58 protein-coding genes, 1 riboswitch and 2 other annotated features (2 of these 61 running past the window's edge) are annotated in these 57,671 nt (G+C 25.8%); of the genes, 7 read left to right on the plus strand and 51 right to left on the minus strand.

Annotated features, from left to right (window positions below):
• Positions 1-262, minus strand: a sequence feature (mutual gap in cmsearch alignment for this rRNA model is longer than 100) (it extends 1,717 nt beyond the left edge of the window).
• A gap of 672 nt (positions 263-934) precedes the next feature.
• The 8 genes from HMPREF1092_RS09230 to HMPREF1092_RS09265 all read right to left on the minus strand — a co-directional run bounded on the left by HMPREF1092_RS09230 (position 935) and on the right by HMPREF1092_RS09265 (position 8,397).
• A complete protein-coding gene (locus HMPREF1092_RS09230; protein WP_002598394.1) occupies positions 935-2,317 on the minus strand; it encodes a hypothetical protein in 1,383 nt (460 codons plus the stop codon).
• A gap of 3 nt (positions 2,318-2,320) precedes the next feature.
• The gene (locus tag HMPREF1092_RS09235; RefSeq protein ID WP_002598395.1) at positions 2,321-3,031 is read right to left on the minus strand and encodes an OmpA/MotB family protein; all 711 of its coding nucleotides are present in this window, start codon (positions 3,029-3,031) and stop codon (positions 2,321-2,323) included.
• A gap of 13 nt (positions 3,032-3,044) precedes the next feature.
• Positions 3,045-4,457, minus strand: a complete 1,413-nt coding sequence (locus HMPREF1092_RS09240; protein WP_002598396.1) for a hypothetical protein — start codon at positions 4,455-4,457, stop codon at positions 3,045-3,047.
• A gap of 150 nt (positions 4,458-4,607) precedes the next feature.
• On the minus strand, positions 4,608-5,192 hold the full coding sequence (locus tag HMPREF1092_RS09245) for a hypothetical protein (RefSeq protein ID WP_002598397.1): 585 nt from the start codon (positions 5,190-5,192) through the stop codon (positions 4,608-4,610).
• A 180-nt stretch (positions 5,193-5,372) separates the two neighbouring features.
• On the minus strand, positions 5,373-6,011 hold the full coding sequence (locus HMPREF1092_RS09250; protein ID WP_002598398.1) for a YitT family protein: 639 nt from the start codon (positions 6,009-6,011) through the stop codon (positions 5,373-5,375).
• Positions 6,012-6,164: 153 nt separating this feature from the next.
• Positions 6,165-6,779, minus strand: a complete 615-nt coding sequence (locus HMPREF1092_RS09255; RefSeq protein ID WP_002598399.1) for a response regulator transcription factor — start codon at positions 6,777-6,779, stop codon at positions 6,165-6,167.
• A 2-nt stretch (positions 6,780-6,781) separates the two neighbouring features.
• Complete coding sequence (locus HMPREF1092_RS16505; RefSeq protein WP_002598400.1) at positions 6,782-7,936, minus strand: sensor histidine kinase; 1,155 nt, start codon at positions 7,934-7,936, stop codon at positions 6,782-6,784.
• On the minus strand, positions 7,936-8,397 hold the full coding sequence (locus HMPREF1092_RS09265) for a CcdC protein domain-containing protein (RefSeq protein WP_002598401.1): 462 nt from the start codon (positions 8,395-8,397) through the stop codon (positions 7,936-7,938). The genes HMPREF1092_RS16505 and HMPREF1092_RS09265 overlap by 1 nt, the downstream gene beginning before the upstream one ends.
• Positions 8,398-8,579: 182 nt before the next feature.
• Positions 8,580-8,790, plus strand: a binding site (T-box leader).
• A gap of 87 nt (positions 8,791-8,877) precedes the next feature.
• Here HMPREF1092_RS09265 and leuS point away from each other — a divergent pair.
• Positions 8,878-11,325 carry a leucine--tRNA ligase gene (gene leuS, locus HMPREF1092_RS09270; RefSeq protein WP_002598402.1) on the plus strand — a complete coding sequence of 816 codons (2,448 nt, stop codon included), beginning with the start codon at positions 8,878-8,880 and terminating at the stop codon, positions 11,323-11,325.
• Between the two features lie 130 nt (positions 11,326-11,455).
• On the opposite strand, the gene HMPREF1092_RS09275 is transcribed toward leuS, so the two are convergent.
• From HMPREF1092_RS09275 to HMPREF1092_RS09285, 3 genes are all read right to left on the minus strand, one after another.
• Positions 11,456-12,160, minus strand: coding sequence for an MBL fold metallo-hydrolase (locus HMPREF1092_RS09275; RefSeq protein WP_002598403.1), 705 nt, complete (start codon positions 12,158-12,160; stop codon positions 11,456-11,458).
• A gap of 165 nt (positions 12,161-12,325) precedes the next feature.
• Positions 12,326-14,917, minus strand: a complete 2,592-nt coding sequence (gene adhE / locus HMPREF1092_RS09280) for a bifunctional acetaldehyde-CoA/alcohol dehydrogenase (protein WP_040414127.1) — start codon at positions 14,915-14,917, stop codon at positions 12,326-12,328.
• Positions 14,918-15,033: 116 nt separating this feature from the next.
• Positions 15,034-15,783 carry a hypothetical protein gene (locus tag HMPREF1092_RS09285; RefSeq protein ID WP_002598405.1) on the minus strand — a complete coding sequence of 250 codons (750 nt, stop codon included), beginning with the start codon at positions 15,781-15,783 and terminating at the stop codon, positions 15,034-15,036.
• Positions 15,784-16,016: 233 nt separating this feature from the next.
• On the opposite strand from HMPREF1092_RS09285, the gene HMPREF1092_RS09290 reads away from it, so the two are divergent.
• The gene (locus HMPREF1092_RS09290) at positions 16,017-16,346 is read left to right on the plus strand and encodes a HesB-like protein (protein ID WP_002598406.1); all 330 of its coding nucleotides are present in this window, start codon (positions 16,017-16,019) and stop codon (positions 16,344-16,346) included.
• A gap of 53 nt (positions 16,347-16,399) precedes the next feature.
• On the opposite strand, the gene hisE is transcribed toward HMPREF1092_RS09290, so the two are convergent.
• The 15 genes from hisE to HMPREF1092_RS09365 form a co-directional block, all read right to left on the minus strand.
• Positions 16,400-16,729 (minus strand): phosphoribosyl-ATP diphosphatase, encoded by a 330-nt coding sequence (hisE, locus tag HMPREF1092_RS09295; protein ID WP_002598407.1) that lies wholly within the window; start codon positions 16,727-16,729, stop codon positions 16,400-16,402.
• Between the two features lie 12 nt (positions 16,730-16,741).
• Positions 16,742-17,068 (minus strand): phosphoribosyl-AMP cyclohydrolase, encoded by a 327-nt coding sequence (hisI, locus tag HMPREF1092_RS09300; RefSeq protein WP_002598408.1) that lies wholly within the window; start codon positions 17,066-17,068, stop codon positions 16,742-16,744.
• Between the two features lie 56 nt (positions 17,069-17,124).
• Positions 17,125-17,886: an imidazole glycerol phosphate synthase subunit HisF gene (hisF, locus tag HMPREF1092_RS09305; protein ID WP_002598409.1), complete on the minus strand. Its 762-nt coding sequence runs from the start codon at positions 17,884-17,886 to the stop codon at positions 17,125-17,127.
• Between the two features lie 12 nt (positions 17,887-17,898).
• Positions 17,899-18,615 carry a 1-(5-phosphoribosyl)-5-[(5-phosphoribosylamino)methylideneamino]imidazole-4-carboxamide isomerase gene (hisA, locus tag HMPREF1092_RS09310; protein ID WP_002598410.1) on the minus strand — a complete coding sequence of 239 codons (717 nt, stop codon included), beginning with the start codon at positions 18,613-18,615 and terminating at the stop codon, positions 17,899-17,901.
• 3 nt (positions 18,616-18,618) lie between these two features.
• Positions 18,619-19,227, minus strand: a complete 609-nt coding sequence (gene hisH / locus HMPREF1092_RS09315; RefSeq protein ID WP_002598411.1) for an imidazole glycerol phosphate synthase subunit HisH — start codon at positions 19,225-19,227, stop codon at positions 18,619-18,621.
• A gap of 11 nt (positions 19,228-19,238) precedes the next feature.
• Entirely contained in the window at positions 19,239-19,820 is a 582-nt protein-coding gene (hisB, locus tag HMPREF1092_RS09320; protein ID WP_002598412.1) for an imidazoleglycerol-phosphate dehydratase HisB, read from the minus strand.
• Positions 19,817-20,848, minus strand: coding sequence for a histidinol-phosphate transaminase (hisC, locus tag HMPREF1092_RS09325; protein ID WP_002598413.1), 1,032 nt, complete (start codon positions 20,846-20,848; stop codon positions 19,817-19,819). The genes hisB and hisC overlap by 4 nt, the downstream gene beginning before the upstream one ends.
• Positions 20,826-22,133 (minus strand): histidinol dehydrogenase, encoded by a 1,308-nt coding sequence (hisD, locus tag HMPREF1092_RS09330; RefSeq protein WP_002598414.1) that lies wholly within the window; start codon positions 22,131-22,133, stop codon positions 20,826-20,828. Before hisD ends, hisC begins: the two co-directional genes overlap by 23 nt.
• Positions 22,134-22,145: 12 nt before the next feature.
• Positions 22,146-22,772: an ATP phosphoribosyltransferase gene (hisG, locus tag HMPREF1092_RS09335; RefSeq protein WP_002598415.1), complete on the minus strand. Its 627-nt coding sequence runs from the start codon at positions 22,770-22,772 to the stop codon at positions 22,146-22,148.
• Positions 22,773-22,776: 4 nt separating this feature from the next.
• Positions 22,777-23,907, minus strand: a complete 1,131-nt coding sequence (gene hisZ / locus HMPREF1092_RS09340; RefSeq protein WP_002598416.1) for an ATP phosphoribosyltransferase regulatory subunit — start codon at positions 23,905-23,907, stop codon at positions 22,777-22,779.
• Positions 23,908-24,052: 145 nt separating this feature from the next.
• Complete coding sequence (locus HMPREF1092_RS09345) at positions 24,053-24,550, minus strand: GNAT family N-acetyltransferase (protein ID WP_002598417.1); 498 nt, start codon at positions 24,548-24,550, stop codon at positions 24,053-24,055.
• Between the two features lie 88 nt (positions 24,551-24,638).
• On the minus strand, positions 24,639-25,076 hold the full coding sequence (locus tag HMPREF1092_RS09350; RefSeq protein ID WP_040414129.1) for an ACT domain-containing protein: 438 nt from the start codon (positions 25,074-25,076) through the stop codon (positions 24,639-24,641).
• Positions 25,076-25,969, minus strand: coding sequence for a homoserine kinase (thrB, locus tag HMPREF1092_RS09355; RefSeq protein WP_002598419.1), 894 nt, complete (start codon positions 25,967-25,969; stop codon positions 25,076-25,078). Before thrB ends, HMPREF1092_RS09350 begins: the two co-directional genes overlap by 1 nt.
• The gene (gene thrC / locus HMPREF1092_RS09360; RefSeq protein WP_002598420.1) at positions 25,969-27,429 is read right to left on the minus strand and encodes a threonine synthase; all 1,461 of its coding nucleotides are present in this window, start codon (positions 27,427-27,429) and stop codon (positions 25,969-25,971) included. Before thrC ends, thrB begins: the two co-directional genes overlap by 1 nt.
• Positions 27,430-27,570: 141 nt before the next feature.
• Positions 27,571-28,125, minus strand: a complete 555-nt coding sequence (locus tag HMPREF1092_RS09365; RefSeq protein WP_002598421.1) for an NUDIX hydrolase — start codon at positions 28,123-28,125, stop codon at positions 27,571-27,573.
• Positions 28,126-28,385: 260 nt separating this feature from the next.
• Between HMPREF1092_RS09365 and HMPREF1092_RS09370 the strand changes: the two genes are divergently transcribed.
• The 3 genes from HMPREF1092_RS09370 (at position 28,386) to yjeM (ending at position 31,791) form a co-directional block, all read left to right on the plus strand.
• Positions 28,386-28,976, plus strand: coding sequence for an ECF transporter S component (locus HMPREF1092_RS09370; protein WP_002598422.1), 591 nt, complete (start codon positions 28,386-28,388; stop codon positions 28,974-28,976).
• Between the two features lie 80 nt (positions 28,977-29,056).
• Entirely contained in the window at positions 29,057-30,031 is a 975-nt protein-coding gene (locus HMPREF1092_RS09375; protein ID WP_002598423.1) for a P1 family peptidase, read from the plus strand.
• 257 nt (positions 30,032-30,288) lie between these two features.
• A complete protein-coding gene (yjeM, locus tag HMPREF1092_RS09380; protein ID WP_002598424.1) occupies positions 30,289-31,791 on the plus strand; it encodes a glutamate/gamma-aminobutyrate family transporter YjeM in 1,503 nt (500 codons plus the stop codon).
• 43 nt (positions 31,792-31,834) lie between these two features.
• Here the strand turns inward: yjeM and HMPREF1092_RS09385 are convergent, their stop codons facing one another.
• The 14 genes from HMPREF1092_RS09385 to HMPREF1092_RS16510 form a co-directional block, all read right to left on the minus strand.
• A complete protein-coding gene (locus HMPREF1092_RS09385) occupies positions 31,835-32,557 on the minus strand; it encodes a Bax inhibitor-1/YccA family protein (protein WP_002598425.1) in 723 nt (240 codons plus the stop codon).
• 114 nt (positions 32,558-32,671) lie between these two features.
• Positions 32,672-33,088: a bacteriohemerythrin gene (locus HMPREF1092_RS09390; protein ID WP_002598426.1), complete on the minus strand. Its 417-nt coding sequence runs from the start codon at positions 33,086-33,088 to the stop codon at positions 32,672-32,674.
• 122 nt (positions 33,089-33,210) lie between these two features.
• Positions 33,211-34,383 carry a cation:proton antiporter gene (locus HMPREF1092_RS09395; protein WP_002598427.1) on the minus strand — a complete coding sequence of 391 codons (1,173 nt, stop codon included), beginning with the start codon at positions 34,381-34,383 and terminating at the stop codon, positions 33,211-33,213.
• Positions 34,384-34,615: 232 nt separating this feature from the next.
• The gene (locus HMPREF1092_RS09400; protein ID WP_002598428.1) at positions 34,616-34,978 is read right to left on the minus strand and encodes a hypothetical protein; all 363 of its coding nucleotides are present in this window, start codon (positions 34,976-34,978) and stop codon (positions 34,616-34,618) included.
• A gap of 137 nt (positions 34,979-35,115) precedes the next feature.
• Entirely contained in the window at positions 35,116-36,378 is a 1,263-nt protein-coding gene (locus HMPREF1092_RS09405) for a helix-turn-helix domain-containing protein (protein ID WP_002598429.1), read from the minus strand.
• 19 nt (positions 36,379-36,397) lie between these two features.
• Positions 36,398-37,699 carry a helix-turn-helix domain-containing protein gene (locus tag HMPREF1092_RS09410; RefSeq protein ID WP_040413675.1) on the minus strand — a complete coding sequence of 434 codons (1,302 nt, stop codon included), beginning with the start codon at positions 37,697-37,699 and terminating at the stop codon, positions 36,398-36,400.
• Positions 37,700-37,997: 298 nt separating this feature from the next.
• Positions 37,998-38,174, minus strand: a complete 177-nt coding sequence (locus tag HMPREF1092_RS17195) for a hypothetical protein (protein WP_002598431.1) — start codon at positions 38,172-38,174, stop codon at positions 37,998-38,000.
• A gap of 64 nt (positions 38,175-38,238) precedes the next feature.
• Positions 38,239-38,880: a ribonuclease H1 domain-containing protein gene (locus tag HMPREF1092_RS09415; RefSeq protein ID WP_002598432.1), complete on the minus strand. Its 642-nt coding sequence runs from the start codon at positions 38,878-38,880 to the stop codon at positions 38,239-38,241.
• A 13-nt stretch (positions 38,881-38,893) separates the two neighbouring features.
• Positions 38,894-39,961, minus strand: coding sequence for a YkvA family protein (locus HMPREF1092_RS09420; RefSeq protein WP_002598433.1), 1,068 nt, complete (start codon positions 39,959-39,961; stop codon positions 38,894-38,896).
• A gap of 163 nt (positions 39,962-40,124) precedes the next feature.
• Positions 40,125-40,940 (minus strand): MetQ/NlpA family ABC transporter substrate-binding protein, encoded by an 816-nt coding sequence (locus tag HMPREF1092_RS09425; protein WP_002598434.1) that lies wholly within the window; start codon positions 40,938-40,940, stop codon positions 40,125-40,127.
• A 16-nt stretch (positions 40,941-40,956) separates the two neighbouring features.
• Positions 40,957-41,595 (minus strand): methionine ABC transporter permease, encoded by a 639-nt coding sequence (locus tag HMPREF1092_RS09430; protein WP_002598435.1) that lies wholly within the window; start codon positions 41,593-41,595, stop codon positions 40,957-40,959.
• 1 nt (position 41,596) lies between these two features.
• Positions 41,597-42,559 (minus strand): methionine ABC transporter ATP-binding protein, encoded by a 963-nt coding sequence (locus HMPREF1092_RS09435; RefSeq protein ID WP_002598436.1) that lies wholly within the window; start codon positions 42,557-42,559, stop codon positions 41,597-41,599.
• Positions 42,560-42,635: 76 nt separating this feature from the next.
• Positions 42,636-42,761, minus strand: a riboswitch (SAM riboswitch).
• A gap of 76 nt (positions 42,762-42,837) precedes the next feature.
• Positions 42,838-43,911: an HD-GYP domain-containing protein gene (locus HMPREF1092_RS09440; RefSeq protein ID WP_002598437.1), complete on the minus strand. Its 1,074-nt coding sequence runs from the start codon at positions 43,909-43,911 to the stop codon at positions 42,838-42,840.
• Between the two features lie 19 nt (positions 43,912-43,930).
• The gene (locus HMPREF1092_RS16510) at positions 43,931-46,210 is read right to left on the minus strand and encodes a sensor histidine kinase (RefSeq protein ID WP_002598438.1); all 2,280 of its coding nucleotides are present in this window, start codon (positions 46,208-46,210) and stop codon (positions 43,931-43,933) included.
• A gap of 189 nt (positions 46,211-46,399) precedes the next feature.
• On the opposite strand from HMPREF1092_RS16510, the gene ilvA reads away from it, so the two are divergent.
• Positions 46,400-47,599: a threonine ammonia-lyase gene (gene ilvA / locus HMPREF1092_RS09450; RefSeq protein WP_002598439.1), complete on the plus strand. Its 1,200-nt coding sequence runs from the start codon at positions 46,400-46,402 to the stop codon at positions 47,597-47,599.
• A gap of 27 nt (positions 47,600-47,626) precedes the next feature.
• On the opposite strand, the gene HMPREF1092_RS09455 is transcribed toward ilvA, so the two are convergent.
• The 9 genes from HMPREF1092_RS09455 to HMPREF1092_RS09495 form a co-directional block, all read right to left on the minus strand.
• Positions 47,627-48,424, minus strand: coding sequence for a hypothetical protein (locus HMPREF1092_RS09455; RefSeq protein WP_242830405.1), 798 nt, complete (start codon positions 48,422-48,424; stop codon positions 47,627-47,629).
• 115 nt (positions 48,425-48,539) lie between these two features.
• Positions 48,540-49,682 carry an ABC transporter permease gene (locus HMPREF1092_RS09460; RefSeq protein WP_002598441.1) on the minus strand — a complete coding sequence of 381 codons (1,143 nt, stop codon included), beginning with the start codon at positions 49,680-49,682 and terminating at the stop codon, positions 48,540-48,542.
• Positions 49,679-50,803: an ABC transporter permease gene (locus HMPREF1092_RS09465; RefSeq protein WP_002598442.1), complete on the minus strand. Its 1,125-nt coding sequence runs from the start codon at positions 50,801-50,803 to the stop codon at positions 49,679-49,681. Before HMPREF1092_RS09465 ends, HMPREF1092_RS09460 begins: the two co-directional genes overlap by 4 nt.
• Positions 50,804-50,813: 10 nt before the next feature.
• Positions 50,814-51,749 carry an ABC transporter ATP-binding protein gene (locus HMPREF1092_RS09470; RefSeq protein WP_002598443.1) on the minus strand — a complete coding sequence of 312 codons (936 nt, stop codon included), beginning with the start codon at positions 51,747-51,749 and terminating at the stop codon, positions 50,814-50,816.
• A gap of 141 nt (positions 51,750-51,890) precedes the next feature.
• On the minus strand, positions 51,891-52,508 hold the full coding sequence (locus tag HMPREF1092_RS09475; protein ID WP_002598444.1) for a response regulator transcription factor: 618 nt from the start codon (positions 52,506-52,508) through the stop codon (positions 51,891-51,893).
• 9 nt (positions 52,509-52,517) lie between these two features.
• A complete protein-coding gene (locus tag HMPREF1092_RS09480; protein ID WP_002598445.1) occupies positions 52,518-53,642 on the minus strand; it encodes a sensor histidine kinase in 1,125 nt (374 codons plus the stop codon).
• 182 nt (positions 53,643-53,824) lie between these two features.
• Positions 53,825-53,989 (minus strand): (2Fe-2S)-binding protein, encoded by a 165-nt coding sequence (locus HMPREF1092_RS09485; RefSeq protein ID WP_002598446.1) that lies wholly within the window; start codon positions 53,987-53,989, stop codon positions 53,825-53,827.
• 86 nt (positions 53,990-54,075) lie between these two features.
• Positions 54,076-54,978: a patatin-like phospholipase family protein gene (locus tag HMPREF1092_RS09490; protein WP_002598447.1), complete on the minus strand. Its 903-nt coding sequence runs from the start codon at positions 54,976-54,978 to the stop codon at positions 54,076-54,078.
• A gap of 173 nt (positions 54,979-55,151) precedes the next feature.
• The gene (locus tag HMPREF1092_RS09495; RefSeq protein ID WP_002598448.1) at positions 55,152-55,337 is read right to left on the minus strand and encodes a hypothetical protein; all 186 of its coding nucleotides are present in this window, start codon (positions 55,335-55,337) and stop codon (positions 55,152-55,154) included.
• A 162-nt stretch (positions 55,338-55,499) separates the two neighbouring features.
• Here HMPREF1092_RS09495 and HMPREF1092_RS09500 point away from each other — a divergent pair, with 162 nt between their 5' ends.
• Positions 55,500-56,207, plus strand: a complete 708-nt coding sequence (locus tag HMPREF1092_RS09500; protein WP_002598449.1) for a Crp/Fnr family transcriptional regulator — start codon at positions 55,500-55,502, stop codon at positions 56,205-56,207.
• Between the two features lie 282 nt (positions 56,208-56,489).
• On the opposite strand, the gene HMPREF1092_RS09505 is transcribed toward HMPREF1092_RS09500, so the two are convergent.
• Together HMPREF1092_RS09505 and HMPREF1092_RS09510 are read right to left on the minus strand one after the other, a co-directional pair.
• On the minus strand, positions 56,490-57,326 hold the full coding sequence (locus HMPREF1092_RS09505; protein WP_002598450.1) for a deoxyribonuclease IV: 837 nt from the start codon (positions 57,324-57,326) through the stop codon (positions 56,490-56,492).
• A 296-nt stretch (positions 57,327-57,622) separates the two neighbouring features.
• A protein-coding gene (locus tag HMPREF1092_RS09510; RefSeq protein ID WP_002598451.1) for a glycoside hydrolase family 1 protein crosses the window boundary here: on the minus strand, positions 57,623-57,671 show its end. 1,391 nt of this gene lie beyond the right edge of the window; 49 of the gene's 1,440 nt are visible here — the last part of the coding sequence; the start codon falls outside the window, past its right edge — the gene reads right to left on this strand; its stop codon occupies positions 57,623-57,625.

The raw sequence follows: 57,671 nt of genomic DNA on the forward strand, positions 1-57,671 counted from the left end.
TTTCCATTTCGCTCGCCGCTACTTAGGAAATCGATTTTTCTTTCTCTTCCTCCGGGTACTTAGATGTTTCAGTTCCCCGGGTTACCCCTATATAGCTATGTATTCACTATATAGTACATGGGGTTTCCCATGTGAGTTTCCTCATTCGGAAATCTTCGGATCTCTGGCTATGTGCGCCTACCCGAAGCTTATCGCAGCTTATCACGTCCTTCATCGGCTCCTGATGCCAAGGCATTCACCATACGCCCTTTGTAGCTTGACCTATTAATTAGTCATGTTTCAGATTTTACAATCTTGAATTAGTCACAAAGAATAGTATTTAAAATACATTTCTTGGCTTTGTTGTATTAACAATCTATATTATGCAATTTTCAAAGAACTTATTTTCTTTCGGAAAACTTAATTTGATTTTTCCGACTCGCTTATTATAGCATCACATTAAAAAATATGTCAACACTATTTTTTAAAAAATTTTATTTAATTATATTTTCCATTAAAACGGCTAATTATTCTAAAGTTTTTATAATTATATGTTATAACTTTTATTACTTAAAATTTATTTTAAAACCTATTTATTTAATATCTCTATTACTATTTCTAGTAAAACTTCATATAAATTTTTAGACCCAACTATAATAAAACTTATTATAGTAAATTAGTAACTATATATTTTTTAAAATAATAAAGAATATATATATAACTATTTTTAGTTAGCTTCTTAATTTAAAAATGATATTAAATAAAAACATAAAAAAAGCAATCTATTTTTAAAATAGATTGCTAAATAAGTATATTAATAATTCTATATTTTTGTAATTAGCGATTTTCAAAGACACAGACATTTTTAATATACTAAAATCACTTTATTTTCTTTATATTTTAAATTATACACTATTTATTAACTTTTTATCCATATTTTTTTAAATTAAATTTTCTATTCATTAGAAATTTCTTTTTTTATTTTTTTCATTTCATTTTGAATATATATATTTTTTAATTCAAAATCTCTTCCTCCCAATAATATAGATTCACTTTTTATATTGATTCCTTCTTTCTTTTTTTGTATAAGAAATATTATATCTTCATCTTTTATTTTGAACTTAAATTTATCTTTTTTCTTTATAACTACTTCTAAAGCTCTCACATCATCTGTTTCTTTATAAAAATCATACATTATTTTTATAAGTCTATTATCATATCTTATACCTTTACTACATAAAATCTTATTTGCCATTTCTAAAGATACATTTCCCTTTTTAAAATCTTCTAATGTATCATTATCTATTATTTTAAACTTTTTCTTTAATTGTAAGTTTAAATCTGTAAATTTTAATACTTGTATTACTTCTTCAGTATTATCTGTAAAAAAGCCTTCACTATATAATTTCTCTAAATATAGTTTTATTTTTTCTGTTATTAAATAATTTTCTAATATAAATTCTTCTATCAATAAACCTAATTTTATATTTACTTCATCAAAATCCATGTATTTTTCCAATATTTCTAATGAAAACTTAACTGAAAGATTTTCTCCATTATATTTTATATAATCTTTATATTTCTTATATACTTCTAGTCCAATACTTACATTTTTTATTCTCTTTATATAATTTAATGCAAAATCTTTATCCTTTTCTTCTAATAACCTCTCCATACCTTTACTTACTGCAAAAATTCTTCTAGTTCTTTCTTTCATTAAATGTAAAGAATTAAATATTTTTATATCATAAAAATTCCCTTCTATAATATCTCTCTTCTTTATATCTAATTCAAAAAATAAAGTTTTATAGTCAGTATATATTATTATAGTTTCTCTTATATTTATAGGGTATTTTATATTTTCTTGGGCTAATATATTTATATTTATATAATCATAAAACTCATTATTTTCAAACGTTAAATTTACTAACCCTTTATATTCATTGCTTATATACTTTACTTTAAATGGATATTTATTTTTAATTAATTTTATATAGAAGCTTTTGCTTATTCCTTCGCTACTTCTAAATTCTATCTCTTTTTCTAGATCTGTTTTATATTCTATTTTTTCTCTATTTATTATATTTGCATTTATTAAGCTTTCATATATTTCTTTATAATCTACTTCTTTCTTATTTAAAAGATAATATAACTTATTACTTAGATAGGTGTATCCTTTATATTTTAATATCCAAACTAAAGCAGATCTAAATACTCTATTTCGTTTTAATTCTTTATATGGTATATATTTTTCTTTTAGATATTCTATAACTCTAAGAGTTTCTTCCGTATATTCAGAATCTACAAATTGATTTACTTCTTTTTCGATTATCTTCATATACTAATTCCCCTTTTGGTCACTTACTCTATCTTTTATTGCTTTTTCTAAATCTTTATTTGAGAATACCATCTTAATTTCTATTTTTCTTTGAGAGGCTGCATTTTCTATATCATCTTTTGAATAGTCTTCTCTATCTCTATCTTCTTTATTTGGATTTGTCTCGAACTCTGACATTCCTGAAGCTTTAAATTTTCCACCAAAATCATTTTCTAATTTACTATCCATTTTAACCATTTGATTTAAAAAACTCATTGCTCTTTCAGTAGATAATTTTCTATTATCTATAGTATTTCCTGCATAATCTGTATGTCCAACTACTTCTATATACTCTATTTCTTCTCTTAACATTTCATCTTCCAATATAGAATAAAATATTTCTCCTAATTGCTCTGCCATAATTTTACCATCACTTTTCAAATCCCATTTTCCTGTATCAAAAAATGTTTCTGTATTTAATATCATCTTTCCTTCATCTCTATCAAAATACATTATATTTTTATCTACTTCATTTAAATTTAAATTTTCTTGTATTTTATTGTATATAGTTTCTCTTTTAATAGATATATTATCAACAAAAAGACTAGATAATCCCATTGCAATTATCATTAGAAAGAAAAATACTAATGCTATTGTAGTCATTACATCTACAAAAGATGGCCAGTATGAGCCGGCTTCTTCTCTAGACTTATATCTTCTACTTCTTATTTTCATATAGTATCCCCCCCTATTCTTTTCTAATATCTACCCAATCATTTGTAGCCTTAACTAATCTTCCAACTGTTTGTGTATTCATGCTTAATGTATTTATAGCTTCATCTATATCTTCTAATGCTCCTTTTAATTCATTTACTAAATCATATGATATTTTAGTAAATCCTTTTTGTACTGAAGATTGTACTCCTAATTCTATTTTTTCTCTTAATACTTCTATATTAACTTTAAATTCTTCTGTTATTTCTTCAAACTTTTCATATCCAGAATTTAAGCCTTTTATTTCTTCAGCTAAATTTTCATCTCTTGTTAAAATAGATTTATTTATTTCTTCCATAACAGTTACTATTCCACTATATGTGCTTTGAAGTTTATCTCTACCTTCTTTAACTTCTAAAATAACATCTTCAAATATATTATTTCTATCTGTAGTTGTAATATTTAATTTACCTATAACTCCTGAAAGATAATCTAATTTATCCTCTAACTTTTCTATAGATTTATTCATTATAAATTCTAATTTATCAGTAGTTAAAGTAAATTCATTTATTGAGCCCTTAAATCTTTCTATTGGATCATTAAAACTTTCAATAGTTTCTCCTAATCTACCAATTACTTTTCCGAAATCTTCTGTATATACTGTAAGTTCTTTAGCTGTATTTGTCATATCAAGTGTATTTTTATTTATATTAGATACAAGTTCATTTACACCATTCATAAATAACTCTCTCATATCTACAGCTAGTCTTAACATTGACTTTGAAACTATGTCATTAAATTTCTCAAATTGAGTAACAAAACTATATGAATATTCTCCATATAGAGTATTGTCTAAATAATCTTCCATTTCATCAAAAAATTCTTCTTTAGTCTTTTTAACTTTTGCATTTAACCCATTTAATATTAATGACATTATTACTCCAAAAATACTAGTCCAAAAAGCACTAGACATACCTTGTAGTGGAACACTCATTTTTGATAAAAATACTTCCATTGTTTTTACACCAGATTCTAACACTCCATTAGTTCCATGAATTGAAATAGTTAATCCTAAAAATGTCCCTAAAAGTCCAAGTGCTATACAAGAAGCAGGTAAAACTGTAAGAAGTCTTTCATTTATATCATTAGATTCTTTTAAATGCTTTATTATTAAAACTTCTGTATTTATATTATCTATACCTCTTTTTGCACCTCTTTTAAAGTCTTCTGCTATTTCTAAAAGTGGTCCTGATAAAAACTCCTTTTCTCCTGCACTATTTATAGAGTTACTTTCTTTTAATTCATCTAAAAGCTCCCTATAAAATCTTTTCATTTTAATATTTAAGAAAATGTTATATCCACCTACTAATATAATTATTAAAATTACTATCCAACCAACAGCTCCTTGTTCTAAAAAGGATTTTAATAGCTCTTTAAATATTCCCATATACTCATCTCCCTTATTTACAAATCTTTTATTATACTGCTTATAATATTTCTATTAGTATTTCTTATTAAATATTCTGTATTATTTCTTAATTTTTTCTTATAAAAAAAGCTAGACTTTAATTTATATAAATTAAAATCTAGCTTTTTATTATTTTATTCCACCTAAAACACTATTTTGTCCTTCTATTACTCCATTCATTATTTGAGCTAATGCAGAGTACATACCATTGCTTTCTACTATTTTCCATTTACCTTTTATCTTTGTTAAATAAATTTTATCTGATTGAACATCACTATAATCTGATCCATTTTTATATGTTATATCTGTTTTATATTTAATATCATAAACAGCTGTTTGATTATCTCCCGAAACTTTAGTTAAATTTAATATATTAATATGAATTGTTCTTTCTTGTATATTAAATTGCTTTAGAAAAGTTTGCATTATTTTTTCTCTATCTTCTTGATTTGGAACTTGTGCATCTAATCTATCTTGTATATCTGTATATGTTATACATCTTTCTAACTGATTATTAGAAATTGATGCATAAAAATTTCTTATAGTTGTCTCTGGTGTTGAAAAAAATAAACTTCTACATATATATGTACCACCTGCAATCACTGCTAATACAATTACTACTATTGTTGAAATCTTTGTTATTTTATTTAGAGAGCCTTCTTTTCTAACTTTTTCTTTTTTTATTTCTTTTTGTTCATTAGTATCTTTTTTCATAAAATTGCTCCTTTCATCCTATTTTAATATTATATATTTTTACGTTTAATTCAACCTTAATTCATCATTCAACTTAATTTTTAATAAAAAATACATTTTTATTATACTATATTTTTTCAAAAAAAAAACTTTACAATACCTTTAATAAAAAGTCATTGTAAAGCTTAAAAAATTTATCTATTAAGATGCTACTACTGCACCTTTAACAGCAACTTTTTCTTTCTTCTTACCTAAATCATGAATTACGCTTATTAATGTACCACTAACTAAAACAGCAATTATAGAATAAACTATTCTATCTACACTTATATAAGTTAATGATAAAGCTAAAACAACTGCGTCCATTAAATAATACATATGGTGTATTTTTAATCTTGAAAACTTGCTTCCTAGTATAGCTAAAACATCATCTCCACCAGAGGCTGCTCCAACTCTTACTACAAGTCCAACTCCTAGTCCAACTGCAACACCAGATAAAATTCCCGCTAAAATCATGTTATTTTGTAAGTTTGGTACTATAAATCCTATACTTTCCCACATTCTATATGTTATAGAAAATGTAGCAGTTGATAAAAATGATAAAAATAAGAATTTTTTACCTAAAAATCTCATTCCCACTAAAAATAATGAGAAATCTACTATCACACTTGTTATAGATGGTGAAATAGCATATAGCTTTTGAAGTAATAGAATTAATCCTAATACCCCACCTTCTGTAACATCATTTTGATAGTTTAAATTATAACTTCCAAATGCTAGAATACTGGCTCCTAAAATAACCAAAAGTATATCTCTAGCATTCTGCCTGGCCGAGTACACAATATCACTCTCCTATTTTTTTTACTAATAATATTATAACTCTTCTAACTCTTTTTTGCCATTTTATTAATATTCGCTATTTGTAATTAACTCAAACTATTCACTCTGTTCATTAAAGTTCCTTCTATTTCGTCCAAGTTCCTATATTGTTTGTTATCTTTTTAGCTTTATTGCTAATTCTGTTCTATTTTTAACTTCTAATTTATCTAATATCTTTGTTACATAATTTTTTACTGTTCCTTCAGATAAATAAAGTTTTTCTCCTATTTCTTTATTGTTTAATCCTTCTGTAATTAAATTTGCAATTTCTTTTTCTCTTTTAGTAAGAATATCTAAATTTACTTCTTCTTTTTTATTTAACACTCCGGCAATCTTCATTGCTACTTCTGAATGAATAAGCATATTTCCTTTAAAAACTGTTTTTATTCCATTTATTATTTCATCTGGGTCTGCATCTTTTAAAAGATAGCCATTAGCACCATTTTTTATTGATTGAAAAATATATTCATCTTCATTAAATGTAGTTAATATAAGAATTTTTATCTCTTTATTTAATTCTTTTATTTTTTCTGTTGCTAAAACTCCATCCATAATTGGCATTCTTATATCAATAAGAACAACATCAGGATTTAAGTCTCTACAAAGAGAAATCGCATCTAAACCATTTTCTCCTTCTCCTAAAACTTCTATTTCATTATCTAATGATAAAATCATTTTTAATCCTTCTCTTATTATTTTTTGATCATCAACTACAATAACTTTTATCATTCTTATTCCTCTTCTCTTTTTATCTCTCCAGTAATACTAAATCCATTGTTTAATATGTTAAATTCACATTTACCATTTAAATTTTCTATTCTCTCTTCAATTCCTCTAAGACCATTAGATTTTTTTATACCTATAGGAGATTTTCCATTATTAAATATAGAAAAATTTATTGTTTCTTCATTTATATATATTTTTATTTTAAAATACTTTGCCTCTCCATGTTTTATTCCATTAGTTATTGCTTCTTTTATAGTAATATATAAAGCTTCTTTTATATTATCATCTACTTTTTCTATATTTTCATCTATATCATTTTCAAATTCTATGGCTTCATTTAAATGTTTTTCTATTTCAATTATCCTCCATATTAATTTTTGTTCTTTTTCATATTCTTTAAGCTTATATACAGTAGCTCTAAGCTCTGTAATACTATCTTTAACTATAACTTTAGTTTTCTCTATTATCTCTTTTCGTTTTTCTTCATTATTATCAAATTTCTCTATTAAATTAACATGCATAGATATTCCCATTAAATAATGCCCCAAAGAATCATGAAGTTCTTGTGCAACGCGATTTCTTTCTTTTTCTATTGTTAATTTCTCCAATTCTTTTGAGTATTCTTTTAACTTTTCATTTTGAAGAAGAAGTTCTTTATTTAATATTCCTACTTTTTCTCTTTCTTTTCTTCTTGTATACGACACTATAACAATACTCAAAACTAGTATATAAGGAAATAGCATTATTAAAATTGTATTAATGTAACTATGTATATTTTTAATAGGTAAATTAATCACAAATACTGAAAAAATATATGATAATATATTTACTAAAATATATAATTTTTTATATAAGTTATTATGTTTAATATATATAGCCTCACAAACACTTATAAATAAATATGTTCCTATTATTCCTTTAGAATATATTCCTGAAGCTATGCCAACTAAAATAATACTAAAAAACCCTAATATTACATATTCTTTGTAGTTAGTAACTCTTAATCTATATATATCAATTATTATTGCTATAATTAGAATAATAGATAAAAAAACTCTAAAATTAGCAGTTTTTCCATTTAGAAGCTGTGCTAATCCTAGAGCTAACATTATAATTTTTATTTTACCTGTTCCTGTTCTTACAACTCTTGTTTCTTCCATTAACATTTTCCTTTTAATCTTAAGTAATTATAGTATATTATTACTCTTCTAGCCCCAATTGATGCAGTTGCTGTTAGTATAAATGCTACATTAATATAATTCAAAAAATTTCTATCATATATTCCAACTGCATAAGATATTATAACTTTTATTAATAAATATACCACTAGTACTAGTATATCAAATACTTGTCTTTTATACACTACTTCACCTAAGTCATTTATATTAACTTTATAAAATCTACTTCTGAATACTCCTATAATTCCCCCTATAATTAATGAAATAATTATAACTCCTATACATTCTAGATTTAAATTTACTTTTATTATTTCTGTAAATGACAAATATAAAAATATTAATGGTAATATAAAGAAACCATCTTTTATTTTTTTTGTTTTCCCTTTTAAACTACTCTTTATCATTAAATATAATATTACTATTATTACTATTCCTGATTGCATAGATATCTTCCTCCATTTATCTTTTGTTTAATATAAATTAATTATAAAATCTTAAGTGATTTTTGTAGTGTTACTAAAGTCATATAATTAGTCATAACTTTACATTCCATTTATTAATGTTACTTATTGACTTACATTAGATTTTTAAATATAATAAAAGACAAATGATTACAATTATATACTTTATTGCTGTGATTAGAAGTAGTACTATATATAAGTATTTTAAGAGAGTTAATGGTTGGTGAAAATTAATAATACATTTATAGGAACTTGTCTATGAGCTTACTTGTTAAAAGCAAGTACGGATTCTTATCCGTTATTTAAATAAGTGAAGAATATTTTTATGTTCTTAATAAGAGTGGTACCACGGAATTTATACCTTTCGTCTCTTTTTATAAGAGATGAAAGGTTTTTTTTAATTATAAACACTCTAAAGCTATGTAATCTAATTTATTAAATAATTTTAGGAGGTTCAATATTATGGGAAATTACGGAACTAATATTGATAAGAAATGGCAAGATAAATGGGCCAATGAAAATCTTTATAAATTTGATAGCTCAAACCTTGATAAGAAACTTTATGTTTTAGAAATGTTCTCTTATCCATCAGGAAGCCAATTACATGCAGGACATTGGTTTAACTATGGTCCAGTTGATACTTGGGCAAGACTTAAAAGAATGCAAGGATTTAATGTATTCCAACCAATGGGATTTGATGCTTTTGGATTACCAGCAGAAAACTTTGCTATAAAAACTGGTATTCACCCAAAAGATTCAACATTTAAAAATATAGCTACAATGGAAGAACAATTAAAAGCTATGGGAGCTATGTTTAACTGGGAAAATGAAGTAGTAACTTGTTCAGAAGATTACTATAAATGGACTCAATGGTTATTCTTAAAACTTTATGAGAAAGGTTTAGCATATAGAAAAAAAGCTCCTGTAAACTGGTGTCCTTCATGTCAAACTGTTCTTGCAAATGAGCAAGTTCATGATGGTGCATGTGAAAGATGTGATACTGAAGTTACTAAAAAAGACCTTACTCAATGGTTCTTTAAAATAACTGATTATGCTGATGAATTATTAGAAAAATTAGATGGTTTAGATTGGCCTGAAAAAACTGTTGCAATGCAAAAACACTGGATTGGTAAATCAACTGGAGCTGAGGTCACATTTAAAGTTAAAGATTCTGATTTAAGCTTTAATGTATTTACAACTAGAGTTGATACTCTTTATGGAGTTGAATATGTTGTTCTTGCACCTGAAAATCCATTGGTTGAACAAATAGTAACTTCTGAACAAAAGTCTCAAGTAGAAGAATATCAAGAAAAAGCTAAAAAACAATCTGATATTGAAAGACAATCAATTACAAGAGAAAAAACTGGAGTATTCTCAGGAGCATATGCTATAAATCCTATAAATGGAAAAGAAATTCCTGTTTGGATTGGAGATTATGTTCTTGCAACTTATGGAACTGGCGCTGTTATGGCTGTTCCTGCACATGATGAAAGAGATTTTGCTTTTGCTAAGAAGTTTGACCTTCCAATGACTAGAGTTATAGCTCCTAAAGATGGTTCTGAAGTTGAATTACCATACTGCGAACATGGTGTTCTTATTAATTCTGAAGAATTTGATTGTTTAACTACTAAAGAAGCTAAAGTTAAGATAGTTGAAAAATTAGCAAAACAAAATCTTGGAGAACAAAAAGTAAATTATAGATTAAGAGACTGGTTAGTTTCAAGACAAAGATATTGGGGAGCTCCAATTCCTGTTATTTACTGTGAAGATTGTGGAACTGTTCCAGTACCTGAAAATCAATTACCAGTAGAATTACCATATAATGTAGAATTCACTCCAGATGGTAAATCACCTCTTGCTAAATGCGAAGAGTTTGTTAATACAACTTGTCCTTGTTGTGGTAAACCAGCTAAGAGAGAAACAGATACACTTGACACATTTGTTTGTTCTTCATGGTATTATTTAAGATATCCAGATAATAAAAATTCAGATGCTCCATTTAATCCAGAAGTTATAAATAAAATGCTTCCTGTAGATAAATATGTTGGAGGACCTGAACATGCTTGTATGCATCTTTTATATGCTAGATTTATAACTAAAGCATTAAGAGATATGGGATACTTAAAATTTGATGAACCATTTAAATCATTAACTCACCAAGGACTAATATTAGGACCAGATGGTTTAAAAATGAGTAAATCTAAAGGAAATACAATTTCACCAGATGATTACATTAAGGAATATGGTTCAGATGTATTTAGAATGTATCTAATGTTCGGTTTTGCTTATACTGAAGGTGGAGCTTGGAGTGATGATGGAGTTAAATCTGTTGGTAGATTTGTAGATAGAATTGAAAGAGCTCTTGAATTAGTTAGAGAATCTAAAAATAGTGATAAAGTTAAAACAACAATAGATAAACCTGAAAAAGAACTTAACTTCTGGTTACACAATACAATAAAAGGTGTTACTGAAGATGGTGAAAAAATGCAATTCAACACTGCAATTGCTAGAATGATGGAATTTGTTAATGCAATTTCAAAATACAACAATGAAAAAGTTAAAAATGTAGAGTTCTTAACTAATGTTGCTAAAGATTTCATTAAAATCCTTGCACCATTTGCACCTCACTTCTCAGAAGAACAATGGAGTCTATTTGGAATGGAATCTTCAGTATTTAATGAATCATTCCCTGCATTTGATCCATCTGCTCTTGTAAAAGATGAAGTAGAAATAGCTATTCAAGTTAACGGAAAAATTAAAGCTAAAATAAATGTTCCATCTGATTTAGATGAAGAAGGAATAAAAGAATCTTCATTAAATAATGAAAATATTAAAGCAGCTACTGAAGGAAAAAATATTGTTAAAGTAATAGTTATAAAAGGAAGACTTGTTAATATAGTTGTTAAATAATACTTTTATGACTTAAAATATATATTTTTTTACTAGTCATCAAATAAATTAAAATAAAAAGAGTTTTCACAAATTATGTGAGAACTCTTTTTTAATAAAATTATTTTTGAATATAAGTTATAACCATATATTATTCTATTTCTACTACTTTAAATCCTTTACTTTTAAGCTCATCTTCATTTATTCCTTCATCTAAATGCATAAGATAAACTCTATCTCTAACTTCTTTTTTAAATGCCTCTTCCAAAGATTTTATATTTGTATGAGGACTTTTTTCGATATCTAATGAGCTTACTTCATGATAAACAATTGCTTTTTTATTTCTTTCTAATAATTTAATTGCTTCTGGATTTACCTCATTAGTGTCCCCACTATAGTAATATTTTTCCCCATTTATTTTTATAAGGAATCCATATGAAGGTATTTCAACAACATGTTTGTTATTTGAAAATTCCAAATCAACATTTCCAAACTCTTTATCCTTTATCCAATTAACATATCTACTTTCTACATCATAAAATTCTTTAGATACTCCTACATATGCTAACATATCCTCAATAGTTTTTTTATGTGGAAAATATATTTTTGGTTTTATTTCTTTTATGTAATGAGAATAAAAAATTAAATCTCCTAAACTTCCTACATGATCTGGATGTGTATGTGTTATTATTATATGAAGTGTTTCACAATTTTCTAAAACTCCTTTTGTTTTAAGATCATGAAAAACTGTTCCTCCACAATCTATAAGTATAATTGATTTTTCTTTTTTTATGTATGCACTTGTATTTCCTAGTTTTGTATTGAAAGCACTTCCCTTTCCTATAAACTTTAACATGCTTCCCCTCCTAAATTACATTAAATCAAACTATATTTTACCATAAATTCATTATCTTTCATAATATAAACAAATAAATAAATTAAAAGCTGATTACTCAATAAAAAGTAATCAGCTAACAATATATTATAATTTATTAAATATTTTTTCTTGAATTATAATAGCTTATTTAGAATCTTCAAATACATTTATATACATTTGTTTTATTTCACTCATAAGTGGATATCTAGGATTTGCTCCTGTGCATTGGTCATCAAATGCCTGTTCTACCATTTCATCTAAAGTTGCATAAAATTTATCTTTTGAAATTCCAGTTTCATGTATAGATTTAGGTATATTTACTTTTTCTTTTAATTCATTAATAGCTTTTATTAAAAGCTCTATTTTTTCTTCTTCTGTACTTCCACCTAAATTTAAATAATCTGCTATTCTCGCATATCTCCATTTAGCATTTGGATATTTATATTGTGGAAAGGCTGCTTGCTTTCTTGGAGCATCTGTTGCATTAAATCTTATAGTTTCATTTATTAATAAAGCATTTGCAATTCCATGTGGCACATGATGAAATGCTCCTAATTTATGTGCCATTGAGTGGCATATTCCAAGAAAAGAGTTTGCAAAGGCCATACCAGCCATTGATGCAGCATTAGCCATTTTTTCTCTTGCTTTTATATTTTCTGTTCCATTTAAATAAGCTGTTGGAAGATATTTAAATATTAATCTTATAGCTTCTAGAGCTAATCCATTTGTATATTCTGAAGCAAGGACTGAAACATAAGCTTCTATAGCATGAGTTAATGCATCAATTCCTGAAGCTGCTGTTAATCCCTTTGGCATACTCATCATAAGTTCAGCATCTACAATAGCCATATCAGGAGTTAATTCATAATCTGCAAGTGGATATTTTACTCCAGTTTCGCTATCTGTTATAACAGCAAAAGGAGTTACTTCTGAACCTGTTCCTGCTGAAGTAGGAATAGCTACCATCATTGCTTTTTGCCCTAATTCTGGGAATTTATATACTCTCTTTCTTATATCCATAAATCTCATAGCTAAATCTTCAAATTTAACTTCTGGATGCTCATATAATACCCACATTATTTTTGCTGCATCCATTGGAGAACCTCCTCCAACAGATATTATTACATCAGGTTTAAAACTAAGCATTTGTTCTGCTCCTCTTTTTGCTGCTATTAATGTAGGATCTGGTTCAACATCTGTAAATATTTTATAATCTATTTTACATGACTTTAATATGTCAGTTACTTTATTGGTATATCCTAATTCAAAAAGAACTTTATCTGTTACTATAAAAGCTTTCTTTTTCCCCATCTCACATAATTCTCTAAGTGCAACTGGAAGACATCCATATTTAAAATATGTTTTTTCAGGTACTCTAAACCAAAGCATATTTTCTCTCCTTTCTGCTACACTTTTTATATTTAAAAGATGTTTTGGCCCAACATTTTCTGATACAGAGTTTCCACCCCAAGAGCCACATCCAAGAGTTAATGATGGAGCTAATTTAAAATTAAATACATCTCCTATTGCTCCTTGTGATGCTGGCATATTTACAAGAGTTCTTGCAGTTTTCATTTCTGCTCCAAACTTTTCTATCTTTTCTCTTGCTTTTGTTTGATCTGCATATAAAACAGAAGTATGACCAAAGCCTCCAAGCTCTATAAGTCTACTTGACTTTTTTAAAGCTTCATCAAAGCTTTTTGCTTTATACATAGCAAGAACTGGTGATAATTTCTCATGAGAAAACGGTTCTTCTAATTCTACTGATTCTACTTCTCCTAATAAAATTTTAGAATCTTCTGGTATTTTAAGTCCTGCAAGCTCTGCAATTTTATAAGCTGATTGCCCAACTATCTCTGAATTTAATCCACCTTTTTCATTTAAAATTATATTTTTTACTTTAACTATTTCATCTTTATCTAATATATAAGCTCCTCTATCCATAAGCTCTTTTCTTACTTCATCATATATTTTTTCCATTACTATAATACTTTGTTCAGAAGCACATATAACTCCATTATCAAAAGTTTTTGATAATAATATTGAATTTACTGCCATTTTTATATGAGCTGTTTCATCTATTATTGCTGGTGTATTTCCTGCTCCAACTCCTATTGCAGGTTTTCCTGAAGAATAAGCTGCTTTAACCATTGCAGGTCCACCAGTAGCTAAGATTATATCTGCTTCTTGCATTACTGTTTGAGATAATTCTACTGAAGGTTCATCTATCCAGCCTATTATTCCTTTTGGCGCCCCCGCTTTTACAGCAGCTTCTAATAAAATTTTTGCTGCTTCTATAGTGGAATTTTTTGCTCTTGGATGTGGTGATAATATAATTGCATTTCTTGTTTTTAAAGCTATTAAAATTTTAAATATTGCAGTAGAGGTTGGATTAGTTGTAGGAACAATTGCCGCAATAACTCCAATTGGTTCTGCAACCTTTGTTATTCCAAAAGTTAAGTTATCTTCAATAACTCCACAGGTTTTCATATCTTTATATTGATTATATATGTATTCAGCTGAAAAATGATTTTTTATTACTTTATCTTCAACTACTCCCATCCCACTTTCTTCAACTGCTAATTTAGCAAGTTTTATTCTATTATTATTAGCTGCCATTGCTGCTTCTCTAAATATTTTATCTACCTCTTCTTGGGAGTATGTTGCAAATTTTTTTTGTGATTCTCTTAAACTTTCCATTTTAGATATAAGTTCTTCTTTATTTGTAACTTTTATCACTTAAAATACCTCCTGTATATTTTATTTTTAATATCTAATTTAGTTTTTGAAAGTTTAAATAAAATTATGTACAAAAAAATGGCTTAACTTACTTTAAGTTAAACCACTCTCTACTAATCTAATAAAGGTTTTAATCCAGCTAAAACTTCACTCACTACTTCTGGATTTAATTTTTTATAATTATCTAAATAATTTGTTTCTTGAAGAGATGCAAACATTCTTTTACTCATTTCCATCCAAATCTCAGGAACAAATACCCATATAACTTCTTCATATCTCGCATTTAAAAGAAAATATTCTAAACCAAAGAAAACATAATCTTTTATTTTGTGTAATTTATTAAACTTTTCATAATCTTCAACTATTTTCATAGATATTTTGTATTCATATATATCTGAAAAGAAATAATCAAAATTTTCTCTTTTGGCTTTAAAAGCATCTCCATGAATTATTTTTATTTTTCTTTGTTTACCAAAATTCTTTTCAAAAATATCTATAACATCTTTTTCACTTTCATATACAATGACTTCTTTTACATTCTTTTTTTTACTTATTTCAATTGCTGAATATCCTAATCCTAATCCAACTATACCAACTTTTCCATGTGCTTTTTTTATAATATTGTATGTACCTTCTATTTCTCTTGCAGAAAGTTCCATCCAAACTCTATCTGTTCCAACTAATTTTAATGTATCTATATCTAAATCATTTTCTTTTTCATATCCATAACCTATCAATTTTTCATTTTTCTCATTACTAAGAACTACTTCGTAGTTTCCCACTTTATTTTCTTTTATCATTTCATTGTACTCTTTAATTTTTTCTAATAAAAATTTCCTGTTATATGGTTTCACCCAAACCATCCTTTCTAACTCTAATCATTCTTAATGAATATTACCAATTCAATACCTATAATATCATAAATTTTATATTTATAAATTAAAATTCTACTTCAATGTAATATTTCCTTTTATTTTCACAAAAAATCTATACATTTTTTGTTTATAAATTTTTTCAATTCAGAGTATTTCACTTTGCTTTAAGTTATGTTATAATTACTTCATAAAAAATTTTTAAATCATAGGAGAAATATATTATGAAAAATTTAACAATCAGCGAACAAGCATATAATGAATTTAAAGAATTCTTAGTTGAAAATAAAGTTGAAAGCTTCAACATAAGAATAAACTTAGCTGGAATGGCTTGCAGTGGTCCAGTTTTCAACATAACAGTTGATGAAGCAACTGATGATGATGCTACTGAAGTAGTAAATGACATAACATTCGTAATGGAAAAAAGATTAATAGATGAATTCGGTGGATTCATGATCCTTTCTTCAGAAGAAAATAACGGAAATGGATTAACACTTAGACCAGTTATTCAACCAGAAGGTGGATGTGGTTCATGCGGAGGAGGATGTCACTAATTTTTTATTGACATTCTAAAAAAAGACAGGTAAATTCCTGTCTTTTTTTATATTTAAAGTTCTTCTATAGGTTTTCTCTCCCCTTTTAAGTTATTTATTTTATCTCTTCTTCTCTTAAGTTCAAATTCTATATCTTTAAGTTTTATTTCTCTTTCACTAGCTAAAACAAGTAGGTGATATATTAAGTCACACATTTCATTTACTTGTTCTTCTTTATTGTCCTCTTTCATACTAGCAATAATAACTTCTGAGCATTCCTCTCCAACCTTTTTTAATATTTTTTCTCTTCCATTTTTAAATAAATAACTTGTATAAGACTTTTTATCCCCGCTATTTTTTCTTTTTTCAATAACATCATATAAATCTTCTAAAACTTTTTCCATATTACTCTCCTTTTAAATCTCATCAATGCTCCTATAAAAACAACTTTTTTCTCCTGTATGACATGCTACACCTTTTTGTTTAACTAAAAAAAGAACTGTATCATTGTCACAATCTACTTTAATTTCCTTTATTGTTTGTATATTTCCTGAAGTTTCCCCTTTATGCCATAACATTTTTCTGCTTCTACTAAAAAACCAAGTTTCGCCTGTTTCAATAGTTTTTTTCATACTTTCTTTATTAACATAAGCAAGCATTAAAACTTCATTGTTTTTATAATCTTGAACTATTGCAGGTATTAATCCATTTCCTTTTTTAAAATCTAATTTTTCAATATTCATAAACTCTCCCCTAAATTTATCCACATAAACAAAGATAAATTTCAAATTATTAACATTTATATCCTTACAGGTATATTCTTTTTATTTAAATATTCTTTTACGTCTTTTATTTTTAATTCTCCATAATGAAATAAAGAAGCTGCAAGAGCTGCATCAATTAAATCATCTTTTAAAACTTCTTCAAAATGCTCTAAACTTCCACATCCCCCAGATGCTATTATAGGAACATTTGTATTTTTTCTAACTTCTCTAATCATCTCTAAATCAAATCCTTTTTTAGTTCCATCTGCATCCATAGATGTTAAAAGAATTTCTCCACATCCTAATTCAGTTACTTCTTTTACCCAATCTATTAACTCAATTCCTGTATCAACTCTTCCCCCATTTATATATACATTCCATCCTGTATTATCTTTTCTCTTTTTTCCATCAACCGCTACAACTATACATTGACTACCAAATAATTTTGCTCCTTCACTTATTAAATTTTTATTTTTAACAGCTGCTGAATTTAGACTTACTTTATCTGCCCCTGCTCTTAAAATTTCTTTTATATCTTCTAAAGTTCTTATTCCTCCTCCAACTGTAAATGGAATAAAAACTTCCTTTGCAGTGTCAGATACTACTTTTCTCATTATATCTCTTTCCTCATAAGAGGCTGTTATATCTAAAAAAACTAATTCATCAGCACCTTGATCATTATAAAATTTTGCAAGTTCAACTGGATCTCCAACTTTTTTTAATGATACAAAATTAACTCCTTTTACAACCTCACCATTTTTCACATCTAAACAAGGTATTATTCTTTTTGTATGCACTTAAATACCTCCTTAATCCTTTGAAACTTTTAAGCTTTCTTCTAAGTCCAAAGTTTTTTTATATATTGCCTTACCCGTAATTGCCCCATAAATATTTAATTCTTTTAATTTTTTTATATCATTTATATCTTTTATTCCTCCTGAAGCTGTAATATCTATACTAACTTCTCCTTTAAGCTTTTTTAACATATCTATGTTAGGACCTTCTAATGTTCCATCTTTACTTATGTCTGTAACAATAATATTCTTAACTCCTAACTTTTCTAATTTTTTTGCAAATTCAATATAATGAATTTTACTTTTATAAAGCCATCCATCACCACAAATATACTCATCTTTACAATCTATCCCAACAGCTATTTTATTTCCATAAAGTTTTATAGATTCTCTCAATAATTTTTCATCTTCTATGGCAGCTGTTCCTAAAATTACTCTTTTTACTCCACCTTCAATATATTTTTTTATAGTTTCTAAATTTCGCATTCCTCCACCAATTTCAATAGGAGTTTTTATTTCTTTTGCTATTTTTAAAATTAACTTCATATTTTTAGGCTCTTTTTCTTTTGCTCCATCTAAATCTACTAAATGTATCCAATCTGCACCTATCTCTTCAAAATGTTTAGCTGTTTCTAAAACATCTTTTGCAACTATTTCTTTTTTACTATAATCACCTTTATAAAGTCTAACTGGCTTACCATCTATAATATCTATTGCTGGTAATATAAGCATCTTTTATTCTCCTTTACTGAAATTTCCAATAAGCTTTAACCCAACTTCTCCACTTTTTTCTGGATGAAATTGTGCTCCTATTATATTTTTATTTCTAAATAATCCAGGAATTAAAATTCCATTATAATCTGCTCCTATAAGAAGGTCTTCTTTTAAATAATCACTGGCTATATATGAATGAACATAATAAAAATAACTTCCATCTTTTATTCCTTTTAAAAGCTTGTCTTTTTTATACTGTTGTCCATTATTCCACCCAATGTGAGGTACTCTTCTTCCCTCTCCATTCATCTTTACTATTTTTCCTTTTAATAAGCCAAGACCATTCATTTTTTCCCCTTCATATCCTTCTTCAAAAAGAAGTTGCATACCAAGACAAATTCCAAGCAATTCTTTTCCATTTTCTACTTCTTCTAAAATAAATTTATCTAGACTATTTTTCTTTAAATTTTTCATTGCATCATTAAAAGCACCTACACCAGGTAATATAAGTTTTTTACAAGCCTTTAATATCTCTTTATCATCTGAAATAATATTTTTTATATTTAGTGAATCTAAAGCATTAGAAACACTTTTTAAATTTCCCATACCATAATCAATTATTCCTATCATAAAGTCTCCTTTTACAAAACACCTTTAGTACTCTGTATTTTATTATTAGTTATATTTTTCGCTATTTTAAGTGCCCTACCTAATCCTTTAAATAGAGCCTCTATTTTATGATGATCATTTTTTCCATAAAGAATTTTCATATGAAGAGTTAATCCTGCATTAAAAGAAAATGCTCTAAAAAATTCTTCTACCATTTCAGTCGAAAACTCTCCTATTATCTCTCTATTAAAATTACAATCAAATACTAAATATGGTCTTCCACTAATATCAAGAGAAACCAATGCTAAACTTTCATCCATAGGCAAATAAAATGTTCCATATCTTTCTATTCCAACTTTATCACCTAAAGCTTCATTTAAGCCCTTTCCTAAAACTATTCCTACATCTTCAACTGTATGATGATCACAAATATAAGTATCTCCATCACAGCTTAAAGTCAAATCTATTCCACTATGAAAAGAGAATAATTCTAACATATGATCAAAAAATCCAATTCCTGTATCAATATCACTTATACCATTTCCATCTAAATTTATATGAAGTTTTATTTTTGTTTCACTAGTATTTCTATTTATAGTTGCTTCTCTTTTCATGGCATCATACACTCCTTTAAAACTTTAAGCATATAATCATTTTCTTCTCTACTGCCTATAGTTATTCTAAATGTATCATTATTAAAATTCCTTATTGATATATCTTTTTCTTTAAAAACTTCTATAAATAATTTATCTCCTCTTCCAAATATGAAATTAGCATTTGAAGGATAAAATTTTATTTTTCCATTTATTTTTCTTTCAATATTTTTTAATTCAATAAATACCCTTTCTCTTTCTTCTATAACTAAATCTCTAAGAAATTTCATTTTTTCTTTTTTCTCTATTAAAACTTCTCCAAAGGTTTGAGATAAAGTATTTACATTATAAGGAACTTTAAATTTATTTAATTTTTCTATTAATCTTTCATTCCCCACTAAAAATCCAACTCTTAGTGAAGCTCCTCCAAAAGCTTTTGAAAGAGTTCTAGTTACTAATAAATTTTCATAATTAGTTATTTCTTTTATTACGGATTTTCCATAGAACTCAATATATGCTTCATCTACAACTACAATAATATCTTTAAAACTTTCTAATATTTTTTTTATTTTATTTTCTTCAACTGCAAATCCAGTAGGATTATTAGGATTTGAAAATATAATTAAATCTACCTTTTCTTTTTTACCTAAAGCTATAACATCATCCACACTATAACTTCCATCTTCATTACAAGCTAATTTTATTAATTCTCCCTCATTTGAGCTTACATAAAAATCATACATAGAAAAATCAGGATTTAATGTAAGCACTTTTTTTCCTTTCTGTATATAAGCACTAATAATTAAACCTATTGCCTCATCTGAGCCATTTTCCACTATAATATTTCCTTTATTTACTCCTACATATTCTGCATATTTTTCCTTTAACAAATTGCTATCACTATCAGGATATCTATTAAATTCTATATTTTTTAATTTTGAAAAAAATTCTCCTAATACATCTTGTCCAATATTATAAAAACATTCATTTCCATTTAATTTAATTCCATTTTCTATTACTAAAGGTTTATATTCTTCTACTATTTTCATTTTCTAACCTCACTTTTATAGAATTTACATGTGCAGTTAGTCCTTCTTTATTTGCTATATTTATTATCTTTTCTCCATCTTCCTTTAAAGCTTCTTTTGTATAATAAAGAAATGATGATTTTTTTATAAAACTATCTACAGAAAGTGGTGAAAAGAATTTTGCTGTTCCACTTGTAGGCAACACATGATTTGTTCCTCCAAAATAATCTCCAACTGGTTCTGGAGAATATTCTCCTAAAAATACAGAACCTGCATTTTTAATAAATTCTAAATAATTCATTGGATTATCTAGTAATAGTTCTAAATGTTCTGGTGCTATAAAATTTGAAATTTCAAAACACTCATCTAAATTATTACAAAGTATTGCTTTTCCAAAATTACTTAAAGATTCTTTTATTATTTCTTTTCTCTCTAATTTTTCTACTTGTATTTCTAATTCTTTTTTAACTTCTTCAATTATATTTTCTGATGTAGCAAGTAAAATTGAAGAAGCTAAAACATCATGCTCTGCTTGAGACATTAAATCAGCAGCTATATATTTTGGATTTGCTTTCTCATCTGCTATAATTAAAATTTCACTTGGACCTGCTATCATATCTATATCTACTTCCCCAAAAACTTCTTTTTTAGCTAAAGCTACATATATGTTTCCAGGACCAACAATTTTATGAACCTTATTTATGCTCTCAGTCCCATATGCTAAAGCCCCTATTCCTTGCGCTCCTCCAATTTTATAAATTTTATCAACCTCTAATATATTAGCTGTAACTAATATATATGGATTTACTTCTCCATTTTTTAATGGAGGTGTTATCATTGTTATTTCTTTTACTCCTGCAACCTTTGCTGGAATTACATTCATTAATACAGAAGATGGATATGCAGCTGTTCCTCCTGGAACATAAACTCCTATACTTTCTAATGGAATAACTCTTTGTCCCATAAAAACTCCATTTTCTTTATTTAATGTATATCCTTGTTGTTTTTGCATCTTATGATATTCTTCTATATTCTTTTTCGCTTCTTTTATATTTTCTATAAATTCTTTCTCAACTTTTAAATAAGCTTTTTCTATTTCTTCTTTTGAAACTTTTATATCTTTAATTTCTTTTGAATCAAACTTATTTGTATATTCTAATAAAGCCTTATCACCATTATTTTTTATATCTTTAAGTATATTCTTTACTGTCTTTAATTTGTCCAAATCCTCTTTTGAGCTTCTATCACTTAAAAGCTTAAATAAATTCTCTTTATTTTCTTTAGAAAATTTTATTTTTTCTATCACTTTTCTCCCTCCTCAACTTATACCTTTTTTTATATTAGATAAAAATTCTCGTATCTCTTTTCCTTTCATTTTGAAACTAGCTTTATTTACTATAACTCTTGCACTTATATTACAAATATCATCAAGCACTATAAGTCCATTTTCTTTTAATGTAGTCCCTGTTTCCATAATATCTACTATCCCATCACAAAGTCCTAATATTGGTGCAAGCTCAACTGACCCTTCTATTTTTATTATCTCAACATCCATACCTCTTTTTTTAAAATATTCTTTTGCTACTTTTGGATATTTAGTTCCTATCTTTACATGTCCAATTTTTTCAAATAAATTTACTTCTGGAAGAGATGCAACTATAAATTTGCACTTTCCTAAATTTAAATCTAAAACTTCAAAATACCCTTTATCACTTTCTAATAAAGTATCTTTTCCTACTACACCAATATCTGCAACTCCATGTTCAACATATGTTATTGAGTCTGCTGCTTTAACAAGAAAATATTTCAAATCTTTTTTTGTATCCTTAAAAACAAGCTTTCTTCCTTTATCCTTTAGTTCATCTATTCCATAACCTACTCTTTCTAATATTTTTATAGTTTCATTTTCTAATCTTCCTTTAGTTAGTGCTATACTTATAGTCATATATTTATTCACCTCTTTCTACTTTGAAATAATCTTTTTTATCTGAAATAAATTTATATTCTATATTCACGCCTCTTTTTCTTAAAAGATTTCCTTCATTCATTGCTCTTAAAATAGTATTTTCTCCATAGGATATAATAAATTTTAAATTCTTATCTAACTCTTTTATTCCTTCTGTCAGTAAATCAATATTTACTGAAAATCCTATTGCATCTAAATTTCTTCCATAAGCTCCTATAAGACTGTCATATCTTCCTCCATTTAAGACAGTATCTCCAATTCCATTTAAATATCCTTTAAATATTATTCCTGTATAATAATTAACTCTTGGAACCATTCCTAAATCAAAAGTTATATATTCTCCATATCCTAACTTTTCTAATATAGAATATAATTTTTTCATATATTTCAAACTTTCTTTTACTTCCTCATTAAAAGCTAATTTTAATCCATTATCTAAAACTTCTTTATTTCCAAATAACCATGGAAGCTTACTAAAAAAGTCTTTATACTTTTTTTCTATATTTAATGAACTTAAAAAAACTTTTAACTCTATTAAGCTTTTTGTTTCTATTAAATTTGCAAGAATTTCTCTATTCTCTTCTTTTAATACCATTTCATTAAAAGCAGAATTAAAAAATTTTATATTTCCTATTTCTAACTTAAATTTATCTAATCCAAGTTCTTTTAACCCTTCCAATGCTAAAACTAAAATTTCTAAATCTGACCCTAAACTAGAATCTCCTATAAACTCAACTCCACAGTCTGTATATTCATTTCTTTTTCCACCAAAACTTTTATTTACATTAAATACATTTGAGCAATATCTAAGTCTTATTGGCATTTTTACTTCTCTCATTTTTGTCCCTACTACTCTAGCTATTGGTATTGTCATATCTGGTCTTAATACTAATATTCTTCCGTTATTATCAAAAAATTTATATGCCTCTTCTTCTTTTATACCATCTTTACTATTGAAAAATGTTTTATAATATTCAATAGTAGGAGTAACTATACTTTCATATCCAAAGCTTTCATAAATTTTTTCTAATTTTTTTATTGCCCATTCTCTTTTTCTACTCTCTTCAAAAACCAAATCCTTAGTTCCTTCAGGAATAACTTTTCTACTTAACATTTATTCACTCCTCACTTTAACACGTTAAATTATTGATGTGTTAATATTATATTTATCTTCTATATTTTTGTTAAAAATACTTTTACTGTAAATATTTACTTTTAAAAAAGAGAGATTTCAAAATTAGAAATCTCTCGAAAAAATTTTAGTTCTCTGCTAAAGCTTTTATTTTATCTCTTGTTAATCTATAAACAGTCCATTCATCCATTCCAACTGCTCCAAGACTTTTATAAAATTCAATTGAAGGCTTATTCCAATTTAAACAAGCCCATTCCATTCTTTCACATCCATTTTCATAAGCTATCTTTCCTAAAACTTTAAATATAGCTTTTCCATATCCATTTTTTCTATATTGTTCTTTTATATAAATATCTTCTAGATAAAATCCCCCTCTTCCTATAAAAGTTGAATAATTAAAGAAATATAAAACATATCCTATTACTTCTTTATTCAATTCTACAAGAAGTACTTCTGCCTCTTTCTTATTAAATATTGATTCCTTTAAACTTTCTTCTGTAGCTACAACTTGGTCTATCATTTTTTCATAAGTAGCTATTTCTTTTATTAACTCTAAAATTAAACCTGTGTCTTCAATTTTTGCCTTCTTTAGTCTTAAATTATCAATATTCGTTTGTATGTACATACAAATTCTCCCCCTTTTATATATATTAAAAAACTATCTATAAAATGCAAAAGGCAAAAGCCTTTTACATTTCAAAAGATAGTTTTTTTTACTCCATGGCTATAAAATCAACTCGTTCTACATTTTCCATTTTAGATAATTCATCTAAAAGATCTGTTAAATCTAACTCTAACATAGACATATCTATAGTTAAAGTTAAATTAGCAACTTCATTTATAGGTAATCCTTGATCTATAGTTAATATGTTTCCGCCTTTATCAGAAATGTAATTTAACACCTGTGATAATACACCTTTTCTATGCTTAACCATCATATTAAAAGTCATTTTTCTACCTTGTGCACTTTCTGCAAAATCAAAAACATAATCTTTATATTTATAATAAACACTTCTACTTACACCTATAATTTTAGTTGCTTCAGTGATTTCTTTAACTTTGCCATCCTTTAGAAGCTTTTTTACCTCTAATACTTTTTCATAAACATCTGGTAAAACCTTCTTATCAATTACTAAATATTTTCCCTCCATCATTTATCACCTTCTATTACAATTGCCCCCTTTATATCCACAGAAAGTTCTAATATTTTATAAGAAAACTTCATAGTTTTTAAAAATGCTTCCATAGATTTAGTAAAACAGCCTAATCTTTCAACTATAACCATTATAGTTGGACCTGCACCACTTAAATAGGAGGCTAGCGCCCCATTATTATAAGCTTCTTTCTTAATTAAATCAATTCCTTTTATAAGACTATTTCTATATGGTTCATGTAATTTATCTTTACATGCAGTTCTTAGAATTTCATTATTACCATTATTTAAGCCAATTGCAAGAAGAGCAGCTCTTCCAATATTATAAACAGAATCTTCATATGTTAAATTTTTAGGAAGTACACTTCTCGCTTTTTCTGTTTCTAACTTAAAATCTGGAATTATTGAAATAAATGATAAGTTGTTTTTATTTTCTATCTTTTCATATATAATTTTTCCATTTTCTATTACAGCTATTACTATTCCTCCAAGTAAAGCTGGTGCAACATTATCAGAATGTCCCTCTATTTCTACTGCTAAATTTAATAAATCATTCTCACTTAATTTATTTTCTAATAAATTATTAGCACCTACCAATCCTGCTACGATACAACTTGAACTACTACCAAGCCCTCTTGCTATGGGAATATCATTTTTTAATAATTTTATTTTAATTCCTTTAGTTTTATACTTACATACTTCAAATACTTTCAGCATTGATTTATAAATTATATTATCTTTATTAGAAAATTCTTTTGGAAAGCCTTCAAATACCAATCCATCTTCTATCTCTTCAAATCCATACTCATTATATAAATTTAAAGCAACTCCTAAACAATCAAATCCTGGTCCCATATTAGCTGAAGTTGCTGGGACTCTAACCTTAATCATTACTCTACTCCTAAATATTCTTTTAAAGACTTTTTCATATCTTCTATTTTAGAAGTTTTGGTATGAATTACTTTCTTCTTCTCTAAATTACTTAAACTTTCTGGAATTTCATTTTTACTTTCCTCAAAAAGTGTATTTAAAACTTTAAAATCATCCATAAAATCAACTTCAAATCCTAATGAATTACATATACTTCTTGGGAATTTAAAAGGACTTGCTGTTGAAGCTATTAAGACTTCTTTATTATCTCCAGTTTTCTCTACATACTTCTTATGAACAACATAAGCTACTCCTGTATGAGTATCAATTAAATAATTTTTTTTAACATAAACCTCATTTATTGCTTTATATACTTCTCCTGTTGTAGCAAAATCTCCATAAAAATCCGATAAATTCTCTTTCATTGATTCTGATATTTCATATACACCATTTGTATTTAAACTATCCATAAGCTTATTTATTTCTTCACTATCTCTATTACTTATTTCATATAATAATCTTTCAAGATTTGATGAAAGTAATATGTCCATTGATGGTGATTCAGTTAAAATAAGTTCTCTTCTTTTATCATAAATTCCTGTATTAAAAAAATCTGTAAGAACTTTATTTTCATTAGATGCACAGATAAGTTTATCTATTGGCAATCCCATTTTCTTTCCATAATATGCTGCAAGTATGTTTCCAAAATTTCCAGTTGGCACAACTACATTTATCTTATCTCCCTCTTTTACTTTTCCATTTTCAATTAACTTAATATAACCATAAAAATAATATACTATCTGAGGTATAAGTCTTCCTATATTTATAGAATTAGCTGAAGATAATCTAAATCCTTTTTCTAATAACTCTTTTTTTAACTCTTCATCACCAAATATATTTTTAACTCCTGTTTGTGCATTATCAAAATTACCTTCAATAGCAATTACATGCACATTATCCCCTTCTTGAGTAATCATTTGCTTTCTCTGAATTTCACTTACTCCATCCTTTGGATAATAAACTACTACTTTAAAGCCTTCTACATCTTTAAAGCCTTCTAATGCAGCTTTTCCTGTATCTCCAGAAGTTGCAGTTAAAATAACTATTTCTTCATTTGCTCCTATAATATTTTTAGCTCTTTTCATTATTTGAGGTAAAAATAAAAGAGCTGCATCTTTAAAAGCACATGTTGGCCCATGATATAGCTCTAAAAAGTTTTCTACTACTTCTACTTTAAATCTATCTGTATATGCATCCTTTATAGCCCCTTTTAGCTCTCTTATTTTTATGTCAGTAAAAAACTTACTTATTACTAAATAAGCTATATCTTCATAACTTGCCCCTTTTTTATTTATTATTTCCTCATATACTCTTGGAAAACTATCTGGTACAAAAAGTCCCCCATCTTTAGCAATTCCTCTAACAATTGCCTCAACACTTTTTACCCCTTTTTCCTTTCCTCTCGTGCTTCTAAAATTCATATATTACACCCCCAAATAAAATTTTAGAATTTCCCTTTTTCTATTCTCATATTATCACTCATATTTTTTAAATACAAATGTCCTTTATCAGGATACAATTATGGGGGTTTTGTTTTCCATATTATTAATAAACCTATATTTCTAAATCAAATTTAAAATTATTGCTCCTTTTATAGAAACATTATTATTTTTTGCAAATTCCTTTGCATCTTCTAATTTAATTTTAATTACTTCTATCTCTTCGTTTTCTTCTAAGTTTGAATTACTAATTTCTCCTTCAACTATCATTTTTATTACAGCTGTAGTCTCATCTGTCATTCCTACAGAAGTATAACTTGGTTTAACTAATACATCATAGCTTACACAATTTAATCCTGTTTCTTCAAATAATTCTCTTTTTCCAGCTTCTATAAAATCTTCTCCTGGATCTACCATTCCTGCAGGAAATTCATATAAATAATCATCAATAGGTGCTCTATATTGTTTTATTAAAACTATTTCTCCTTCTTTTGTTATAGGAATTATCATTACTCCATCTGCTTTTTCATGATTTTTAGTTACACATGCTAATTCTTCTTTTTCTCTTCTACTAGCCATAAAATATTCTTTTATATTATCTTTTTTATTTCTTAAAGTTAATTTATATAAGTTCAGATATTTGTTATTTGTTTGTTTTTCTATTTTTAGTAATTTCATAACTAAACACTTCCTTGACTAAATAAAATTTTAAAGTTTATTTTTTAGATTAATCATTCTTTTTTTATTATATAATATTTATTTTATGCTGTGCATAAATTAGATAAAATTTTCACAATCTTTCTCTTGTAATCATATAAACTCTATTGTAAAATAACTCTGTCGGTATTCAAATTAATGAAACTGAACGCAAATTACAAAATAATATTGTTTTTTGCCGAATTATATCCATTATGGAATAAGAACGGGGGATTTTTAAAATGGAAAGAAGCAGAAGCCACCTTAGTGTACGTCAATTAGTTGTAGTTGGTATGCTATCTGGTATCACAATTTTTATGGGTCTTACAGGGCTTGGATTTATTCCAATTCCACCAGTTAAGGCTACTATAATGGGAGTTCCTGTTATTATAGGTGCACTCATTGAAGGACCTATGGTTGGTGCATTAGTAGGATTAGTATTTGGTATATTTTCAATTTATCAAGCTATTTCAGCACCAGTATTAACATCTTTTATGTTTTATAATCCAATAATAGCAATTGTACCTAGAGTACTTATTGGAGTTATAGCATATCTAGTTTATAAAGCTCTAAAAAATAAATTTAAAAAAGATGGAATACCAATTGTAATATCTGCAGTTGTTGGTTCACTTGTTAATACTGTTGGAGTATTAGGATTAACTTATTTGATCTATTTAGATAAGTATGCTCATACATTCGGAATTTCAGTAAATGCTGCCAAAGGAGCAATAGCTTTAGTTGGTGTTACTAATGGGATTCCAGAAGCAATAGTTTGCGCACTTATTACATTACCAGTTGTTTTAACAATGAATAAAATAAAAAAGAAAAGATAAATTTAAATTTATATAAAGGGTTGTACAAAACTAATTTAAGTTTAGTACATCCCTTATCTGTTATTTAGGAGGTATTTATTATGAGAGAAATAAAATTTGTTGATATTAAAGGTATAAGACTTGGACATGCTGAAAATAAAGAAGGTTCTACAGGTTGTTCAGTTGTTATCTGTGAAAAAGGCGCAACAGGAGGAGTAGATGTTCGTGGAGGAGCTCCAGGAACTAGAGAAACTGATCTTTTAGATCCATCTGAACTTGTAGAAAAAGTTCATGCTGTTATGCTTTCTGGAGGGAGTGCATTTGGATTAGAAGCTTCTACTGGAGCTATGGAATATTTAGAAGAAAGAAATATTGGATTTGATGTTCAAGTAGCTAAAGTTCCTATTGTATGTTCTGCTGTACTTTTTGACTTAGCTTTTGGTAGTCCTAAAATAAGACCTGATAAAAAATTAGGCTATGAAGCTTGCATAAATTCTGAAAACTATACTCAAAATATAAATGGAAATATTGGAGCTGGATATGGTGCCACTGTTGGTAAAATTACTGGCCCTGAATTTGCTATGAAAGGCGGACTTGGAACTTTTGCAGTAGAATTAGAAAATGGTCTTCAAGTTGGAGCTATTGTAGCAGTTAATTGTTTAGGTGATGTTGTTGATCCAATGGATAATATGAATATAATAGCAGGTGCATATAATAAAGAAACAAAAAAATTTTTAAATAGTGAAAATATTCTTTTATCTTCAACTGAAAATCCTAAGAATCCTTTTAAAGGTAATACTACAATAGGAATAATAGTTACAAATGCTAATTTCAATAAAGCACAAGCTAAAAAAATTTCATCAATGGCTCATAATGGATTCGCTAGAACTATGAAACCTGCTCATACAATGTTTGATGGAGACACTATTTTTACTATGGCAACTAATTATATAGATGCTGATGTATCTACTGTTGGAATGTTAGCTGCAAATGTTATGGAAAAAGCAGTTTTAAATGCTATCAAAAATGCTGATACTTTAAATAATGTTATTTCATTTAAAGAATTGAATTTATAGGAAAAATTTTATAAATAAAAAATACTGTTTAACTTATAGTAAAAATATTATAATTTATTAAAAAACTTCACCTTATTTTAATCTAATGTGAAGTTTTTTTAATGACTTAATACTTTATGTCTGTATATAAAAATATATTATATATATTTTTATAGGTAACATTTGTGTATTTTTAATTAATTTTTCTTTTTTTATTCATATTTTCTTTATGTTAATATGTTACAATAAAAAAATCATAATTAAAAAGGAGGCGTCTTATGTCACACTCAAATCATAAAAATAAACTGACTCTATTATCACTTATATTAATGATATTCACATCAGTTTTTGGATTTACTAATATTGCTAGAGCCTTTCTACTTATGGGGTATTCTGCGATACCATTTTACATAATTTCAGCATTAACATTTTTTATACCATATTCATTTATGTTATCAGAATATGGTGCTGCTTTTAGAAAAGAACGTGGTGGTATTTATTCTTGGATGGATAAATCTGTAGGCCCTAAATATGCATTTATAGTTACATTTATGTGGTATACTTCTTATCTTATTTGGATGGTTTCAACATCATCTTCAATTTGGGTACCTCTATCAAATGTTTTCTTCGGGCAAGACACAACTTCAAGATGGTCATTATTTGGATTATCTTCTTCACAGACTTTAGCATGTCTTGGTATTATTTTAATGCTTATTATTACTTTTGCAGCGTCAAAAGGATTAGATAGTATAAAGAAAATAACATCAATTGGAGGAACTTTTGTTGCATTAGCTAACATAATACTTTTAGTTGGAGCTTTTATAGTTTTAGTTGCTAATGGATTCAAAGTTGCTGAACCTATTACTGCTAGTTCATTTTTCTCATCTCCAAACCCATCATATCAATCACCAATAGGTCTTCTTGGATTTATGGTTTTTGCAGTGTTTGCTTATGGAGGATTAGAATCAATTGGTGGTCTTGTTGACCAAACTGAAAATCCTGAAAAAACATTCCCACGTGGAATAAAAATAGGTGCTATAATAATAGCAGTTGGATATTCACTTGGTATACTTTGTGTTGGTTTCTTTACAAACTGGGCAGGAACTTTAAGCAAATCTACTGTTAATATGGCTAATGCAGGTTATATAGTTATGGGTAACTTAGGTTATACTATAGGAGAAGCATTACACTTAAGCCCAGATGTATCAGTAAATATTGGTCTTTGGTTCTCTAGATTTATAGGACTTTCCATGTTCTTAGCTTTAATTGGAGCATTCTTTACACTTACATATTCTCCAATCAAGCAACTTATTGAAGGAACACCAAAAGAATTATGGCCAAAAAAATTAATTAAACTTGATGATAAAAATGGAATGCCTAAAAATGCTATGTGGATTCAATGTATAATTGTTATAATAGTTATTATTCTTACTTCTCTTGGTGGTAAGAGTGCAACTACTTTCTTAAATTATTTAATATTAATGAGTAATGTTGCTATGACTATTCCTTATGCTTTTATAGCACTTGCATTTATTTGGTTTAAGAAAAATGATAGCATAGAAAAGCCTTTTGTTATTTATAAATCTAAAAAGGGTGCTAATATAGCTGTTGTTATAGTTATGATAACTGTTACTTTTGCAAATGTATTTACAATAATAAAACCTATACTTGAAAGTAGAGATTATACATCTACTATCTTCCAAATTGCAGGTCCTATTGTATTTATGATAATAGCATTATTAATTTATCATAGATATGAAAAAATAACTGGTAAAAAGTAAAATTATAAAATAAAAAAGTGGATTCAAATTGAATCCACTTTTTTTAATCTCTGCTATTTGATATTTGCGCTAACAAATTTAAAATCTCAACATATAACCATATTAATGTTACCATTAAGCTAAATGCACCATACCATTCCATATATTTAGGTGCCCCACTTCTTGCAGCTCTTAATATATAGTCATAATCTTGCATAAGACAAAGTGTTGCTAAAATAACAACAGCTAAGCTAAAAATTATTCCTATTGGCCCATTTTGATATATTGGTAATATTACACCAAAGAAGCTTAATACAACTCCTATAAGTGAAGTTATACAAATTGTAATTAATCCAATCATTACTCCTTTTCTTGTTCTATCAGCTATGCTTGGATTTTTACCATAAATAGCTAAAGTTACTAACACACATACAAAAGTTAATAATACTGCTGGAAGAACTATTCCTGGAAACATTCTATCAAAAAGTTTTGATAAACTACCTAAAAATAACCCTTCAAGTCCGGCATATATTATCCCTGTAAATTGACAAATCTTTGGAGAAAAAGTTGTTATAAGAGCAACTATAAATGTTACTAATGAAACTCCAATCATAACTCCAGAACTATATGGAATGTTAAGCCAACTATATGCAAAGCATACTGCTAAAACTGCTAAAAATATAACTATTTTAGTTACAGTACCACCAACAGTCATAGTTGTTCCATCACTTACGATTTCTGAAAATCCTTTTGCCAAAGCAGGATTTGTTCTTCTACCTATCTTCATATTCATACTCCTCTCATACTTATCTATATCTTTATCTCATAAGTATAATTTTATACTATCATATGATATTTTTTATTTCAAATATCTCCCTATCATTTAAGAATAATATAATTTTTATGATTTTTTAATTTTATTATTATAAAAATCAACAAATTGACTATCCATATATAAAATATGATTTTGTATCCAATCTAATACAAAATCTAAAAGTCCTTTTATATAATTTTCTTGATCTTTATCTATATCATTTAAATTTATATCTTCTAATTTCTTTATAAATTCTATATGTTGTACTTTATGCGAAAAAAATTTATTATATTTCATTTCTAACATTAATTCTTCTTCTCTATTAAAATGGTATATTGTATAGTCTCTTAATTCTTCTATTACATCAACAATTTTATCATATTTATCTAAAGAAAATTTATCTAGTATTATATTATAAGATTTATATACTAATTTAAATAATTCTTTATGATCCTCATCTATCAATTCTTGCCCCAACATATACTTATCCAACTCATTATTCATCTCTCAAACCTCTTTTCTCAATATTTCCCACTTTATAAGTTTAACTTATTTTCTTTATAAATGTCTACATTATGTATATATAAAAAAAGAGATTAAAACTCTGTTTAATCTCTTATATATTATTAATTTTTAAAAGCTACTTTTAATAATATAGGTGTTAATATTGTAGTTACAACAACTACTATTACAACTGGTGCTAAGAAACTAGTATTCATTAATCCAATTGCAATTCCTTTATTAGCCACAATCAAAGCAACCTCACCTCTTGAAATCATACCTATTCCAACTTGTATTGATTCCTTTGTAGAGTAATTAAAAAATTTAGCACCTATCGCACATCCAACAATCTTTGTGATTATAGCTACAATTAATAAAATTAAAGTAAATATTATCAAATCATTTGTCATATTTCCAATTTCCACTTTTATCCCTATGCTAGCAAAAAATATAGGAGATAAAAGTATATATGAAAGAGTTTCAAATCTAGAATTAATATATTTTGTTCTTTCTGTATTAGAAATTATTAATCCTGCAATAAATGCTCCAGTAATATCTGCTACTCCAAAAAACTCTTCTGCACAATATGAAAGAAGAAGACAAAATACGAATGCTACTATCACAAATCTTCTCATATCTTTATGGTATCTATTTTCCATTTTGATAAAAATATAATAAAATAAATATCCACTAATTCCTGCAAATATAAAGAATAAGATTATTTTTAATAGTACTATCCATACATTGACTGTTGAATCTGCCAAACCAGTTACTACTGTTAAAGCTATAACACCTAAAATATCATCAATAAGTGCTGCTCCTAAAATTGTGTTACCTGCTTTCGTGCTTAATTTTCCCATCTCTTTAAGAGTTTCAACTGTAATACTTACAGATGTTGCGGTTAATATTACCCCTATAAATACATTTTGTAAAACATGACTAACTTGACTTCCTGGAATAGTTTCAGTATTAAATACTGTTGCTACTAAAAAACCTACTATAAGTGGAAGAGCCACTCCTAAAACAGCTATTAAAGCTGAGGCTTTTCCAGTTTTCTTAAGCTCAGTTATATCTGTTTCTAGTCCAGCTGTGAACATAAGTATAATTACTCCCAGTTCTGACATTTGACCTATAAAGTCCGTCTCATGTAAAACATTTAAACATGCTGGTCCTAAAACTATTCCAGCTAAAAGTGCTCCTACAACTTGTGGCATTTTAATTTTTTTAGTTGCTATCCCAAACACTTTTGTACTTAATAAAATCAATGCAATATCAAATAAAAATTTATATGATAACATCCCAATCCCCCCTTTTTAGTACAAGGATAATTATAGAATCTTTTACTTTTTTATTCAAATTACTTTTACTACAGAATCAACCTTTTATAGGCTTTTTAAGGCTTATTTACTCTTAATCAAAATATAATCAATGTATATTCTTTTTATCTTTAATATTCTCTTATATAATCCATTTTACAAATTTTATTAATTCTTTATTTATGTTTTATTAACTATATATTCATTATAAAATTTAATAAGTTTTTGTATTAACTAAAATATTTTCTATTTCATATTTACTTATATCAAAATTTATATTATTCTTTAATAATTCTCTTATTATATCTTCTTTTTCATCTTGGAACATATCAGATTCTTGAATATTTTCTATTAAATCATCTATGTCATATATTTTTCCCCAGCCTTCTTCAGCTCCAATTACATAAGAAATATCATCTCTTGATTTTTCTTCATACATATCATATTGACTATAAATATTTTGCTCACTTTTTATATCTATCCTATCTTCAAAATATATGTGTAATACTCTATCAGCATCTTTAAGCTCTGAAAATCCCATAGCTCTATAATCTGGTAAAACTAATAAATAATTCATAAAAAAACACCTCCATATACTAAAAAGGATTGTCTTTTTTTATTTTAAGACAATCCCCTCTAATAATATTTTTATATTTTTATATATTTTATATACAAGCTTTTTATAGGTTAATCTTTAATTATTAGCCTTCTCTGTTAATAATTACACTTATTCTTTACATCCATAGCTAAACAGAAATATCTAACAGATTCTTTTAGGTTATCTAATTTGTAATAAAGATTTCCTAAATCTAAATATCTCTCATAGAAATCCTTTTTAGTACCAAATCTAGCCAATGCATCTAAGGATAAATTAAAATTCATCTCAGCTTCTTCATATTTTCCTTCTTCTTCTAATAAAGTTCCCTTTAAATAATATGAATACTCCATCAATTGAATATTATTAGTTACAATTGCTATATTTAATGCATTATCTAATATTCTTTGTATATATTCTCTTTGATTATATTGCTTTAATATTTTTAAGAATTTTACAAACTCCTCAGCACAAATATCTGTGCTTTCTCTTTGTAAAATAGGAATTATTTCTTCAATAGTTTTTTCAGCTTCTATTGTATTAAATGTTTTAAAATAACATTTAACATAATCTGATTTCATATCTACTATTTTATAAATATCATCTTTAGCATAACTACATGCTTTGTCTCTATTTTCTTTTGAATATTGTTGCATTAATATATTTTTTATAGCATTTACATGATATATTTCACATAATATTTTTCTATCTGTAACTTTATCTAAAAGGTCTAATGATTTATTCAATATTTCTTCACCTTCTAAATATTTACCAAGTTTAAAATGACATTTACTTAATTCACAACATATTTTTGCATATAACTCTGTATTGTCTAGAGAATTATTTCTCATTAAATCTAAAATTCTAGCAAAATAAACTCCAGACTCATCATATTCTTCATTTAAAAATAAATAATCTCCTATTTCAAATAAATAAATTAATTGATTATTTAAATCTTCTGTTTTACTATATAAATCATAATATATTGGTATAATTTCAGATAAATTACCCCACATTTTCTTCTTTTTATAGTATCTAAATAATTTATTTATTATTTCCATACCTTGTTCTATATAACCATAATCGATTGCATATTCTAAGTTAAATTTTAATTCTTTTTCATAATCATATCTTGATAAATTTTCTTCTACTTCTTTTACATTATCTTTTATTTGATCATAAACGCTTTTTGATAAGTAATTAAAATCTATTTTTAATTTATCTGATATATATTTTAGAATTTCTGCATCTGCTTCTATCTTTCCATTTTCTATACAACTCATCTTTGATATAGAAATTTCTGTTCCACATAATTCTTTTAATGTTATTCCATTATACACTCTTATACGTTTTATTTTTTCACCAGTTGAAAGAATTTCCATGTAAACCACCCATCATAATTTAATTTTTTAATATCCCTATTTCTCTAAAAATACCTATTCCTTCATTTAAGTATTTTCTTGCTTTTTCAGTATTTTTTATATCTATATAAAATTTTCCTATCATAATTGATAATTCTGCTAATTTATCTTGAAGTTTATTATTTAAAGCATATTCATAAGCTTTTATTAATGTGCCTTCTGCCATTTCTTCATTTTCTTCTATTTGATGCATTCTATATTCTATAAGAAGACATTCTATTTTTTCTTCTCTATTTTCTTCCTTTATGATTTTATAAATCTCACTTAATGTTTCTTTGCATTTATTTATCTTTTTTATTTTTAGATAATTCTTACAAATATTTATTAATGTTTTAAGTAGACTTTCATCTCCATTTTTCTCTTTCATATCTCTTGAAATCTCAAAATGACTTGCTGCTTCTGTTATATTCTCAAAATTGTAGAAAAGCTCTCCTATATTATTTTCTATATTAGATACACTTGCATATTCACCTAAAACTTTATATACATCTAATGTTTTTCTTGAATATTTTATCGCATTTAACAAATCTCCGTTATCAGCATATTCCTTTGATATTTCTAAAAGATTCTTTGCATATTCTTCTCTATTATTTATTCTTTGCAACTTTTCTCTTGTTAGCTCTGAATACTTTTTAGCTTGTTCGATATTTTCAATTTCAAAATAAGTTGTTGCTAAATTATAGTATATTTCACCTATTAAGAATTCATCTATAATTTCATTATCTAAATATACTTTTTCAGCTTGTTTTAAATAACTATTTGCTGAATGATAAGCTTTTAATTTTAATGTTATTTTTGCTAATTCGAGAAATGTTCTTACTATTTCTTCATACTTTTTATTTTTTATAAATATAATATTTGCACTTAATATTTCTTGCTGTGCTAAATGATATTCGCCTTTACCTAAATATATTTTTCCTTTTAAATTTAATATATTTGCTATTCTATATTCTAAATTATATTTTTCAGCATATTCTAAAGCTTTGTTTATATTTTCTTCCGCTAAATTATATTTTTTATCTAATATGTATGCTTCTGCTATTTGTTCATAATATAAACTTATGTTTTCAGCTTGACTCTCTTCTGATTCCATTAAATATTCTACATTAACATTTAATGTATCAGCTAAATATTCTAATAAATCCATAGAAGGATTAGAACGTTGTGATTCAACTAAACTAATCTGACCAGGAGTTATTCTGTCTTTAGCTAAATCTTTTAATGTCATATTAAGTTCTTTTCTTCTTATTTTTATCTTTTCCCCTAAAGATAGAATTTCCATAAATCTTACACACCCCATATTTTATTCAAATAATTTTAAAATTGTTTATAATTTGTTAAAATTTATTATAATTATAACATGTTTTTGTAAATATATACAATATTTTTATCGAATTTAGCTTTCATTTTTTATTTTTTATTTAGTATATATTTATTTTTGCTATAAATTTTTTCTTAATTTTTATTAAAACAACTTAATTTTTATTAAAATTAATATTTTCTATTTAGTTTTTAATATAAAAAAATAAGATGAAAAAATTTCATAATAGAAATTTTCTCATCTTACCAATATATAATAATTATTTCATTACTGATGCAATAGTATCAAAAGTATCTCCTGCTGCAGATATAATCACCCTTCCTGCTTTTCTCATTTTCTTTTGAGTTTTTCTATCCAGTTGTGGTAGTATAACCATACCAACAGCTGCCCCTACTACCGCTCCAGTTGCTAATCCAGTCATTAATTTAAGTCCCATTTTTATCACCTCACTTATTTTCTTAGATGATATTATGGTTTGTAAATTAATATTTTTTATTCATTTAAATTATCCCTAAAGCTTCTTTTGCTAATTTATCTGCCATATCATTAAATTTATCTCCAGAGTGTCCTTTAACTTTCTTAAAGTTTATTTTTATTTCTTTCATTTTCTCTTGCATAAATTTATTATAATTTTTAGTTATATCATTATTTCTTTTCCATGTACCTAAAGCCCAAGATTCAATTCCTTGATAATCAAAAACTATAGTTATTTGATTAAAATTATTTTCTATTGCATATTCAACAGCTTTCATTGCACCATTTACTTCGCCAGATACATTTCTTAATGATATGGCATTTTTATCTGTTCCTACTCCATTATCAGTAAAAACTACTTCTCCATTTTCTATACATACCATTCCATAAGAATAATTTTTCTTTTCTAATGAAAAACTTCCATCAACATAAGCTGTAAGTCCTTCATCAGCTATAAAACTTTCTTCTTTTAAAGAAGCATCTTTTTTAACTCCACTACTACTATTTAAATTTAATAATATAAACTGTTCTGCTTCTTCTCTTGTTTTGAAACTCTTATATATAGCTCCTTTAAACCCTATTACTTCTTTTTTACATTCATCCCATGAAGTAAATATTTTTGGTTCCCCTGATTTACCTTTATATACTGAATAGAATTTTCCTGCCATGTTTAACTCCTCTTTATAATGTCTGTAATTCTTCAATTACGCTAAATATTTTTTCTAAATTTTTAGCTCCTGTAAAGTTTATTACATAATCTAATCCTTCTTTTAATACAATTAATAATTCATTTTTTCCTGACCAATTTTCAACTAAAACTTTTAATGGAACATCTTTTGCTATTCTATTTAAAGCAAAAAATAATACTGCTATATCATCTATAGTTCCTATAAAAGGTATTTTACTTGGTATTAAATCATTTGGAAAAGCAATATAAGCTATACTTCCTGAAACAGTTAATTTAGTTTTCATAGGAACTCTTTCATCTTTTAGAAGTCTAATTATTAATGCTATTAAATCAGGAACTACAAGCAAATACTCTGAAAATGGCTTTGCTTTTGGTGGTAATTTTTCATCTAACTTTTCCTTTGTAAAATCTCTTCCTTTATTATAAAAGTCTTCTTTTTTTTCTTCTATTAATAAAGCTTCTAGTTCTTCTGTTTCTTCCTCACTAACTTCTTCTTCAACAACTTCAGCTACTACTTCTTCTGCAGTTTCTTTTGAACCTTCTTTAGATTCTTCTTTATTTATTGTATCACTTAAAGTTTCCTTTTCTTTACTCTTATCTTCTAAAGTATTTCCTTTTAAGTTTAAATTTATATCTTTAACTTCAGCAAAAACTCTATCTCCTTTTATATAAAAGTCTTTAACTTTTAATTTTATTATTTTTACATCTTCTAAAACTTTATCTACATCTATTATAAGTTTATCTTTTGTCCCCTCAAATCCTAAGTCTCCAATAAACTTTAATGCTATTTTAACTCCTAAACTTCTAAAAACTCTAAATAAACCTAGCTTGTACACCTTAAATGAAGAAAATCTACAATGAACTTTTTCATCTATTACATTCATATCTGAAATAGTTCCTTCAAAGTTTATTTTTATAACTTTTTTAAAGCTTCCTTTTATATGTATTCCATTATCTATAATAACTGATGATAAATCTAATCCGTCAATTTTAACAAAATCATTTATGACACTTAATATATCATCTCCAGTTAATTGAACCAAAACATTCGATATATTCATATTCCACCCTCCAACTTTTATATTCTTTTTTATTTTACCTTTTTATTAAAAACTTGTAAAATAAAATGACTTATATAATTATTTCAAAATAAAAAATACTACAAAACATTTAAATTTTGTAGTATTTTTATATCTTTTTATAAATTATTTTCTTATTATAAACTTAAAATACTGGTATAACATTTCCATCATAATTTTCATTTATAAAATCTCTAACTTTATCAGAAGTTAAAGCTTGTGTTAAATCTTTAATTTTTTGAGTATCTTTATTTTCCTTTTTTACTGCTAGAACATTTCCATATGGCTTTGAAGCTTCTGAATCTTTTGTTTCTGCAAGTAATGCATCTTTTTTAACTGAGAACCCAGCATCAATTGCATAGTTTCCATTTATAACTGCTAAATCAACATCATCTAAAGCTTTTGGAATAGCTGCTGCTTCTAATTCTTTAAAAGTAAAGTTTCTTTTATTTTCTGTTATATCTTTTGGAGTTATAAGTTCACCATCTTTAATTTTTATAAGCCCATTTTCACTTAATAATTTTAATGCTCTAGCCTCATTTGAAGGGTCATTTGGAATTGCTATAATTGCCCCGTCTTTTAATTCTTTAATATCTTTTATTTTTTTTGAATATGCTCCTAATGGCTCTAAATGAATTTGTGCAGTATAATCTAAATTTAGTCCTTTAGTATTATTTTGATCTTCTAAATATGGTATATGTTGAAAAAAGTTTGCATCTAAACTTCCTTCTGCTAATGCAGTATTTGGTGTGACATAATCATTAAATTCAATTACTTCAACATTATATCCTTTCTCTTCTAAATCCGGCTTTATTTGTTCTACTATTTCTTTATGTGGTACAGGTGATACTCCTATTTTTATTGTTTTATCATCTTTTCCTTCAGATGACGCCCCACATCCACCTAAAGCAAAAGCTAATGCCCCTATTAATATTCCTGTAATTATTGTTTTCCTCTTCATTATAAATTCCCCCTTTTTATTTAGATAATCTTTTATATAAATAATTCCCCAAGCTTTGAAGTATTTGTACAATTATTATTAATAATATTACTGTAATAATTAAAACCTGTTTATCATTTCTATGATATCCATATCTTATAGCAACATCTCCAAGTCCGCCAGCACCAATTGCTCCAGCCATTGCTGAATATCCAATTACACTAATTACTGTTAAAGTTAACCCAGATACAATTGAAGGTATAGCTTCTTTTAAAAGAACTTTAAATATTATTTGGAAATCTGTTGCTCCAAAAGATTTTGCAGCTTCTATTATTCCTTTATCAACTTCTCTTAAAGCATTTTCTATTATTCTAGCTATGAAAGGTGCAGTTCCTATTGTTAAAGGAATTATAGCTGCTTTAACTCCTATAGAAGTTCCAACTAATATTCTTGATAATGGAAATAATACAACCATTAATATGATAAATGGAAAACTTCTAAGAATATTTATTATAAAATCTAAAATTCCATATATAGTTTTATTTGGCTTAAGTCCATCTTTAGCTGTTAAAGTAAGTATTATAGCTGGAATAAACCCTAATATTGTTGCAAATATTGTTGAAAATAAAACCATTACTGCTGTGTCCTGTATTGCAATTAAAATCTCTTTATTCATATTAAAGCACCTCCAACTTAACTTTTTTATTTTCTAAATATTTAACTATTTTTTCTTTATCCTCTTCATTGACATTTATAACAAGACTTCCTAAAATATCTTCTCTAAACTTTTCAAGCTTTCCAAATACTATTGAAAAATCAACTTCTAAATCTCTAGCTAGTTTTGTTATAATTGCATTTTCTGAAAAATCACTTGGGAAGAATATTCTAATATTTATTCCTTCCTTTGGAAGAACATTGTCTTCATCTTCTCCTAAAAACTTTTTAAGATGAGTTTCTGGTTTTAAAAATAAATCTTTAGCTTTTCCTTGTGACTTTACAACTCCACCATCAAGAAGAGTTACTGTTTCGCAAACTTCTTTTACAACTTCCATTTGATGAGTAACCATGACTATAGTTATATTTAATCTTTTATTTATTTCTAAAAGTAGCTCTAAAATATCTTTTGTTGTTTTAGGATCTAATGCAGAAGTTGCTTCATCACAAAGTAAAATTTTAGGTTCTAATGCTAAAGCTCTAGCTATTGCAACTCTTTGCTTTTGTCCTCCACTTAATTCTTTTGGTTTACTATTTTTCTTTTCCTCTAATCCAACTAATTTTAAAAGCTCATGTACTTTCTTTTCAATTTCTTTTTTATCATACTTCCATACTTCTAAAGGAAGTGCTATATTTTCAAAAACTGTTTTTCTATTTAAAAGATTAAAATTTTGAAATATCATTCCTAAATTTCTTCTTAAATTTCTTATTTCATTTGAATTTAAATCTTTTATTTCTTGTCCCATAACAGTTAAAGAACCATTATTATACCCTTCTAATCCATTTATACATCTTAGCAAAGTACTTTTTCCTGCTCCACTATGACCTATTATTCCATATATTTCTCCTTCTTTTATTTCAAGAGAAATATTTTTTAAAACATTATTATTGCCAAAACTCTTATCCAAACTTGTTATTTTTATCATTTTTTTCCACCCCCAAAATTAAAAAATGCACTAGAGAACAAATCTCTAGTGCATGGAATATACCCTATTAACTTTTCTCTCATCTCCCAACATTTTGTTGCAGGATTTAGCACCACGTAAAAATAAATATAAAAATACTATATTTTAATTTACAGGTTGCCGGGTTTCATAGGGCCAGTCCCTCCACCACTCTTGATAAGCAATTATTAAATTTTCCGATTTCTTGTTATAAATATATTATTTTTTTAACAGTTTGTCAACTATTTTTAAAAAAAATTTTATATTTCTTCATCTGCATATTTGTGTGCTATAATAAAAAATTCATCTTTAACTTCTAAAAAAACTTTTACTAATTCAGGATCAAATCTTTTGCCACTAAATTCTTGTATAAAATTAACAGCAACTTGTGGATCTTTTGCACCTTTATAAACTCTTTTACTTACTATAGCATCAAAAACATCAATTACCATCATTATTCTAGCTGGTAAAGGAATATCTTCTTGCTTTAAACCTAATGGATAACCATTTCCATCCCATTGTTCATGATGATAATAAGCAATTTCTTTTGCACAAGCAAGAAGTTTATTTTCTTTTCCACCAAATTTATCTTCTGCATTCTTTAAAATTTTATATCCATAATAAGAATGACCTTTCATAACCTCAAATTCTTCATCTGTAAGTTTCCCATTTTTAAGTAATATATTATCTGGTATTCCTATTTTTCCTATGTCATGTAAAGCAACAGCTTTAATAATATCATATGTATTTTCGTAGTTTAATACATCTTTATATTTATCCATTTTTACCATATAATTTAGCATGACTTTAGCGTATTCTTTGCATCTTTCAATATGACATCCTAAATCTGAATCCCTAGTTTCAGCAATAAGTGCAAGAGTATCAATAAAAGAACTGTTAAATTGTTCTATCTCTTTTATTTTCTCATTAACTAGTCTCTCTAAGTTATCACTATATTCTTTTAATTTTATATAATTTCTTATTCTAGCTCTTATTAATTTAGGATGAACAGGCTTAGTTATATAATCTATAGCCCCTAAGCTTATTCCCAAATATTCATCTTTTATATTACTTAATGCAGTTAAAAGTATTACTGGTATATGCTTTGTCTCCTCCGTACTTTTTAATATTTTACAAACTTCATAACCATCCATTTCTGGCATCATAACATCTAATAATATTAAATCTGGTCCCCAAGACCTTGCAAGCTCTATTCCCTTAACCCCATTTAATGCCACATTTATTTTATATTCATTTTTCAATATTTCAACTAAAACTTTTACATTATCTGAAACATCATCAATAATTAAAATTTTATTATTCTTTCTATTCATCTTTATAAATCCTATACTTTCAAAGTTTACTTTCTAAATTTTTTACTTCTTCTGTTGCTTTTTCTAAATCAAACTCATCTATTAATTTTTTTATTTGGACTATATCATCTTCAAACTTTGTTTTTTCTAATTTTCTATATACATAATCAAAGATATCTATAGCTTCGCCTACATCATTTTTAATTGCTATTTTTAATTTATCTAAATATAGTTTTATTTCCTGAAGATCTATATCCCTTTCTAATAGATTTTCATTTAACTTTTTAGGTATTAACATTTTATTAGATTTTTTTATTAGAATTTTCTCATTTGAAGTCTTTATAAATATTTCTTCTAAAGTAAGAATTACATTGAATTTACTTCCTTGTCCCTCTTTACTTTCAACAAATATTTCTCCCCCTAATTCTTCAACTATATTTTTGCATATTGTTAAACCTAATCCTGTTCCACCATACTTTCTAGTTATTGATTCATCTCCTTGAGTAAATGGTTCAAATATTTTTTCTATTTTTTCTTTAGAAATACCTATTCCTGTATCTTCTACAATAAATTTAACCTTACATAAATTTCTTTCTCTTTTAATTACTTTTATAGTGAATTTTATATATCCTTTTTCAGTAAATTTTATAGAGTTTCCAATTAAATTTATAAAAATTTGTTCTAATCTAAATTCATCACATAAAACCTTTTTAGGAATATCTTTATCTATTTCCTTTATAAAGTCTAAACACTTTTTCTCTATTTCATCTTCTTTTATTAATATTACTGTATCTATTACTTTTTTTAAGCTTATTACTCTTTTTTCTGTTTTTAATTTAGTCTCTTTTTCTTTTGAAACATAAAGAATATCATCTATCATTTTTAATAATAAATTTGAAGCTCTATCTATCTTTTTTGTGTATTCCCTTTGTTTCTTAGTTAACATAGTCTCAGCTAAAAGATAATTTATACCTGATATAGTATTCATAGGTGTTTTAAGCTCATGACTTACTCTTGCTAAAAGAGATGTTTTCGCTCTATTAGCTTCTTCAGCATTCTCTTTTGCGTTTTCTAATTTTTCTTGTACTTCTTTAATTCTAGTTATATCAGTACCTATTCCAGATATGAATAGCTTGTCCATATATCGGGTCATAAATATTTCTTGCATTACATAAATATCATCAATCATAATTTCTTTTCTTATATTTTTTATTTTTCGCTTCTCTAACTCTTCTAAAATTTCTTTAAAACAGCTAATTGAATTTATATTCTTTTCTTTTATAAGCTTATGAAAAGAATTATTTGAATATATTATCTCTCCGTTTTCATCTGCAATAAAGGCAGTATTTTTTATTGAATCGATTAAAATGTCTACTTTCTGAAGCATTTCTCTATTTTCTTTAGCTTCATCTTTTAATCTTTCATTTTTTATACTTATCTCTTTTATTAAGTCTTTATTTGTATTTTTTAAAATTGCTAAGAAAAAACAGGTTGTTAATACTACTACATAAAACAATTGTAAATCTGATACTAGATGTTCTTTAAGATATCCATTTAATCTTCCTAAAAAAAGATTAACCATAAAAAATGAAATTATGAAATCTTCTACTATTAATATTATAAATTCTTCTGGTTTTAATAATATACATGCTAAAACAAGTATAAATAGAGATACATATTCTAAGTGAGATCTATTCATATCAAAAACATTTCTATAATAAACCTCTTTTAAGTTAAACAAGAATATAATTACAACAAAAATATAAAAATTAGTTGTAAATTTTATTTTATCTAGTTTGATAATTATATAATATACTGAAAAAGAAAATACATATCCTAGAAAATCTGATAATACAAAATTATAAAATTCAAACTCTAACTTGCCATTATAAAAATAAACATATACATACTGGATAAATATACCTAGTGTTATCATTATTGGAAATACCTTTAAAAAGGTTATGTTAATTATCTCATTTAAATTAGAATCAAGTAATTTTCCTTTTTTATTTATAAGTATAGAAATAACATATGCACTTAATATATTTAAACAATTTATAATTATTTCACAAACTATAAAATTTAAATCGTTTTTATTAGAAAACCACATATAGTAATGTATATTTTCTATAATAAACGATAATAATATCCCCCAAATCATATATTTTTTACTTTTTATCGTAAGTAAATACATTGTTAAAATTGCATTACTCATCCAAACGATATAAATAGGTATATTATTTATATAAATATAAAATGGCATAAAATTAGATACTATAAATAACACTAAAAACAAAAATAACTTTTTATTATTATTCATACTTTAAATTCTCACTTTTAATTTTAATTCCAGTATATATTAATTTTTTTTATTTTCTTTTATGCAGATGTAAATTTTTAATTAAATATAATCTTAACTTCAAAAAAAATATATAGTTTCATATATTTGTTAAAATTTATAAATATATTGTATAATTAAATAGTAATTTAATTTGAGAGGTGAATTTTTATGCATTTAGAAAATATAAAAGCTGCAAGAGAAAATATAAAGGATATAATAGTTAAAACACCATTACTTTATAGTAATGTATTTTCAAAATCTTGTAATAATAATGTTTATATGAAATGTGAAAATCTACAAATAACAGGCGCATACAAACTTCGTGGCGCATTAAATAAAATTAAGTCTCTAAAAGAAGAAGATAAAATAAAAGGGGTAGTTTGTTCTTCTGCTGGAAATCATGCTCAAGGTGTTGCTTACGCATCCAATTTTATTAATATTAAATCAACTATAGTTATGCCTAAAACAACACCATATTTAAAGGTTCAATCAACTAGAGATTTAGGTGGAAATGTTATTCTTAGTGGACAATGCTATGATGATGCTTATAGTGCTGCTAAACAAATAGAAATAGAAGAAGGTATGACATTTATTCATCCTTTTAATGATATTGATGTAATATATGGACAAGGTACTATAGCTTTAGAAATTTTTGAAGATTTAAAAGATGTAGACATAATTCTTTGTCCTATTGGAGGCGGAGGTCTTATTAGTGGAATATCACTTGCTGCAAAAGAAATAAATCCTAATATTAAAATAATAGGTGTACAAGCTTCTGGTGCAAATGCAATGAAACAAAGCTTTTATAGTGATAAAATAGTAAACTTAGAAAGTGTAAATACTATTGCAGATGGTATTGCAGTTAAGTCTCCAGGAGAATTAACATATTCTTATATAAAAGAATATGTAGATGAAATAATTGAAGTAGATGATTCTGAAATAGTTGATGCTTTCTTAGTTCTAAGCGAAAAACATAAATTAGTTGCAGAGGCATCTGGTGCTGCTTCATTAGCTGCTTTAAATAAATTAAAAGTAAAAAATAAAAATGTTGTATCTATAATTAGTGGTGGAAATATTGATATGCTTACTATAACATCATTAATTAACAGTGGACTTGTTAAAAGAAATAGATTATTCTGTTTTACACTTGAATTACCAAATACTCCAGGACAACTTATGCAAATTGCAAAAATTCTAAGTGACTCACATGCAAATGTAGTTAAATTAGATCATAATCAATTTAAAGCTGCTAACAAACTAAAAAATGTTCAACTTGAAGTTACTGTTGAAACTAATGGACTTGAACATATTGAAAGAATTAAAACCAATCTAATGGATAATGGATATATAATAACTCAAATGTATTAATTTTTATAAAAAAACTCCTAGGAACATCTAGGAGTTTTTTTTATTCTTACTTTTTAATTTATAAACTTCAAATTTTTCTTCAAATGATCTATTATCAAATGGATTATTTATCATTTCCTTAACAAATAATTGAGGATATTCTTCTTTTAAATGCTTCATATACATAACCCATCCATTTACCATAAGTCTATATGATACCTTTATATCTTTTGCTAAATGTTGTCTATCATAACATCCACATTCATATTCCATTTTAAAATATCTATCTTGAAGTTCATCTCTTAAATGAAATAGTGATATAGCCATATCTGAAAAACTTTCATGTTCCATCAAAGTTGGATTAGTTATTATTGAAATAATAAAATCTTTTTTATCATTTAAAATTTTTGATACTTTTTCTATATCTAAATTTTCTACTTCTACCTCAAAATCATACTCTTTTAAAAGCTTCTCAAGTTTCCTAAATTCCTCTTTTCCCCACTCTTTACTAATATGAGCTTCATCTGAAATTAACTTTACGTTTTTATCACATTTAGCAAACTCTTTTAAAATTTTATCTCCTAATTCAGAAAAGAAAACTCCTTTTATAATTATAAGTTTTTCAAGCTTGTGTGCAATATCTCTTTTATCTAAAAACTTTTCTATTACTAAAGCTGTAAAGAAAACATCTATTGGAATAAATGCTATATCTTCAAAAAGAAATATTAATGTATGATGTAAATCATGAAATACTTCATAATGTAAAAAATACAAAAATGCAGATAGTGCTATAAGCACTATTCCAGTTAATACTGTTTCTCTTGTATGTTTTTTCATCTTTTTCATACTATTCTTTCCTTTCAAATATAAATTTAAAAACACAATGTCCTAGTCTTTTAATTATATTATTTTATTAATAACAGAATAGCATTTATATAAAAGTTTAACTCTTTGTTTAAATTTATACTTCTAGAAAACTTTTGTCTTTTCTCTTTGTAAAATATGCGGAAATTAATAATAAAGCAATACTAAATAAAATTAATAATACTAAATATCTCCATTGGCTTATTAAGCTAGAACCTGTTTGAATATTATATATAATATCCACTATCCATCTTGTAGGAAGAAATTTTGATATATCATTAATTATTTTAGGAAATATTGAAACTGGAATAAAACATCCTCCTACCATAACCAAAGCAAAAGTTACAACATTTGTCATCATTGAAGCTTCTTGAGTATTTCTTGTTATAGAAACAAAAACCGTTCCTATTGAAACTGCTATAAGACCCGCAATTATTAATATAAAACTAAGTGTAATTAAGCTCATTCCAAAATTTATATTACTAAAGTAAGATACTGCAATTACAGAAATAATAACTTGTATTGCTATACAAAAAATACTTGATAAAATATTAGCAGAATAATATTGCCATGGCTTTATATTTGAAACAAATATTCTTGAAAAAACTTTTTGGTCTCTATCTTCATTTACTCTGTTAGCTCCTGACATAGCTCTATAGAATATAAACATAACTAAAAATCCAATAAATATACTTGAAGCTTCATAATCTATTCCGCCACCTTTTAATGCTCCTCTTTCTACATTTAAATTATTACTCATATATTTTTTTACTAAATTAGAAAATTGAGTTTCATTATGGCTTACTTTTCCTAATTTAGCCATATTACTTACATCTAAAGATATAATTCCCTCAACAAGTTTATAGACATCATCTCCTTCTTTTCCTATAATATCTATTCCTTTTAAATTTCCTTTAGATAAATCTTTTTCAAAACCATTATCTATTACTACTGCTGATTGAATTGTATTACTTGCAAAATTTGAATTTAATTCAGATTTTTTCATAGGTATAACATCTATATTTTTATTATCCTTTATTTGGTTTACTAAATAATTTGAAACAACTGTATTATCATTATTTACAACACCAACCTTAAGCACAGCACTATTACCTAACATTAATTTTGAAATAACTACAATCGCAATTATAGGTAATACTATTGTAAAGATGAATTTACTTTTCTTTTTAAATATCATAAGATTTAAATTATGCTTAATTAACTTTAATATTACACTCATATTCTCGCCTCATCCTTTCTAGTTATTTGTAATAATATAACTAAGAATACTGCTATAGCTATTAAAAATCCTATCATTGTCTTTATAAGAAAACTATTTTCTCCATTATATATACTTAAAAATATACCTTGATTTATCCATCTTAAAGGTGATATATAAGTTATATAACCAAATACTCCCAAAGTATTTTTCCCATAAGGTATGCTAAGATAAGCTCCTCCAAGGAATGATAACATTGGAAAAATAACACCTTGAATTACTCCCATTATCTTGTCCATATCATCAAAAATATATATTACTATCATTCCTAATATAATTACCATAAATGCTAACAATTGAATTGCTATATAATATAAAAGTGATTGATTTCCCCAATTAGCATGTAGTATAAACTTAGTAAAAATAAATTCTGGAGCTGTTATTAAAAATGATAGTATACAATATCCTAATGTTGAACCTAAAAAATATTTTTTATTAGAAATCCCTGCAATTTTCATTCTTTCTCTAGTTTTATTTTTTTTATCCTCAAAGTAGCCTGATATAGGAAATAACATTATATAAAGACACATCATAGTTATTTCTGCTACTGAATAATAGTCAAATCCACTTGGTGCTTTTTCTTTTGGTAATACTTTTACATTTATATTTTCATTGGACTTTAAAATACTAGTTGCTTTTTCTGGAGAAATCTTAAAAATCTCTTTTCCTATTTCAATAGATTTATCTACACTTTTAAAAATAGCATCTAAATATGTGTAATATCTATTATCTGTTTTATTTACATATATTTTTATACTATCATTATTAAGTTCAATAAATATATCTTTATTAATATCAACATTTTTTAAACTTTGCTCTTTATTACTTGTCTCTTTAAAGTCAAATTTAATATCTCCTTTACCTGAATTATCTTTTACCGCATTAAAGTCTGCAATTATTTTAGCATTTGGATTATTTTTCATATAATAAACAGTTTTTTGTTCAAAAGAAATTGAATTCCCTGCATTAGATAAAAGACTTCCTAATATAAGAACTAAAAATATAGGAAACAAAGCTGAAAAAATTAAGTATTTAGGACTTCTAAAAACTCTTAAAATAACATTTTTAATTACTGCACTCATAGTCCTCCCCCTAATCTCTAAGTTTTCTTCCTGTTAATGCTAAGAATATTGTTTCTAGATTTATTTCTTTTTTTTCTATTCCTAAAATTTCTATATCTTCTTTACTTAGCTCCATTAATATTTCATTTAAGTTATTAATCTCTTTAGAAGATGTTATTTCTAATTTTCCATCAACTATTTCAACTGATCTAACTCCTTTAATACTCTTTAAATTATTTAAATTTAATTTATCAATATAATTTACTGATATAACTAATTTATTAGTATCACTTACTATATTTTTAAGCTCTTCTTTTGTCCCCTCTGCTATAACTTTTCCCTTATCAATAATAGCTATTTTATTACATATAAACTCTACTTCTTCCATATAGTGAGTTGTATATATTACTGTTACACCAGATTCATTTAGCTTTTTAACTGATTGTAATATGTGATTTCTTGATTGAGGATCTATTCCTACCGTAGGTTCATCCATAATAACAATCTTAGGTGAATGAATAAGTGCACAACCTATATTTAATCTTCTTTTCATTCCTCCTGAAAAAGTATTGGCTACCTTTTTCTTAACATCTTGTAATCCTATAAAATCTAAAACTCTATCTATACTTTCTTCTAATTCTCTTCCTTTCAAATTATAAAGTTGTCCAAAAAATTTCAAATTTTCATAAGCTGTAAGTTCACCATAAAGTGCTATTTCTTGTGGAACTAAACCTATAAGTTTATTTTGATTTTTCATAGATTTAGTTACATCTACACCTAAAATTTCTATTTTTCCATTAGTTGGCTTTAAAAGCCCACACATTATTCCTATAGTTGTACTTTTACCTGCTCCATTTGGTCCAAGTAATCCATATATTTCGCCTTCTTTTATATTTATATTGATATTATCCACTGAAATGAAATCACCAAATCTTTTTATTAGACCATCTATTTTTATTGCATCCATACTTTTCCCTCCATTTTAATTATTTAATTTAAGTATCATAGACATCTACTCTTTTATCTCTCTAATCTAAGTATATATAAATACCAATTGTTTTTAATCTGAATAAAGTAATAAAGCTTATATGACAAAAGTCATATAAGCTTATAATTTATTTAAATATTTAATTGCTATTTGTGTTCTATGTTCTAAATTTGTTTTCTGTAAAATAGATGTTATATAATTTTTTACTGTTCCTTCTGAAATAAATAATTTTTTACTAATTTCTTTATTGCTTAACCCATTAGTTATTTCTTTTATTATTTCTATTTCTCTTTGAGTAAATTTTGATAAATCTTCTCTTTCTTCTATAGATAATCCATATTTTATTTTTTCTAAAACTTCTTCTTGAATTACAGAGTTTCCTCTATAAACCATCTTTATTGTTTCTATAATCTGCTTTGGCTCAGTATTTTTTAAAATATATCCTTTAGCTCCGTACTTTAAGGCCTTTTCTATATACTCATCTTCATCAAAAGTAGTTAATACTATTGATTTAGTTTTTTCATTTCTTATTTCTTTTATTGTTTCAACTCCATTTAAATTTGGCATCCTTACATCTAAAACTGCAATATCAACATCATTTTCATTTATATATTTTAAGGCTTCTAATCCATCATTAAATGCTCCAATAATATTTATTTCTTTATCCGAACCTAAAATTATTTTTAAGCTTTCTCTTATTAAACTATCGTCATCTGCTATAACTAAATTAATTTTCATTTTTCACCCCTAAATTTTTAAACTTACTATTACTTCAAATCCAACTTCACTGTTTATTACTATAAGTCCTCCACTTCGCACGACTTCATCTTCTATCTTTTTTAACCCAAATCCTGCTTTAAAGTTTTTACATCCTATTCCATCATCTTTAAAGCTTATTCTTATTATCTTATTCAAAACTTGAATCTTTACATCTATATTTTTACATCTAGAATATTTTAAGCTATTTGTAGATAATTCAAGTACAATATTTTCAATAATAATCCAATTATTTGAGGATATATTTTTTATATCTCCTTCTACATTAAATATTAAGTTAATGTGGCTATTTAAAAGTTTATCTTTTAATATTTTTTTTATTCTACTTACACCAAGTTCCTCATTTTTAGGTGTAATCTTATGAATTATTTCTCTTATATCATTAATTCCAGTTCTTAAATTTGAAATAGATTCATCTATCATTTCAATCCCTTTTTCTTGATTAGAATTTAAAACTATTTTAGCTGCCTCTAAACTCATTAAAGATCCAGCTATAACATGCCCTATTTTGTCATGCATTTTTCTTCCTATTTCATTTCTTTCTTCTAATTTAGCCATCCTAACATTTTGATTGCTAAGCTCTATATAATCGTTAAGCTGTCTTAAATTTAAATAAAGCTTGTCTCTAAGAATATCATTTTCTTTTCTTTCTATCTTCAACTTTTCTTTTGTATATTTCAAGCTCCTAAGAATATATAAGGTATTTAAGATAGTTATTATATATATAATTTTATCTATACTCTCTATATTTATTGTTAGTACAATCATTACCATAATTATTGCACTTGAAGTTCCTCCAAATTTTATTTGAATTAATGCCTCTAATATTAATACAATAAGTAAAATAGCACACACTCTAAAACCACTAAATAAAAATATTATTCCCGAAATAAAATTTAAAGCATACATTAACATCTTAATATTAATATTTTTGGAAATCTCCTGTATCAAAGTAAATATACATACTGTTAATATATATAAAATTATATAAAATTCATCACCTTTTAAATTAACATTGAGCATTATTAATATTATACATGCAATAGCTCTCATTACTATATTTTCAACATCTATATCTAATTTTAAAAAATCCATTCAATATTCTCCCAATTTTTACTTATAATAAGTATATACATTATTATAATCTATTACAAATAATAAAAAATAGAAAAGTACATTATTATAATTATAAAATTATATCCAATAAATTTATATAAAAAATAAAGCCACTATGAAAGTATTTTATCTTCATAGTGGCTTTTCTTATTTTATACAATCTATTTCTTTAATAAAATTTTTTCTATAGCTGGAACACATCTTCCACAGCATGATCCTGCTCCTGTCATTTCTTCTATATCTTCAACTGTTTCTGCTCCATCAGCTATTGCAGCTTTTATTGTATCTTCATCTACTTGCATACATCCACATATCATTTTACTCATAATTTTTTCCTCCAATTAATATATATTTCTTTATTCAAATTGTACTATATTACTCAGAATTAATCAATAATAATTATTATTAAACTTTAATTATCTTTTCTTACTTTGTCTTTAATCCAATTATAAGCTTTATATAATTTAGGATGCATTTCTTTTTCTTCTACTTCATTTTTCATTTTTGCCATTAACATTATTGGCTTTAAAAGTTCTATAGTATCTTTATATCCCTCGTCGATTCTTAGTCTTTTGCATTCCATATCTAGATTTAAAGTTCCTTTTATCATATTTTCATTTAAATGCCTTGGAGCTAATTCTATTATATTTGCTTTTGGATATAAAGATTTATCTATAAAATTCTCTTTTGATAAATGAACTACTATTATAATATCGCATCCTTCTTCATAAACAGGTTGAATAGGAGTATTATCAACTACTCCTCCATCAATATATTTATTTCCTAATATTTCAGTACAACTATATATTCTTGGTAAAGTTGCAGATGCTACTACTATTTCTTTCGCTAATTCATCATCATAATTATTTAATTTAAAATACTTTGCAGTAAAATCTGGAAGCTCTGTACACGCAGCATAACAAATTCTTTTATTTTCTTTTACCTTGTCTACTCTTAGATATTTATCAATTATTTCTTTTGCTCCATCTTTTGGTGCAATTCCCTCTTCCATCATTTTTGCCATTCTTTTCTTTATAAGTTCTATGTGTCTTCCCCCAATTGCTAATTCAAATCCTTTTTTTAAAAGTTGTGCCTTACTTATTGGAGCTAATTTTTCCATAGTAACTTCATCCCATAAAGCTTCCGCAGCCTTCATATCATTTTGTGCAAAAAGAACCGCATTAAAAGCACCTATAGAAGTTCCTGAAAAAACTTCTATGTATTTGTCTAGTTCTAACTCTGTAAGTGCCTTCCATACTCCAAGCTCATAAGCACCTTTTCCTCCACCTCCAGATAAAACTAATCCTATCCTCATAATCCTTCCCCTCTTTTCAGTTTGATTTTGTATATTATACCATTTATTTTATAGTAATTTATATATTAAAATTTTCTTTTTTCAATTCTAATTATTTCTAATGCATTTTATACTAATTCATATATTAAAAAATAAGCCATTACAAATAATATTTATTTTGTAATGGCTTATTTTTATTTTTCATTTTCTAATTCTTCACTTAATGCTTTAACAATTTCAATATCTACATTCAACAATTCTGCTACTAAATCTAAAGGTAAACCCTTTTTTAGCATATTTCTAACAGGCAATCTTGAACTATCCATTTTTATTTTTCTATCCTCATTTTCATCTTTAGACATTCTATCTATGAATCCCATAAAAAACCTCCTAGTTTTTATTATTTATAATCTATATATTTTCCATAATTAAATCAAGTATTATAAATATAATTATTTTTCTCGTAACATTATTATAATCTAAATTTAACAAAACATATGATATAATTAATTATAATTCAAAAAAAACAAAAGAGGGATGATATGAGTAAATTTTTAGATTTTAGACGAGACCTTGGTAAAGAACTTTTAAAATATTCTTCTAAAAAAGTACATTTAAAAAAAGGTGAAATACTTTTCTTAGATGATTTTTTAGATGAAAAAATTGCTATATTAACAGATGGTATGGTTAACTATAATACTTCAATCCAAGCAGGAAGAGAACTATCCTTAGGTTGCTATAGTTCTAATGCAATATTGTTTTTAAGTAGTATGTTTGAAGAATGCTCTTTAGAAAAACAAGAAATATCATCATATAATATAAGTGCTTCTTTTGATTCAACTATAGAATTTGTATCTATAGATACTTTTAAAGATGTAATTTATAAAGATGAAAAACTTATGTACAAGCTTTATAAGTTTTATGGTCTATTCCACGAAAAAAACTTCTATCAATTAAGAGATTTACAAATATTCAAAACTGAAGATGCTATTTTATCTATACTTCTAAGGGCTTATAATACTTATGGAGTTAAAATAGATGATTATCATGTTATCAAAAAAAAGATATTTAACACTAATATTGCAAAATGTTTAGATATAACTGAAGAAACTGTCTCAAGAACAATTTCTAATTTAAGAAAAAAGAATATATTATCAAAAAAAGATGGTTTTATAATTATAAATGATTTAGATTATGTAAAAGAAAAGCTAGGCTGTAAATACTGTAATGAAAAACTTTGTTACTTATAATAAAAAAGACTGTTCTCTAAAGCAGAACAGTCTTTTTCGATTTGTAAAGGCTTTTACTTTTAAATTATATATAAACTCTACTATGTCACTATACAAAATTTAAATATTTTGTATTCACTGATCTATTAGCATTGTACCAATTAATTTTCGCTAATAAACCTATGTCATTTGGTACTATATAAATAATACCATTAATATAACAAAAAAACATTGATTTAGATCAATTTTTTTTGTTTTTTTGTTAATTAATATTAAAATTAAATAAATTATTTTTAATATTTTCTATTCTAGAGTATACAAACTCTTTAATAATTCGATTTCTTTTGCATATCCTTCAATATCATTTGGTGTTTCTAAGAAAAATGGTATTCCTTTTAATTTAGGATGATTTATTATTCTTTTTATCGCTTCTTCTCCTAAAAATCCTTCGCCAATTTTCTCATGTCTATCTTTGTGACTATTTATTGGATTTTTACTATCATTTAAATGAATAGCTTTTAATCTATCTAACCCAATCACTCTATCAAATTCTTCTAAAACTCCATCTAGATCATTTACTATGTCATAACCACCATCATGAATATGACAAGTATCTAAACATACTCCCATTTTATCTTTTAACTCTACTTTACTTATAATTTCAGCAATTTCTTCAAATGTTCTTCCAACTTCAGTTCCTTTTCCAGCCATTGTTTCAAGTAAAACTGTTGTAGTTTGTTCTGGTTTTAAAACTTGATTTAACATATCTACAATATAGTTAATTCCAACTTCAACTCCTTGCTTTACATGACTTCCAGGATGAAAATTATAAAGATTGTTTGGTAAATATTCCATTCTTTCTAAATCATCTTTCATAGTTTCGATTGCAAATTGTCTAGTACTTTCAGTTCCTGAGCAAGCATTTAAAGTATAAGGTGCATGAGCTAAAATTTGGCTAAAATTATTTTCTTTCATAATTTTTAAAAGCCCATCTATATCTTTTTGATTTATTTCTTTAGCTTTTCCTCCTCTTGGATTACGAGTGAAAAATTGAAAAGTATTTCCCCCAATGCTTAAAGCTTCTTTCCCCATATGTTCAAAACCTTTTGTAGTTGATAAATGACATCCTATATTTAACATTATAAACTCTCCTAACTAATATTAATTATTTAATAATAATATTCTAACATAGAATTTTTATTTAAACTATATTATTAAATTATCCAATTTAATTATTTTACTTTCTTAATTAATATTGAATATTACTAATTAATACTACATATTTATAAAATACAGTTATAGATTTAATTATACTATTTTTACTCTTGTAATTTTCGCTCAAATTAATTACATCTTTTTGAATTAATAGAATATTTTTGTTCATATTTTTATAAATAAAGAAAAACCTCCACGATAATTTCGTGGAAGTTTTTAATTTATATATCTTCTCCGTTAGTTTCTATAACATTTTTATACCAATAAAAA

This window comes from Clostridium thermobutyricum (assembly GCF_000371465.1).
Classification (GTDB): Bacteria; Bacillota; Clostridia; order Clostridiales; family Clostridiaceae; genus Clostridium; species Clostridium thermobutyricum.

Bases quoted from the DNA above. Each gene is read 5' to 3' on its own strand.
- HMPREF1092_RS09230 (WP_002598394.1), bottom strand. From the start codon at position 2,317: ATGAAGATAATCGAAAAAGAAGTAAATCAATTTGTAGATTCTGAATAT.
- HMPREF1092_RS09235 (WP_002598395.1), bottom strand. From the start codon at position 3,031: ATGAAAATAAGAAGTAGAAGATATAAGTCTAGAGAAGAAGCCGGCTCA.
- HMPREF1092_RS09240 (WP_002598396.1), bottom strand. From the start codon at position 4,457: ATGGGAATATTTAAAGAGCTATTAAAATCCTTTTTAGAACAAGGAGCT.
- HMPREF1092_RS09245 (WP_002598397.1), bottom strand. From the start codon at position 5,192: ATGAAAAAAGATACTAATGAACAAAAAGAAATAAAAAAAGAAAAAGTT.
- HMPREF1092_RS09255 (WP_002598399.1), bottom strand. From the start codon at position 6,779: ATGATAAAAGTTATTGTAGTTGATGATCAAAAAATAATAAGAGAAGGA.
- HMPREF1092_RS16505 (WP_002598400.1), bottom strand. From the start codon at position 7,936: ATGGAAGAAACAAGAGTTGTAAGAACAGGAACAGGTAAAATAAAAATT.
- HMPREF1092_RS09265 (WP_002598401.1), bottom strand. From the start codon at position 8,397: ATGCAATCAGGAATAGTAATAATAGTAATATTATATTTAATGATAAAG.
- leuS (WP_002598402.1), top strand. From the start codon at position 8,878: ATGGGAAATTACGGAACTAATATTGATAAGAAATGGCAAGATAAATGG.
- HMPREF1092_RS09275 (WP_002598403.1), bottom strand. From the start codon at position 12,160: ATGTTAAAGTTTATAGGAAAGGGAAGTGCTTTCAATACAAAACTAGGA.
- HMPREF1092_RS09285 (WP_002598405.1), bottom strand. From the start codon at position 15,783: ATGGTTTGGGTGAAACCATATAACAGGAAATTTTTATTAGAAAAAATT.
- HMPREF1092_RS09290 (WP_002598406.1), top strand. From the start codon at position 16,017: ATGAAAAATTTAACAATCAGCGAACAAGCATATAATGAATTTAAAGAA.
- hisE (WP_002598407.1), bottom strand. From the start codon at position 16,729: ATGGAAAAAGTTTTAGAAGATTTATATGATGTTATTGAAAAAAGAAAA.
- hisI (WP_002598408.1), bottom strand. From the start codon at position 17,068: ATGAATATTGAAAAATTAGATTTTAAAAAAGGAAATGGATTAATACCT.
- hisA (WP_002598410.1), bottom strand. From the start codon at position 18,615: ATGCTTATATTACCAGCAATAGATATTATAGATGGTAAGCCAGTTAGA.
- hisH (WP_002598411.1), bottom strand. From the start codon at position 19,227: ATGATAGGAATAATTGATTATGGTATGGGAAATTTAAAAAGTGTTTCT.
- hisB (WP_002598412.1), bottom strand. From the start codon at position 19,820: ATGAAAAGAGAAGCAACTATAAATAGAAATACTAGTGAAACAAAAATA.
- hisC (WP_002598413.1), bottom strand. From the start codon at position 20,848: ATGAAAATAGTAGAAGAATATAAACCTTTAGTAATAGAAAATGGAATT.
- hisG (WP_002598415.1), bottom strand. From the start codon at position 22,772: ATGACTATAAGTATAGCACTAACTAAAGGAAGATTAGAAAATGAAACT.
- hisZ (WP_002598416.1), bottom strand. From the start codon at position 23,907: ATGTTAAGTAGAAAAGTTATTCCTGAAGGAACTAAGGATTTGGTTTTT.
- HMPREF1092_RS09345 (WP_002598417.1), bottom strand. From the start codon at position 24,550: ATGTACATACAAACGAATATTGATAATTTAAGACTAAAGAAGGCAAAA.
- HMPREF1092_RS09350 (WP_040414129.1), bottom strand. From the start codon at position 25,076: ATGGAGGGAAAATATTTAGTAATTGATAAGAAGGTTTTACCAGATGTT.
- thrB (WP_002598419.1), bottom strand. From the start codon at position 25,969: ATGATTAAGGTTAGAGTCCCAGCAACTTCAGCTAATATGGGACCAGGA.
- thrC (WP_002598420.1), bottom strand. From the start codon at position 27,429: ATGAATTTTAGAAGCACGAGAGGAAAGGAAAAAGGGGTAAAAAGTGTT.
- HMPREF1092_RS09365 (WP_002598421.1), bottom strand. From the start codon at position 28,125: ATGAAATTACTAAAAATAGAAAAACAAACAAATAACAAATATCTGAAC.
- HMPREF1092_RS09370 (WP_002598422.1), top strand. From the start codon at position 28,386: ATGGAAAGAAGCAGAAGCCACCTTAGTGTACGTCAATTAGTTGTAGTT.
- HMPREF1092_RS09375 (WP_002598423.1), top strand. From the start codon at position 29,057: ATGAGAGAAATAAAATTTGTTGATATTAAAGGTATAAGACTTGGACAT.
- yjeM (WP_002598424.1), top strand. From the start codon at position 30,289: ATGTCACACTCAAATCATAAAAATAAACTGACTCTATTATCACTTATA.
- HMPREF1092_RS09385 (WP_002598425.1), bottom strand. From the start codon at position 32,557: ATGAAGATAGGTAGAAGAACAAATCCTGCTTTGGCAAAAGGATTTTCA.
- HMPREF1092_RS09390 (WP_002598426.1), bottom strand. From the start codon at position 33,088: ATGAATAATGAGTTGGATAAGTATATGTTGGGGCAAGAATTGATAGAT.
- HMPREF1092_RS09395 (WP_002598427.1), bottom strand. From the start codon at position 34,383: ATGTTATCATATAAATTTTTATTTGATATTGCATTGATTTTATTAAGT.
- HMPREF1092_RS09400 (WP_002598428.1), bottom strand. From the start codon at position 34,978: ATGAATTATTTATTAGTTTTACCAGATTATAGAGCTATGGGATTTTCA.
- HMPREF1092_RS09405 (WP_002598429.1), bottom strand. From the start codon at position 36,378: ATGGAAATTCTTTCAACTGGTGAAAAAATAAAACGTATAAGAGTGTAT.
- HMPREF1092_RS09410 (WP_040413675.1), bottom strand. From the start codon at position 37,699: ATGGAAATTCTATCTTTAGGGGAAAAGATAAAAATAAGAAGAAAAGAA.
- HMPREF1092_RS17195 (WP_002598431.1), bottom strand. From the start codon at position 38,174: ATGGGACTTAAATTAATGACTGGATTAGCAACTGGAGCGGTAGTAGGG.
- HMPREF1092_RS09415 (WP_002598432.1), bottom strand. From the start codon at position 38,880: ATGGCAGGAAAATTCTATTCAGTATATAAAGGTAAATCAGGGGAACCA.
- HMPREF1092_RS09420 (WP_002598433.1), bottom strand. From the start codon at position 39,961: ATGAATATATCGAATGTTTTGGTTCAATTAACTGGAGATGATATATTA.
- HMPREF1092_RS09425 (WP_002598434.1), bottom strand. From the start codon at position 40,940: ATGAAGAGGAAAACAATAATTACAGGAATATTAATAGGGGCATTAGCT.
- HMPREF1092_RS09430 (WP_002598435.1), bottom strand. From the start codon at position 41,595: ATGAATAAAGAGATTTTAATTGCAATACAGGACACAGCAGTAATGGTT.
- HMPREF1092_RS09435 (WP_002598436.1), bottom strand. From the start codon at position 42,559: ATGATAAAAATAACAAGTTTGGATAAGAGTTTTGGCAATAATAATGTT.
- HMPREF1092_RS09440 (WP_002598437.1), bottom strand. From the start codon at position 43,911: ATGAATAGAAAGAATAATAAAATTTTAATTATTGATGATGTTTCAGAT.
- HMPREF1092_RS16510 (WP_002598438.1), bottom strand. From the start codon at position 46,210: ATGAATAATAATAAAAAGTTATTTTTGTTTTTAGTGTTATTTATAGTA.
- ilvA (WP_002598439.1), top strand. From the start codon at position 46,400: ATGCATTTAGAAAATATAAAAGCTGCAAGAGAAAATATAAAGGATATA.
- HMPREF1092_RS09455 (WP_242830405.1), bottom strand. From the start codon at position 48,424: ATGAAAAAGATGAAAAAACATACAAGAGAAACAGTATTAACTGGAATA.
- HMPREF1092_RS09460 (WP_002598441.1), bottom strand. From the start codon at position 49,682: ATGAGTGTAATATTAAAGTTAATTAAGCATAATTTAAATCTTATGATA.
- HMPREF1092_RS09465 (WP_002598442.1), bottom strand. From the start codon at position 50,803: ATGAGTGCAGTAATTAAAAATGTTATTTTAAGAGTTTTTAGAAGTCCT.
- HMPREF1092_RS09470 (WP_002598443.1), bottom strand. From the start codon at position 51,749: ATGGATGCAATAAAAATAGATGGTCTAATAAAAAGATTTGGTGATTTC.
- HMPREF1092_RS09475 (WP_002598444.1), bottom strand. From the start codon at position 52,508: ATGAAAATTAATTTAGTTATAGCAGATGACGATAGTTTAATAAGAGAA.
- HMPREF1092_RS09480 (WP_002598445.1), bottom strand. From the start codon at position 53,642: ATGGATTTTTTAAAATTAGATATAGATGTTGAAAATATAGTAATGAGA.
- HMPREF1092_RS09485 (WP_002598446.1), bottom strand. From the start codon at position 53,989: ATGAGTAAAATGATATGTGGATGTATGCAAGTAGATGAAGATACAATA.
- HMPREF1092_RS09490 (WP_002598447.1), bottom strand. From the start codon at position 54,978: ATGAGGATAGGATTAGTTTTATCTGGAGGTGGAGGAAAAGGTGCTTAT.
- HMPREF1092_RS09495 (WP_002598448.1), bottom strand. From the start codon at position 55,337: ATGGGATTCATAGATAGAATGTCTAAAGATGAAAATGAGGATAGAAAA.
- HMPREF1092_RS09500 (WP_002598449.1), top strand. From the start codon at position 55,500: ATGAGTAAATTTTTAGATTTTAGACGAGACCTTGGTAAAGAACTTTTA.
- HMPREF1092_RS09505 (WP_002598450.1), bottom strand. From the start codon at position 57,326: ATGTTAAATATAGGATGTCATTTATCAACTACAAAAGGTTTTGAACAT.